The 55,092-nt window shown below is 69.0% G+C and carries 64 protein-coding genes; 58 read left to right on the top strand and 6 right to left on the bottom strand.

The annotated features are described in order from the left end of the window. Positions 1-113: 113 nt before the first annotated feature. The 45 genes from rplJ (at position 114) to ACFYR0_RS33210 (ending at position 36,938) form a co-directional block, all read left to right on the top strand. A complete protein-coding gene (gene rplJ, locus ACFYR0_RS33430; protein ID WP_389336613.1) occupies positions 114-644 on the top strand; it encodes a 50S ribosomal protein L10 in 531 nt (176 codons plus the stop codon). Between the two features lie 125 nt (positions 645-769). Beyond that, positions 770-1,150 carry a 50S ribosomal protein L7/L12 gene (gene rplL, locus ACFYR0_RS33425; protein WP_389336610.1) on the top strand — a complete coding sequence of 127 codons (381 nt, stop codon included), beginning with the start codon at positions 770-772 and terminating at the stop codon, positions 1,148-1,150. 577 nt (positions 1,151-1,727) lie between these two features. Continuing rightward, on the top strand, positions 1,728-5,213 hold the full coding sequence (rpoB, locus tag ACFYR0_RS33420) for a DNA-directed RNA polymerase subunit beta (RefSeq protein WP_389336607.1): 3,486 nt from the start codon (positions 1,728-1,730) through the stop codon (positions 5,211-5,213). A gap of 100 nt (positions 5,214-5,313) precedes the next feature. Beyond that, entirely contained in the window at positions 5,314-9,210 is a 3,897-nt protein-coding gene (locus ACFYR0_RS33415) for a DNA-directed RNA polymerase subunit beta' (protein ID WP_389336604.1), read from the top strand. Between the two features lie 194 nt (positions 9,211-9,404). After that, positions 9,405-9,908: a DUF1707 and DUF4190 domain-containing protein gene (locus ACFYR0_RS33410; protein ID WP_389336601.1), complete on the top strand. Its 504-nt coding sequence runs from the start codon at positions 9,405-9,407 to the stop codon at positions 9,906-9,908. A gap of 386 nt (positions 9,909-10,294) precedes the next feature. Continuing rightward, on the top strand, positions 10,295-10,666 hold the full coding sequence (gene rpsL, locus ACFYR0_RS33405) for a 30S ribosomal protein S12 (RefSeq protein WP_003948652.1): 372 nt from the start codon (positions 10,295-10,297) through the stop codon (positions 10,664-10,666). 2 nt (positions 10,667-10,668) lie between these two features. Further along, positions 10,669-11,139 carry a 30S ribosomal protein S7 gene (rpsG, locus tag ACFYR0_RS33400; RefSeq protein ID WP_003992340.1) on the top strand — a complete coding sequence of 157 codons (471 nt, stop codon included), beginning with the start codon at positions 10,669-10,671 and terminating at the stop codon, positions 11,137-11,139. 39 nt (positions 11,140-11,178) lie between these two features. Further along, positions 11,179-13,305: an elongation factor G gene (gene fusA / locus ACFYR0_RS33395; protein ID WP_389336598.1), complete on the top strand. Its 2,127-nt coding sequence runs from the start codon at positions 11,179-11,181 to the stop codon at positions 13,303-13,305. A gap of 157 nt (positions 13,306-13,462) precedes the next feature. Next, entirely contained in the window at positions 13,463-14,656 is a 1,194-nt protein-coding gene (gene tuf, locus ACFYR0_RS33390) for an elongation factor Tu (protein WP_389336595.1), read from the top strand. 314 nt (positions 14,657-14,970) lie between these two features. Continuing rightward, complete coding sequence (locus ACFYR0_RS33385) at positions 14,971-16,128, top strand: acyltransferase family protein (protein ID WP_389336592.1); 1,158 nt, start codon at positions 14,971-14,973, stop codon at positions 16,126-16,128. A 452-nt stretch (positions 16,129-16,580) separates the two neighbouring features. Next, the gene (locus ACFYR0_RS33380) at positions 16,581-16,790 is read left to right on the top strand and encodes a hypothetical protein (protein WP_389336704.1); all 210 of its coding nucleotides are present in this window, start codon (positions 16,581-16,583) and stop codon (positions 16,788-16,790) included. Next, on the top strand, positions 16,778-17,161 hold the full coding sequence (locus tag ACFYR0_RS33375; protein ID WP_389336589.1) for a hypothetical protein: 384 nt from the start codon (positions 16,778-16,780) through the stop codon (positions 17,159-17,161). Before ACFYR0_RS33380 ends, ACFYR0_RS33375 begins: the two co-directional genes overlap by 13 nt. A gap of 432 nt (positions 17,162-17,593) precedes the next feature. Further along, positions 17,594-17,902: a 30S ribosomal protein S10 gene (gene rpsJ, locus ACFYR0_RS33370; RefSeq protein ID WP_003948644.1), complete on the top strand. Its 309-nt coding sequence runs from the start codon at positions 17,594-17,596 to the stop codon at positions 17,900-17,902. Positions 17,903-17,919: 17 nt separating this feature from the next. After that, positions 17,920-18,564, top strand: a complete 645-nt coding sequence (gene rplC, locus ACFYR0_RS33365; RefSeq protein ID WP_062706771.1) for a 50S ribosomal protein L3 — start codon at positions 17,920-17,922, stop codon at positions 18,562-18,564. Positions 18,565-18,572: 8 nt separating this feature from the next. Continuing rightward, positions 18,573-19,232, top strand: a complete 660-nt coding sequence (rplD, locus tag ACFYR0_RS33360; protein WP_386377315.1) for a 50S ribosomal protein L4 — start codon at positions 18,573-18,575, stop codon at positions 19,230-19,232. After that, positions 19,232-19,651, top strand: coding sequence for a 50S ribosomal protein L23 (gene rplW, locus ACFYR0_RS33355; protein WP_356692146.1), 420 nt, complete (start codon positions 19,232-19,234; stop codon positions 19,649-19,651). The genes rplD and rplW overlap by 1 nt, the downstream gene beginning before the upstream one ends. Before the next feature lie 40 nt (positions 19,652-19,691). After that, positions 19,692-20,528 (top strand): 50S ribosomal protein L2, encoded by an 837-nt coding sequence (rplB, locus tag ACFYR0_RS33350; RefSeq protein WP_386377316.1) that lies wholly within the window; start codon positions 19,692-19,694, stop codon positions 20,526-20,528. A 12-nt stretch (positions 20,529-20,540) separates the two neighbouring features. Next, positions 20,541-20,822 (top strand): 30S ribosomal protein S19, encoded by a 282-nt coding sequence (gene rpsS / locus ACFYR0_RS33345; protein WP_053759516.1) that lies wholly within the window; start codon positions 20,541-20,543, stop codon positions 20,820-20,822. Positions 20,823-20,865: 43 nt separating this feature from the next. Continuing rightward, entirely contained in the window at positions 20,866-21,213 is a 348-nt protein-coding gene (gene rplV, locus ACFYR0_RS33340; RefSeq protein ID WP_004571827.1) for a 50S ribosomal protein L22, read from the top strand. Continuing rightward, the gene (rpsC, locus tag ACFYR0_RS33335) at positions 21,213-22,034 is read left to right on the top strand and encodes a 30S ribosomal protein S3 (RefSeq protein ID WP_389336583.1); all 822 of its coding nucleotides are present in this window, start codon (positions 21,213-21,215) and stop codon (positions 22,032-22,034) included. Before rplV ends, rpsC begins: the two co-directional genes overlap by 1 nt. A 5-nt stretch (positions 22,035-22,039) precedes the next feature. After that, the gene (rplP, locus tag ACFYR0_RS33330; RefSeq protein WP_009327094.1) at positions 22,040-22,459 is read left to right on the top strand and encodes a 50S ribosomal protein L16; all 420 of its coding nucleotides are present in this window, start codon (positions 22,040-22,042) and stop codon (positions 22,457-22,459) included. After that, entirely contained in the window at positions 22,459-22,683 is a 225-nt protein-coding gene (gene rpmC / locus ACFYR0_RS33325) for a 50S ribosomal protein L29 (RefSeq protein WP_007494763.1), read from the top strand. The genes rplP and rpmC overlap by 1 nt, the downstream gene beginning before the upstream one ends. Then, on the top strand, positions 22,683-22,991 hold the full coding sequence (gene rpsQ / locus ACFYR0_RS33320; protein WP_389336579.1) for a 30S ribosomal protein S17: 309 nt from the start codon (positions 22,683-22,685) through the stop codon (positions 22,989-22,991). The genes rpmC and rpsQ overlap by 1 nt, the downstream gene beginning before the upstream one ends. A gap of 126 nt (positions 22,992-23,117) precedes the next feature. Then, a complete protein-coding gene (gene rplN / locus ACFYR0_RS33315; RefSeq protein ID WP_055718836.1) occupies positions 23,118-23,486 on the top strand; it encodes a 50S ribosomal protein L14 in 369 nt (122 codons plus the stop codon). A gap of 2 nt (positions 23,487-23,488) precedes the next feature. Continuing rightward, positions 23,489-23,812 (top strand): 50S ribosomal protein L24, encoded by a 324-nt coding sequence (gene rplX, locus ACFYR0_RS33310; RefSeq protein WP_061920721.1) that lies wholly within the window; start codon positions 23,489-23,491, stop codon positions 23,810-23,812. Then, positions 23,812-24,369, top strand: coding sequence for a 50S ribosomal protein L5 (gene rplE, locus ACFYR0_RS33305; protein WP_386377317.1), 558 nt, complete (start codon positions 23,812-23,814; stop codon positions 24,367-24,369). The genes rplX and rplE overlap by 1 nt, the downstream gene beginning before the upstream one ends. A gap of 5 nt (positions 24,370-24,374) precedes the next feature. After that, positions 24,375-24,560, top strand: coding sequence for a type Z 30S ribosomal protein S14 (locus ACFYR0_RS33300; protein WP_003948630.1), 186 nt, complete (start codon positions 24,375-24,377; stop codon positions 24,558-24,560). 211 nt (positions 24,561-24,771) lie between these two features. Next, a complete protein-coding gene (rpsH, locus tag ACFYR0_RS33295) occupies positions 24,772-25,170 on the top strand; it encodes a 30S ribosomal protein S8 (protein ID WP_004984520.1) in 399 nt (132 codons plus the stop codon). Positions 25,171-25,194: 24 nt separating this feature from the next. Continuing rightward, complete coding sequence (rplF, locus tag ACFYR0_RS33290; RefSeq protein ID WP_389336574.1) at positions 25,195-25,734, top strand: 50S ribosomal protein L6; 540 nt, start codon at positions 25,195-25,197, stop codon at positions 25,732-25,734. A gap of 3 nt (positions 25,735-25,737) precedes the next feature. Continuing rightward, a complete protein-coding gene (gene rplR / locus ACFYR0_RS33285; RefSeq protein ID WP_386377319.1) occupies positions 25,738-26,121 on the top strand; it encodes a 50S ribosomal protein L18 in 384 nt (127 codons plus the stop codon). 41 nt (positions 26,122-26,162) lie between these two features. Then, positions 26,163-26,768 (top strand): 30S ribosomal protein S5, encoded by a 606-nt coding sequence (gene rpsE, locus ACFYR0_RS33280; protein WP_009190144.1) that lies wholly within the window; start codon positions 26,163-26,165, stop codon positions 26,766-26,768. Next, a complete protein-coding gene (gene rpmD, locus ACFYR0_RS33275; RefSeq protein WP_129307387.1) occupies positions 26,768-26,950 on the top strand; it encodes a 50S ribosomal protein L30 in 183 nt (60 codons plus the stop codon). The genes rpsE and rpmD overlap by 1 nt, the downstream gene beginning before the upstream one ends. Positions 26,951-26,952: 2 nt before the next feature. Further along, positions 26,953-27,408: a 50S ribosomal protein L15 gene (gene rplO / locus ACFYR0_RS33270; RefSeq protein ID WP_003974249.1), complete on the top strand. Its 456-nt coding sequence runs from the start codon at positions 26,953-26,955 to the stop codon at positions 27,406-27,408. A gap of 235 nt (positions 27,409-27,643) precedes the next feature. Continuing rightward, complete coding sequence (gene secY, locus ACFYR0_RS33265; protein WP_386377320.1) at positions 27,644-28,957, top strand: preprotein translocase subunit SecY; 1,314 nt, start codon at positions 27,644-27,646, stop codon at positions 28,955-28,957. Further along, positions 28,957-29,613 carry an adenylate kinase gene (locus ACFYR0_RS33260; protein ID WP_389336565.1) on the top strand — a complete coding sequence of 219 codons (657 nt, stop codon included), beginning with the start codon at positions 28,957-28,959 and terminating at the stop codon, positions 29,611-29,613. The genes secY and ACFYR0_RS33260 overlap by 1 nt, the downstream gene beginning before the upstream one ends. A gap of 221 nt (positions 29,614-29,834) precedes the next feature. Continuing rightward, on the top strand, positions 29,835-30,671 hold the full coding sequence (gene map, locus ACFYR0_RS33255) for a type I methionyl aminopeptidase (RefSeq protein ID WP_386377322.1): 837 nt from the start codon (positions 29,835-29,837) through the stop codon (positions 30,669-30,671). Between the two features lie 363 nt (positions 30,672-31,034). Continuing rightward, positions 31,035-31,256, top strand: a complete 222-nt coding sequence (gene infA, locus ACFYR0_RS33250; RefSeq protein ID WP_004927214.1) for a translation initiation factor IF-1 — start codon at positions 31,035-31,037, stop codon at positions 31,254-31,256. Positions 31,257-31,316: 60 nt separating this feature from the next. Next, a complete protein-coding gene (gene rpmJ, locus ACFYR0_RS33245) occupies positions 31,317-31,430 on the top strand; it encodes a 50S ribosomal protein L36 (protein WP_004984509.1) in 114 nt (37 codons plus the stop codon). A 196-nt stretch (positions 31,431-31,626) separates the two neighbouring features. Then, positions 31,627-32,007, top strand: a complete 381-nt coding sequence (gene rpsM / locus ACFYR0_RS33240; protein ID WP_389336560.1) for a 30S ribosomal protein S13 — start codon at positions 31,627-31,629, stop codon at positions 32,005-32,007. 66 nt (positions 32,008-32,073) lie between these two features. Beyond that, positions 32,074-32,478 carry a 30S ribosomal protein S11 gene (rpsK, locus tag ACFYR0_RS33235; protein ID WP_003956432.1) on the top strand — a complete coding sequence of 135 codons (405 nt, stop codon included), beginning with the start codon at positions 32,074-32,076 and terminating at the stop codon, positions 32,476-32,478. Positions 32,479-32,621: 143 nt separating this feature from the next. Continuing rightward, positions 32,622-33,644: a DNA-directed RNA polymerase subunit alpha gene (locus ACFYR0_RS33230; protein ID WP_003966937.1), complete on the top strand. Its 1,023-nt coding sequence runs from the start codon at positions 32,622-32,624 to the stop codon at positions 33,642-33,644. A gap of 166 nt (positions 33,645-33,810) precedes the next feature. Further along, entirely contained in the window at positions 33,811-34,305 is a 495-nt protein-coding gene (rplQ, locus tag ACFYR0_RS33225; protein ID WP_386377324.1) for a 50S ribosomal protein L17, read from the top strand. Positions 34,306-34,478: 173 nt separating this feature from the next. After that, a complete protein-coding gene (truA, locus tag ACFYR0_RS33220) occupies positions 34,479-35,342 on the top strand; it encodes a tRNA pseudouridine(38-40) synthase TruA (protein WP_389336557.1) in 864 nt (287 codons plus the stop codon). Positions 35,343-35,664: 322 nt separating this feature from the next. Beyond that, positions 35,665-36,111 (top strand): hypothetical protein, encoded by a 447-nt coding sequence (locus ACFYR0_RS33215; RefSeq protein WP_389336554.1) that lies wholly within the window; start codon positions 35,665-35,667, stop codon positions 36,109-36,111. 80 nt (positions 36,112-36,191) lie between these two features. Next, on the top strand, positions 36,192-36,938 hold the full coding sequence (locus tag ACFYR0_RS33210) for a polyprenol monophosphomannose synthase (protein WP_389336551.1): 747 nt from the start codon (positions 36,192-36,194) through the stop codon (positions 36,936-36,938). A 44-nt stretch (positions 36,939-36,982) separates the two neighbouring features. Here ACFYR0_RS33210 and ACFYR0_RS33205 read toward each other — a convergent pair whose 3' ends face one another. Then, a complete protein-coding gene (locus ACFYR0_RS33205) occupies positions 36,983-37,864 on the bottom strand; it encodes a hypothetical protein (protein WP_389336548.1) in 882 nt (293 codons plus the stop codon). A gap of 295 nt (positions 37,865-38,159) precedes the next feature. On the opposite strand from ACFYR0_RS33205, the gene rplM reads away from it, so the two are divergent. From rplM to glmM, 3 genes are all read left to right on the top strand, one after another. After that, positions 38,160-38,603 carry a 50S ribosomal protein L13 gene (gene rplM / locus ACFYR0_RS33200; RefSeq protein ID WP_019526965.1) on the top strand — a complete coding sequence of 148 codons (444 nt, stop codon included), beginning with the start codon at positions 38,160-38,162 and terminating at the stop codon, positions 38,601-38,603. Positions 38,604-38,645: 42 nt separating this feature from the next. Beyond that, positions 38,646-39,158 (top strand): 30S ribosomal protein S9, encoded by a 513-nt coding sequence (gene rpsI / locus ACFYR0_RS33195; protein ID WP_103812805.1) that lies wholly within the window; start codon positions 38,646-38,648, stop codon positions 39,156-39,158. Between the two features lie 260 nt (positions 39,159-39,418). Then, on the top strand, positions 39,419-40,777 hold the full coding sequence (gene glmM, locus ACFYR0_RS33190) for a phosphoglucosamine mutase (RefSeq protein ID WP_389336545.1): 1,359 nt from the start codon (positions 39,419-39,421) through the stop codon (positions 40,775-40,777). A 353-nt stretch (positions 40,778-41,130) separates the two neighbouring features. Here the strand turns inward: glmM and ACFYR0_RS33185 are convergent, their stop codons facing one another. Next, positions 41,131-42,069: a DUF389 domain-containing protein gene (locus ACFYR0_RS33185; protein ID WP_389336542.1), complete on the bottom strand. Its 939-nt coding sequence runs from the start codon at positions 42,067-42,069 to the stop codon at positions 41,131-41,133. A gap of 23 nt (positions 42,070-42,092) precedes the next feature. Then, the gene (gene coaA, locus ACFYR0_RS33180) at positions 42,093-43,061 is read right to left on the bottom strand and encodes a type I pantothenate kinase (protein WP_389336698.1); all 969 of its coding nucleotides are present in this window, start codon (positions 43,059-43,061) and stop codon (positions 42,093-42,095) included. Between the two features lie 202 nt (positions 43,062-43,263). On the opposite strand from coaA, the gene glmS reads away from it, so the two are divergent. Then, the gene (gene glmS, locus ACFYR0_RS33175; protein ID WP_389336539.1) at positions 43,264-45,111 is read left to right on the top strand and encodes a glutamine--fructose-6-phosphate transaminase (isomerizing); all 1,848 of its coding nucleotides are present in this window, start codon (positions 43,264-43,266) and stop codon (positions 45,109-45,111) included. 120 nt (positions 45,112-45,231) lie between these two features. Here the strand turns inward: glmS and ACFYR0_RS33170 are convergent, their stop codons facing one another. Both ACFYR0_RS33170 and ACFYR0_RS33165 read right to left on the bottom strand, forming a co-directional pair. Then, on the bottom strand, positions 45,232-46,659 hold the full coding sequence (locus ACFYR0_RS33170; RefSeq protein WP_389336536.1) for an NAD(P)H-hydrate dehydratase: 1,428 nt from the start codon (positions 46,657-46,659) through the stop codon (positions 45,232-45,234). 212 nt (positions 46,660-46,871) lie between these two features. Beyond that, positions 46,872-47,243 carry a holo-ACP synthase gene (locus ACFYR0_RS33165; protein WP_386377333.1) on the bottom strand — a complete coding sequence of 124 codons (372 nt, stop codon included), beginning with the start codon at positions 47,241-47,243 and terminating at the stop codon, positions 46,872-46,874. A gap of 109 nt (positions 47,244-47,352) precedes the next feature. Here ACFYR0_RS33165 and ACFYR0_RS33160 point away from each other — a divergent pair, with 109 nt between their 5' ends. The 5 genes from ACFYR0_RS33160 to ACFYR0_RS33140 all read left to right on the top strand — a co-directional run bounded on the left by ACFYR0_RS33160 (position 47,353) and on the right by ACFYR0_RS33140 (position 51,767). Continuing rightward, positions 47,353-48,249 carry a L,D-transpeptidase family protein gene (locus ACFYR0_RS33160; protein WP_389336696.1) on the top strand — a complete coding sequence of 299 codons (897 nt, stop codon included), beginning with the start codon at positions 47,353-47,355 and terminating at the stop codon, positions 48,247-48,249. Between the two features lie 38 nt (positions 48,250-48,287). Then, a complete protein-coding gene (alr, locus tag ACFYR0_RS33155) occupies positions 48,288-49,514 on the top strand; it encodes an alanine racemase (RefSeq protein WP_389336533.1) in 1,227 nt (408 codons plus the stop codon). 122 nt (positions 49,515-49,636) lie between these two features. Then, positions 49,637-50,869, top strand: coding sequence for an alpha/beta fold hydrolase (locus ACFYR0_RS33150; protein ID WP_389336530.1), 1,233 nt, complete (start codon positions 49,637-49,639; stop codon positions 50,867-50,869). Continuing rightward, positions 50,838-51,347, top strand: a complete 510-nt coding sequence (gene tsaE / locus ACFYR0_RS33145) for a tRNA (adenosine(37)-N6)-threonylcarbamoyltransferase complex ATPase subunit type 1 TsaE (protein ID WP_386377338.1) — start codon at positions 50,838-50,840, stop codon at positions 51,345-51,347. The genes ACFYR0_RS33150 and tsaE overlap by 32 nt, the downstream gene beginning before the upstream one ends. A gap of 267 nt (positions 51,348-51,614) precedes the next feature. Beyond that, on the top strand, positions 51,615-51,767 hold the full coding sequence (locus ACFYR0_RS33140) for a hypothetical protein (protein WP_389336701.1): 153 nt from the start codon (positions 51,615-51,617) through the stop codon (positions 51,765-51,767). A 63-nt stretch (positions 51,768-51,830) separates the two neighbouring features. Here the strand turns inward: ACFYR0_RS33140 and ACFYR0_RS33135 are convergent, their stop codons facing one another. Continuing rightward, the gene (locus tag ACFYR0_RS33135; RefSeq protein ID WP_389336527.1) at positions 51,831-52,385 is read right to left on the bottom strand and encodes a hypothetical protein; all 555 of its coding nucleotides are present in this window, start codon (positions 52,383-52,385) and stop codon (positions 51,831-51,833) included. A gap of 108 nt (positions 52,386-52,493) precedes the next feature. Here ACFYR0_RS33135 and tsaB point away from each other — a divergent pair, with 108 nt between their 5' ends. From tsaB to ACFYR0_RS33115, 4 genes are read left to right on the top strand one after another with little or no spacing between them, the layout of a single operon-like run. Beyond that, a complete protein-coding gene (gene tsaB, locus ACFYR0_RS33130) occupies positions 52,494-53,147 on the top strand; it encodes a tRNA (adenosine(37)-N6)-threonylcarbamoyltransferase complex dimerization subunit type 1 TsaB (RefSeq protein ID WP_389336524.1) in 654 nt (217 codons plus the stop codon). Then, positions 53,144-53,671, top strand: a complete 528-nt coding sequence (gene rimI, locus ACFYR0_RS33125; RefSeq protein WP_389336521.1) for a ribosomal protein S18-alanine N-acetyltransferase — start codon at positions 53,144-53,146, stop codon at positions 53,669-53,671. The genes tsaB and rimI overlap by 4 nt, the downstream gene beginning before the upstream one ends. Beyond that, positions 53,664-54,755: a tRNA (adenosine(37)-N6)-threonylcarbamoyltransferase complex transferase subunit TsaD gene (gene tsaD, locus ACFYR0_RS33120; RefSeq protein WP_389336518.1), complete on the top strand. Its 1,092-nt coding sequence runs from the start codon at positions 53,664-53,666 to the stop codon at positions 54,753-54,755. The genes rimI and tsaD overlap by 8 nt, the downstream gene beginning before the upstream one ends. After that, entirely contained in the window at positions 54,752-55,003 is a 252-nt protein-coding gene (locus ACFYR0_RS33115) for a hypothetical protein (protein ID WP_389336515.1), read from the top strand. Before tsaD ends, ACFYR0_RS33115 begins: the two co-directional genes overlap by 4 nt. Positions 55,004-55,092 lie beyond the last annotated feature (89 nt).

Genomic DNA, 55,092 nt, shown 5'->3' with positions numbered 1-55,092 from the left:
AGTGTGTGAGCCGGTCGAGTCCGCCCCGTGCGCCTGCGCCGGGGCGTTTCGTTTTCCCCAGTCCTCCTTCGGGTCCGCGCGGTCCGAATCACCCGGAAGGAGGCCGAGGCTCTATGGCGAGGCCCGACAAGGCTGCCGCGGTTGCCGAGCTGACGGACAAGTTCCGTAGCTCGAACGCCGCCGTGCTGACCGAGTACCGCGGTCTCACCGTGGCGCAGCTCAAGACGCTGCGTCGTTCGCTCGGTGAGAACGCCCAGTACGCCGTGGTGAAGAACACGCTGACCAAGATTGCGGCCAACGAGGCCGGGATCACGCTGGACGACCAGCTCTTCGCTGGTCCGACGGCCGTCGCCTTCGTCACCGGTGACCCGGTGGTGTCGGCGAAGGGTCTGCGTGACTTCGCCAAGGACAACCCGAACCTCATCATCAAGGGCGGTGTCCTTGACGGCAAGGCGCTGTCCGCCGATGAGATCAAGAAGCTCGCGGACCTCGAGTCCCGCGAGGTTCTGCTCGCCAAGCTGGCGGGCGCCATGAAGGGCAAGCAGACCCAGACTGCGCAGCTCTTCCAGGCGCTTCCCTCGAAGCTCGTCCGCACCGTGGACGCCCTTCGCGCCAAGCAGGACGAGCAGGGCGGTGCCGAGTAATTCGGCTCGCATCATGATCGCCGCCTGAGGCTTCCCGCCCCGGGGCAGCGGTCGTAGCGGGCCGAACGTACGCCCGCCAGTCATGTACATCCGGCACCAGCCGAATTAGTGGAAGGAAAGCCATCATGGCTCTCACCCAGGAAGAACTGCTCGCCGAGTTCGAGACGATGACCCTCATCCAGCTCTCCGAGTTCGTGAAGGCGTTCGAGGAGAAGTTCGACGTCACCGCCGCCGCCGCGACCGTCGTCGCCGGTCCGGCGCAGGGTGGCCCGACCGCCGAGGCCGAGGAGGAGAAGGACGAGTTCGACGTCATCCTCACCGGTGCCGGCGACAAGAAGATCCAGGTCATCAAGGTCGTGCGCGAGCTCACCTCCCTGGGCCTCAAGGAGGCCAAGGACCTCGTGGACGGCGCCCCGAAGCCCGTTCTCGAGAAGGTCGCCAAGGACGCCGCGGAGAAGGCCGCCGAGTCCCTCAAGGGCGCCGGCGCCTCCGTCGAGGTCAAGTAAGACCTCACGAGTCCGCCAGGGACTCCTGCGAGCTGATTGCGGCCTGAGAGGGCTGTAACGCTGACGCACCGAAGAGCGATCATCCATCCGGGTGGTCGCTCTTCGGCGTTCAGGGAGGGGCGGTCGCGGTTGCCTTGCACCCGGTACGGCGGGGGGTATGGTGATCTTCGTCGTGTCTTCGAACGTCCTGGTTCCGGCCAGGGGGCCTTGACGAACCGCACGCGGCGCGCAATTCTCAGGACGCGTCGTCACAACGGTCCGAATCCGAGGCATGGATCGACGGCGAAGAGGGCAGTATCAACGTGCGTTGAGGGCGTGGCCTTGTCGCAGGAGTTGAGAGCAACGAGGGTTCTCGAAAACCCGAGCTGGACATCAGTGTGCCAAGTGGCTACACTGACCCTTTGCGCTGCCTGTTAGCTGTCCCCTGCCCGTCACCAGGGGTCTGCCCTCACCTCAGCACTGTCGACCAGACTTCTCTGACCTGGCCAAACGGCCGATTCAGCAAGAACCTGTCCTGGTGCGCGAGTGAGGGGCCGGTACGCGCGTAGTGAGTCCGAGCCCTCGGAAGGACCCCCTCTTGGCCGCCTCGCGCACTGCCTCGACCGCGAATACGAACAACGGCGCCAGCACCGCCCCGCTGCGCATCTCTTTTGCAAAGATCAAGGAGCCTCTCGAGGTTCCCAACCTGCTCGCGCTGCAGACCGAGAGCTTTGACTGGCTGCTCGGCAACACCGCCTGGCAGAGTCGGGTCGAGGAGGCTCTGGAGTCTGGTCAGGACGTCCCCACCAAGTCCGGTCTGGAGGAGATCTTCGAGGAGATCTCCCCGATCGAGGACTTCTCCGGGTCGATGTCGCTGACCTTCCGCGACCACCGCTTCGAGCCGCCGAAGAACTCGATCGACGAGTGCAAGGAGCGCGACTTCACGTACGCCGCGCCCCTGTTCGTGACGGCCGAGTTCACCAACAACGAGACCGGCGAGATCAAGTCCCAGACGGTCTTCATGGGCGACTTCCCGCTCATGACGAACAAGGGCACCTTCGTCATCAACGGCACCGAGCGTGTCGTGGTGTCGCAGCTGGTCCGTTCGCCGGGTGTCTACTTCGACTCCTCCATCGACAAGACGTCCGACAAGGACATCTTCTCCGCCAAGATCATCCCGTCCCGGGGTGCCTGGCTGGAGATGGAGATCGACAAGCGCGACATGGTCGGTGTCCGCATCGACCGCAAGCGCAAGCAGTCGGTCACCGTTCTGCTCAAGGCGCTCGGCTGGACCACCGAGCAGATCCTCGAGGAGTTCGGCGAGTACGAGTCCATGCGCGCCACCCTGGAGAAGGACCACACACAGGGCCAGGACGACGCGCTGCTCGACATCTACCGCAAGCTGCGTCCGGGCGAGCCCCCCACGCGTGAGGCCGCGCAGACGCTGCTGGAGAACCTGTACTTCAACCCCAAGCGCTACGACCTGGCGAAGGTCGGCCGCTACAAGGTCAACAAGAAGCTGGGTGCGGACGCTCCGCTCGACGCGGGCATCCTGACCGTCGAGGACGTCATCTCGACGATCAAGTACCTGGTGAAGCTGCACGCCGGTGAGACCGAGACCGCCGGGGACAACGGTGACACGATCGTCGTCGAGACCGACGACATCGACCACTTCGGCAACCGTCGTCTGCGCAGCGTCGGCGAGCTCATCCAGAACCAGGTCCGTACGGGTCTGGCGCGTATGGAGCGCGTCGTCCGCGAGCGCATGACGACCCAGGACGTCGAGGCGATCACGCCGCAGACCCTGATCAACATCCGGCCGGTCGTCGCCTCCATCAAGGAGTTCTTCGGCACCAGCCAGCTGTCGCAGTTCATGGACCAGAACAACCCGCTGTCGGGTCTCACCCACAAGCGCCGTCTGTCGGCCCTTGGCCCGGGTGGTCTGTCCCGTGAGCGGGCCGGCTTCGAGGTCCGTGACGTGCACCCCTCGCACTACGGCCGCATGTGCCCGATCGAGACCCCCGAAGGCCCGAACATCGGCCTGATCGGCTCGCTCGCCTCCTACGGCCGGGTGAACGCGTTCGGTTTCGTCGAGACCCCGTACCGCAAGGTCGTCGAGGGCCAGGTCACCGACGAGGTGGACTACCTGACCGCCGACGAGGAGGACCGCTTCGTCATCGCGCAGGCCAACGCCGGCCTGACCGACGACCTGCGTTTCGCCGAGGCGCGTGTCCTCGTCCGCCGCCGCGGCGGCGAGGTCGACTACGTCAGCCCCGAGGACGTCGACTACATGGACGTCTCGCCGCGCCAGATGGTGTCGGTCGCGACCGCCATGATCCCCTTCCTCGAGCACGACGACGCCAACCGTGCCCTCATGGGCGCGAACATGATGCGCCAGGCCGTTCCGCTCATCAAGGCGGAGGCCCCGCTCGTCGGCACCGGCATGGAGTACCGCTCCGCCGTCGACGCCGGTGACGTCGTCAAGGCCGAGAAGGCCGGTGTGGTCCAGGAGGTCTCCGCGGACTACATCACCACCGCCAACGACGACGGCACGTACATCACGTACCGCCTGGCCAAGTTCGCCCGCTCCAACCAGGGCACCTCGGTCAACCAGAAGGTCATCGTCCTCGAGGGCGACCACGTCATCGAGGGCCAGGTCCTCGCCGACGGTCCCGCCACCGAGAACGGCGAGATGGCGCTGGGCAAGAACCTGCTCGTGGCGTTCATGCCGTGGGAGGGTCACAACTACGAGGACGCGATCATCCTGTCGCAGCGCCTCGTGCAGGACGACGTCCTCTCCTCGATCCACATCGAGGAGCACGAGGTCGACGCCCGTGACACCAAGCTCGGCCCCGAGGAGATCACCCGGGACATCCCGAACGTCTCCGAGGAGGTCCTCGCCGACCTCGACGAGCGCGGCATCATCCGTATCGGTGCCGAGGTCATCGCCGGTGACATCCTCGTCGGCAAGGTGACCCCGAAGGGCGAGACCGAGCTGACCCCCGAGGAGCGCCTGCTGCGCGCGATCTTCGGTGAGAAGGCCCGTGAGGTCCGTGACACCTCGCTGAAGGTGCCGCACGGCGAGACCGGCAAGGTCATCGGCGTCCGCGTCTTCGACCGCGAGGAGGGCGACGAGCTTCCCCCGGGCGTGAACCAGCTGGTCCGCGTCTACGTCGCGCAGAAGCGCAAGATCACGGACGGTGACAAGCTCGCCGGCCGTCACGGCAACAAGGGCGTCATCTCCAAGATCCTGCCGATCGAGGACATGCCGTTCCTGGACGACGGCACCCCCGTCGACATCATCCTCAACCCGCTCGGTGTGCCGTCCCGAATGAACCCGGGACAGGTTCTGGAGATCCACCTCGGCTGGCTCGCCAGCCGCGGCTGGGACGTCTCCGGTCTCGCCGACGAGTGGGCCCAGCGCCTGCAGAACATCGGCGCCGACCAGGTCGCCCCGGGCACCAACGTCGCCACCCCGGTCTTCGACGGTGCGCGTGAGGACGAGCTGGCGGGTCTGCTCCAGCACACCATCCCGAACCGCGACGGCGAGCGCATGGTGCTCCCGACCGGCAAGGCGCGGCTGTTCGACGGCCGCTCCGGTGAGCCGTTCCCGGACCCGATCTCGGTCGGGTACATGTACATCCTCAAGCTCCACCACCTGGTCGACGACAAGCTGCACGCCCGCTCGACCGGCCCGTACTCGATGATCACCCAGCAGCCGCTGGGTGGTAAGGCCCAGTTCGGTGGCCAGCGCTTCGGCGAGATGGAGGTGTGGGCGCTGGAGGCTTACGGCGCCGCGTACGCCCTCCAGGAGCTGCTGACCATCAAGTCCGACGACGTCACCGGCCGCGTGAAGGTCTACGAGGCCATCGTCAAGGGCGAGAACATCCCCGAGCCCGGCATCCCCGAGTCCTTCAAGGTGCTCATCAAGGAGATGCAGTCGCTCTGCCTGAACGTGGAGGTGCTGTCCAGCGACGGTATGTCCATCGAGATGCGTGACACCGACGAGGACGTCTTCCGCGCGGCGGAGGAGCTCGGCATCGACCTGTCCCGGCGCGAGCCGAGCAGCGTCGAAGAGGTCTGACGGGAGTCCGGTTCGGGGGACCAGTGATGGTCCCCCGGCCGGCCCCAGGACCCCCGTTTCAGACCCCAAGACTTACAACCCTGAGAGGGATTGACGCATAGTGCTCGACGTCAACTTCTTCGACGAGCTCCGGATCGGTCTGGCCACCGCTGACGACATCCGTCAGTGGAGCCACGGCGAGGTCAAGAAGCCGGAGACCATCAACTACCGCACCCTGAAGCCGGAAAAGGACGGGCTCTTCTGCGAGAAGATCTTCGGTCCGACCCGGGACTGGGAGTGCTACTGCGGCAAGTACAAGCGCGTCCGCTTCAAGGGCATCATCTGTGAGCGCTGTGGCGTCGAGGTCACCCGCGCCAAGGTGCGCCGTGAGCGGATGGGCCACATCGAGCTGGCCGCCCCCGTCACGCACATCTGGTACTTCAAGGGCGTCCCGTCGCGTCTGGGCTACCTGCTCGACCTCGCCCCGAAGGACCTGGAGAAGGTCATCTACTTCGCGGCGTACATGATCACGTACGTCGACGAGGAGCGCCGCACGCGCGACCTGCCCTCGCTGGAGGCCCACGTCTCCGTCGAGCGCCAGCAGATCGAGCAGCGCCGCGACGCCGACCTCGAAGGCCGCGCCAAGAAGCTCGAGTCCGACCTGGCCGAGCTGGAGGCCGAGGGCGCCAAGGCCGACGTGCGCCGCAAGGTGCGCGAGGGCGCCGAGCGTGAGATGAAGCAGCTGCGCGACCGCGCGCAGCGCGAGATCGACCGTCTCGACGAGGTGTGGAACCGCTTCAAGAACCTCAAGGTCCAGGACCTGGAGGGCGACGAGCTGCTCTACCGCGAGCTGCGTGACCGCTTCGGCACGTACTTCGACGGCTCGATGGGTGCCGCGGCGCTGCAGAAGCGCCTGGAGTCCTTCGACCTCGACGAGGAGGCCGAGCGACTCCGCGAGATCATCCGCACCGGCAAGGGCCAGAAGAAGACCCGTGCGCTCAAGCGCCTGAAGGTCGTCTCCGCGTTCCTGCAGACCAGCAACAGCCCCAAGGGCATGGTGCTCGACTGCGTGCCGGTCATCCCGCCGGACCTGCGTCCGATGGTGCAGCTGGACGGTGGCCGCTTCGCGACCTCCGACCTGAACGACCTGTACCGCCGTGTGATCAACCGCAACAACCGTCTGAAGCGCCTGCTGGACCTGGGTGCTCCGGAGATCATCGTCAACAACGAGAAGCGCATGCTTCAGGAGGCCGTTGACGCCCTCTTCGACAACGGCCGTCGTGGTCGCCCGGTCACCGGTCCCGGCAACCGCCCGCTGAAGTCCCTCAGCGACATGCTGAAGGGCAAGCAGGGCCGCTTCCGTCAGAACCTGCTCGGCAAGCGAGTCGACTACTCGGCGCGTTCCGTCATCGTCGTCGGCCCGCAGCTGAAGCTGCACCAGTGCGGTCTGCCCAAGGCCATGGCGCTGGAGCTCTTCAAGCCGTTCGTGATGAAGCGCCTGGTGGACCTGAACCACGCGCAGAACATCAAGAGCGCCAAGCGCATGGTGGAGCGCGGCCGCACGGTCGTGTACGACGTCCTCGAAGAGGTCATCGCCGAGCACCCGGTTCTGCTGAACCGTGCCCCCACCCTGCACCGCCTCGGCATCCAGGCCTTCGAGCCGCAGCTGGTCGAGGGCAAGGCCATCCAGATCCACCCGCTCGTCTGCACCGCGTTCAACGCGGACTTCGACGGTGACCAGATGGCCGTGCACCTGCCGCTGTCCGCGGAGGCGCAGGCCGAGGCCCGCATCCTGATGCTGTCCTCGAACAACATCCTGAAGCCCGCCGACGGCCGTCCGGTGACGATGCCGACCCAGGACATGGTCCTCGGTCTGTTCTTCCTCACCACCGACGGCGAGGGCCGGGGCGTCAAGGGCGAGGACCGTTCGTTCTCGTCGGTCGCCGAGGCGATCATGGCGTTCGACGCCCGTGAGCTCTCGCTCCAGTCCCGTGTGGACATCCGCTTCCCGGTGGGCACCATCCCGCCGCGTGGCTGGGAGCCGCCGGTGCGCGAGGAGGGCGAGCCGGAGTGGCAGCAGGGTGACAGCTTCACGCTGCGCACCACGCTGGGTCGTGCGCTCTTCAACGAGCTGCTGCCCGAGGACTACCCCTTCGTCGACTACGAGGTCGGCAAGAAGCAGCTCTCCCAGATCGTCAACGACCTGGCCGAGCGCTACCCGAAGGTCATCGTGGCGGCGACGCTCGACAACCTGAAGGCGGCCGGCTTCTTCTGGGCCACCCGTTCCGGCGTGACCGTGGCCATCTCCGACGTCGTCGTTCCCGAGGCGAAGAAGGAGATCGTCAAGGGCTACGAGGCGCAGGACGAGAAGGTCCAGAAGCAGTACGAGCGCGGTCTGATCACCAAGGAAGAGCGCACGCAGGAGCTCATCGCGATCTGGACCAAGGCGACCAACGAGGTCGCCGAGGCGATGAACGCGAACTTCCCGAAGACCAACCCGGTCTCGATGATGGTGAACTCGGGCGCCCGAGGCAACATGATGCAGATGCGTCAGATCGCCGGTATGCGTGGTCTGGTGTCGAACGCCAAGAACGAGACCATCCCGCGTCCCATCAAGGCCTCGTTCCGTGAGGGTCTGTCCGTGCTGGAGTACTTCATCTCCACGCACGGTGCCCGTAAGGGTCTGGCGGACACCGCGCTGCGTACCGCCGACTCGGGTTACCTGACCCGTCGTCTGGTCGACGTCTCCCAGGACGTCATCATCCGCGAGGAGGACTGCGGCACCGACCGTGGTCTGCGCCTGCAGATCGCCTCCGTCGAGGACGGCGTCCTGATCAAGGCGGAGGACGTCGAGACGTCCGTGTACGCGCGCTGCCTCGCCGAGGACATCGTCGTGGACGGCCGTGTGCTGGCCCCGGCCGGCACCGACCTCGGCGACGTGCTCATCGACGAGCTCATCCTGAACGGCGTCGGTGAGGTCAAGACCCGCTCGGTCCTGACCTGCGAGTCCGCCGTCGGCACCTGCGCCATGTGCTACGGCCGCTCGCTGGCCACCGGCAAGCTGGTCGACATCGGTGAGGCGGTCGGCATCATCGCCGCCCAGTCCATCGGTGAGCCCGGTACCCAGCTGACGATGCGTACCTTCCACACCGGTGGTGTGGCCGGTGACGACATCACCCAGGGTCTGCCGCGTGTCGTCGAGCTCTTCGAGGCCCGTACCCCGAAGGGCGTCGCCCCGATCTCCGAGGCCCAGGGCCGCGTGCGGATCGAGGAGACCGAGAAGACCAAGAAGATCGTCATCACGCCGGACGACGGCAGCGACGAGACGGCGTTCCCGATCTCGAAGCGTGCCCGTCTCCTGGTCGGCGAGGGCGAGCACGTCCAGGTGGGCCAGAAGCTCACCGTGGGTGCCACCAACCCGCACGACGTGCTGCGCATCCTGGGCCAGCGCGCCGTCCAGGTCCACCTGGTCGGCGAGGTCCAGAAGGTCTACAACTCGCAGGGTGTGTCGATCCACGACAAGCACATCGAGATCATCATCCGGCAGATGCTCCGCCGCGTGACGATCATCGAGTCCGGCGACGCCGAGCTGCTGCCCGGTGAGCTGGTCGAGCGCTCGAAGTTCGAGCACGAGAACCGTCGTGTGGTCCAGGAGGGCGGTCACCCGGCCTCCGGTCGTCCGCAGCTCATGGGTATCACCAAGGCCTCGCTGGCGACCGAGTCCTGGCTGTCGGCGGCGTCCTTCCAGGAGACGACCAGGGTCCTGACGGACGCGGCGATCAACGCCAAGTCCGACTCCCTGATCGGCCTCAAGGAGAACGTCATCATCGGTAAGCTCATCCCGGCCGGTACGGGTCTGTCCCGCTACCGCAACATCCGGGTGGAGCCGACCGAGGAGGCGAAGGCCGCGATGTACTCGGCCGTCGGCTACGACGACATCGACTACTCGCCGTTCGGCACGGGCTCCGGCCAGGCCGTTCCGCTGGAGGACTACGACTACGGTCCGTACAACCAGTAGGCCGGCGTGAACTGAAGGGCGGTCACCCTGTGGGGTGGCCGCCCTTCGGCGTTGTCCGGGCCTGGCGTTCGGGTGAACGCGGCCGATGGGGGGACCGGCGGCGGACCGTGCGCGGGTGAAGCCCCGTACGCGGTGCCGGACCCCGCGGTGGGGCGGCATGATGGGAAGCGCACAGTCTCGGGAGGTGCTCTTCGGTGTCGTACCCCGCATGGCAGCCGTGGGGCGGGCAGCCCGCCCCCTCCATGCTCGCCTCCACCGCCGACCGCGAGCGCGCGGTCGACGTCCTCCGGGCCGGGTTCGCGGAGGGCCGTCTGGAGCGTGGCGAGTTCGAGAAGCGCGTCGGGCGGGCCTACTCCGCCCGCACCCTGGGCGAGCTGTCCCTGCTCGTCGCCGACCTGCCCCAGGGCCCCGCGCCGCAGCAGCCGGCGGTGCCCATGGCCTTCGTTCCCCTGGCGCGGCAGAGAACCAACGACAAGGCCGTGGCGGCGGCGGTCTGCGGCGGGCTGGTCTTCTTCACCGCGGGGCTGACCGGGATCCCGGCGGTGATCCTCGGGCACGCGGCGCGCGGTGAGATCCGCCGGAGCGGGGAGGGCGGCGACGGACTGGCGCTGGCCGGGCTGATCCTGGGCTGGGTCGCCCTCGGCACCTGGGCCCTGGGCCTGCTTTCACTGATCGTACTGGTGTTCGCGCTGGCGTGATCGGCCGCGAGTGGGAGTCAGAAAAAAGTACAAACCGGTATCGATCGGGCCGTGAATCTTGACGGAAGCCCGAAATGGGCGGCGGCGGAAAGCCTCTGACGGTCCGTCGGGGGCGCCGGGCGCAGAGGCGGCAAGTCGGGCAGGTCGGGCCCGGTTCCATTTGTTTTGACCGCAGCGAATGAGGTAGGTACGCTCAGACCTTGTGCCTGGGGTGTGCCCTGGCTCTCGTGCGTGCCTTCAACCGCATAGCGAGCTGTGAGCGGCCACCGCAATCTGTGCTTTTTCGCCTCACGGCGAAAGCTCGCCGGATTCGACACACCCGACCGCGTGGGTCGGCGACGTTCCAGGTTAGCTTCACCATTCGGCACACAGAAACCGGAGAAGTAGTGCCTACGATCCAGCAGCTGGTCCGTAAGGGCCGGCAGGACAAGGTCGAGAAGAACAAGACGCCCGCACTCGAGGGTTCCCCTCAGCGTCGTGGCGTCTGCACGCGTGTGTTCACGACCACCCCGAAGAAGCCGAACTCGGCCCTGCGTAAGGTCGCGCGTGTGCGTCTGACCAGCGGGATCGAGGTCACCGCTTACATTCCGGGTGAGGGACACAACCTGCAGGAGCACTCCATCGTGCTCGTGCGCGGCGGCCGTGTGAAGGACCTGCCGGGTGTTCGCTACAAGATCATCCGCGGCTCGCTCGACACCCAGGGTGTCAAGAACCGCAAGCAGGCCCGCAGCCGCTACGGCGCCAAGAAGGAGAAGTAAGAATGCCTCGTAAGGGCCCCGCCCCGAAGCGCCCGGTCATCATCGACCCGGTCTACGGCTCTCCTCTGGTGACCTCCCTCATCAACAAGGTGCTGCTGAACGGCAAGCGCTCCACCGCCGAGCGCATCGTCTACGGCGCCATGGAGGGTCTGCGTGAGAAGACGGGCAACGACCCGATCATCACGCTGAAGCGCGCGCTGGAGAACATCAAGCCGACCCTCGAGGTCAAGTCCCGCCGTGTCGGTGGTGCGACGTACCAGGTTCCGATCGAGGTCAAGCCCGGTCGTGCCAACACGCTCGCGCTGCGCTGGCTCGTCGGTTACTCCCGCGCCCGTCGCGAGAAGACCATGACCGAGCGTCTGCTCAACGAGCTTCTCGACGCTTCGAACGGCCTCGGTGCGGCCGTCAAGAAGCGCGAGGACACGCACAAGATGGCCGAGTCCAACAAGGCCTTCGCGCACTACCGCTGGTAGTCGCAGTCCACATCGAGACCGAGAGAAGACTGAAGCCTTATGGCTACCACTTCGCTTGACCTGGCCAAGGTGCGCAACATCGGCATCATGGCCCACATCGACGCGGGCAAGACGACCACCACCGAGCGGATCCTGTTCTACACCGGCGTTTCGTACAAGATCGGTGAGGTCCACGACGGCGCCGCCACCATGGACTGGATGGAGCAGGAGCAGGAGCGTGGCATCACGATCACCTCTGCTGCCACCACCTGTCACTGGCCGCTCGAGGACGTCGACCACACCATCAACATCATCGACACCCCGGGTCACGTCGACTTCACCGTCGAGGTGGAGCGCTCCCTGCGCGTGCTCGACGGTGCCGTGACGGTGTTCGACGGTGTCGCCGGTGTCGAGCCGCAGTCCGAGACCGTGTGGCGTCAGGCGGACCGCTACGGCGTTCCGCGTATCTGCTTCGTCAACAAGCTCGACCGCACCGGTGCCGAGTTCCACCGCTGCGTGGACATGATCTCCGACCGCCTGGGCGCTCAGCCGATCGTGATGCAGCTGCCGATCGGCGCCGAGGCCGACTTCAAGGGTGTCGTCGACCTCGTCACCATGAAGGCCTTCGTGTGGTCCGCCGAGGCCACCAAGGGCGAGATGTACGACATCGTCGACATCCCGGACACCCACACCGAGGCTGCCGAGGAGTACCGCGGCAAGCTGCTCGAGGCCGTGGCCGAGAACGACGAAGAGATCATGGAGCTGTACCTGGAGGGCGCCGAGCCTTCCGTGGAGCAGCTGTACGCCGCGATCCGTCGCATCACCATCGCCTCCGGCAAGTCCAAGGACACCACGGTCACCCCGGTGTTCTGCGGCACCGCGTTCAAGAACAAGGGCGTTCAGCCCCTGCTCGACGCGGTCGTGCGCTACCTCCCCTCCCCCCTGGACGTCGAGGCCATCGAGGGCCACGACGTGAAGGACCCGGAGACGGTCGTCAAGCGCAAGCCGTCCGACGACGAGCCGCTGTCCGCGCTGGCGTTCAAGATCATGAGCGACCCGCACCTCGGCAAGCTCACCTTCGTCCGGGTCTACTCGGGCCGCCTGGAGTCCGGCACCGCCGTGCTGAACTCCGTCAAGGGCAAGAAGGAGCGCATCGGCAAGATCTACCGCATGCACGCGAACAAGCGTGAGGAGATCGAGTCGGTGGGCGCCGGCGACATCATCGCCGTCATGGGTCTGAAGCAGACCACGACCGGTGAGACGCTGTGCGACGACAAGGCCCCGGTCATCCTGGAGTCCATGGACTTCCCGGCGCCGGTCATCCAGGTCGCCATCGAGCCCAAGTCGAAGGGCGACCAGGAGAAGCTCGGCGTCGCGATCCAGCGTCTGGCCGAGGAGGACCCGTCCTTCCAGGTCCACTCGGACGAGGAGACCGGCCAGACCATCATCGGCGGCATGGGCGAGCTGCACCTCGAGGTGTTGGTCGACCGTATGCGCCGTGAGTTCAAGGTCGAGGCCAACGTCGGCAAGCCGCAGGTCGCGTACCGCGAGACGATCCGCAAGGCCGTCGAGCGCGTCGACTACACGCACAAGAAGCAGACTGGTGGTACCGGCCAGTTCGCCAAGGTGCAGATCGCGATCGAGCCCATCGAGGGCGGCGACGCCTCGTACGAGTTCGTGAACAAGGTGACCGGTGGCCGTATCCCGAAGGAGTACATCCCTTCGGTGGACGCCGGTGCTCAGGAGGCCATGCAGTTCGGCATCCTCGCGGGCTACGAGATGACCGGCGTGCGCGTCACGCTGATCGACGGTGGCTACCACGAGGTCGACTCCTCCGAGCTCGCCTTCAAGATCGCCGGCTCGCAGGCCTTCAAGGAGGCCGCGCGCAAGGCTTCGCCCGTGCTCCTCGAGCCGATGATGGCCGTCGAGGTCACCACGCCCGAGGACTACATGGGTGAGGTCATCGGCGACATCAACTCCCGCCGTGGTCAGATCCAGGCCATGGAGGAGCGGGCCGGTGCCCGCGTCGTGAAGGGCCTCGTGCCCCTCTCGGAGATGTTCGGTTACGTCGGCGACCTGCGCAGCAAGACGTCCGGCCGCGCCAGCTACTCCATGCAGTTCGACTCCTACGCCGAGGTTCCGCGGAACGTCGCCGAGGAGATCATCGCGAAGGCCAAGGGCGAGTAACGCTCCGCGTTCACACGCCGTAGGCTTGACTCCGGAGCCTCCAGGGGCATTCCCCCGCAATCGCGGACGGAACGCCCCCGGGTTCCGGGCCTTTACAGCAAAGATCACCTGGCGCCGTTGAAGCAAGGCGTACAGAACCACTCCCAGGAGGACCCCAGTGGCGAAGGCGAAGTTCGAGCGGACTAAGCCGCACGTCAACATCGGCACCATCGGTCACATCGACCACGGTAAGACGACCCTCACGGCCGCCATTACCAAGGTGCTGCACGACGCTCACCCGGACCTGAACGAGGCCACCCCGTTCGACAACATCGACAAGGCTCCTGAGGAGCGCCAGCGCGGTATCACCATCTCCATCGCGCACGTCGAGTACCAGACCGAGGCGCGTCACTACGCCCACGTCGACTGCCCGGGTCACGCGGACTACATCAAGAACATGATCACCGGTGCCGCGCAGATGGACGGCGCGATCCTCGTGGTCGCCGCCACCGACGGCCCGATGCCGCAGACCAAGGAGCACGTGCTCCTGGCCCGCCAGGTCGGCGTTCCGTACATCGTCGTCGCCCTGAACAAGGCCGACATGGTGGACGACGAGGAGATCCTGGAGCTCGTCGAGCTCGAGGTCCGTGAGCTCCTCTCCGAGTACGAGTTCCCGGGCGACGACCTGCCGGTCGTCAAGGTCTCCGCGCTCAAGGCCCTCGAGGGCGACTCCGCGTGGACCCAGTCCGTCCTCGACCTGATGAAGGCCGTCGACGAGTCCATCCCGGAGCCCGAGCGTGACGTCGACAAGCCGTTCCTGATGCCGATCGAGGACGTCTTCACGATCACCGGTCGTGGCACCGTCGTCACCGGTCGTATCGAGCGTGGTGTCCTCAAGGTCAACGAGACCGTCGACATCATCGGCATCAAGACCGAGAAGACCACCACCACGGTCACCGGCATCGAGATGTTCCGCAAGCTGCTCGACGAGGGCCAGGCCGGTGAGAACGTCGGTCTGCTGCTCCGTGGCATCAAGCGCGAGGACGTCGAGCGCGGCCAGGTCATCATCAAGCCCGGCTCGGTCACCCCGCACACGGAGTTCGAGGCCACGGCGTACATCCTGTCCAAGGACGAGGGTGGCCGTCACACGCCGTTCTTCAACAACTACCGCCCGCAGTTCTACTTCCGTACCACGGACGTGACCGGCGTCGTGCACCTCCCCGAGGGCACCGAGATGGTCATGCCGGGCGACAACACCGACATGCGCGTTGAGCTGATCCAGCCCATCGCCATGGAGGAGGGCCTGAAGTTCGCCATCCGTGAGGGTGGCCGGACCGTCGGCGCCGGCCAGGTCACCAAGATCCTGAAGTAAGTCCCCGACTTGCTTGAGGGTCCTTGGGACCCGGTAGCTCCACCGAGCTCCAGGAGGGGCCCGCACGACTTCGGTCGCGCGGGCCCCTTCGCCGTTCCCGCGGCCCGGTGTCCGGTCGGCGTCGGCGTCGGCGTCGGCGTCGGCGTCGGCGTCGGCGTCGGCGTCGGTGCCAGGGGTTGCAAGAGGTGCCGGTGAAGTCTTGGGGAACGCTGTGGGGCCCCTGGGCGAGAGGTGGGGCAACATCGGCCCATGTCCGGGTGAAATGGCGACCTGTGTCCGTAAAGGGCGGAAACGGCCCCCGTAGCGTGCAGGGTGTGCCCAGACCGTCGATAGCCACGAACGGTGTCGCCGTCGCCGAGCGGCCCGCGCCGGCCCCGAGAACCCGCACCCCCGAGGCCCCGGCCGCGACCCGCGGACGCCCCCGGCTCTACCTCGTCGACGGCATCCGGCTCGCCGCCGCCCTGCTGGTGGTGATGCACCACTTCGCCGGCACCAACCGGGCGAACCAGCCGGGCAACGCGTTCTGGGACCGGCCGGTGCAGGACATCATGCCGACGGTGTTCCGGGTGGCCTCCTACGGCTGGATCGGCGTCGAGATCTTCTTCGTGATCAGCGGCTTCGTGATCTGCATGTCCTGCTGGGGCCGCACACCCCGGCAGTTCTTCGTCTCGCGCGTGATCCGCCTCTACCCGGCGTACTGGTTCGCCGTGTTGTTCACCACGGCGGTGCTCGTCGCACTCCCCGGCGTCTGGGACCGGCTCGCCGCCCGTGACGTGCTGATGAACCTCACCATGCTCCAGACCGGCTCAGGCATCCCGCACGTCGACGCCGTCTACTGGACGCTCTGGTCGGAGCTGCGCTTCTACCTGCTGTTCCTGGTCGTCGTCGCCATGGGCCTCACCTACCGCAGGGTCGTCGCCTTCTGCTGCGTGTGGGGCGCCGCCGCGATGCTGGCGCCCATCGCGAAACTCCCGCTGCTGACGCTCGTCGCCCAGCCCGACGGGGCCTGGTACTTCATCGCCGGCCTCGCCCTGTACCTGATGTACCGCTTCGGCCAGGACCTGCTGCTATGGGGCGTCCTCGGCACGAGCTGGCTGATGGCCCAGCACGAGATCGCCGAGCGCGTCGCCTACGAGGGCGTCTCCAGCTGGCGTGGCGCGGTGCTCGTCTACACCGTCTTCCTGCTGACCATGGTGGCCATCGCCCTGGGCCGGGCGGACCGCTTCCAGTGGCGTTGGCTCGCGACGGCCGGGTCCCTGACGTACCCGCTGTACCTGCTGCACTACGTCGTCGGCACGACGCTCATCGACCGCCTGCGCGACACCATGGACGCGCGGCTGCTGCTGCTCACCCTCACCGCCGGGTTCCTGGCGCTGGCCTGGCTGGTGCACCGGTTCGTGGAGCGGCCGGTGTCCCGGGCGATGAAGCGGGGGCTGGACGCGTCGTTCACGCGACTGCGCGGGACCGGCTGAGCGAAGGTCGCCGCAGCGCCGTCCATCCGGCCGGCGTTCGTGTCCTGGACATGCCGACACCGCCGTGCAGTAAGTTCACACGTGCGTACGACGTTTGACGCTGATGCGCACGTGACGGGGGTTGCGGTATGGCAGGGCATCGGCCCACGGACCGGCATGTTCTGGATCTGGAGAAGGATCCGGTGCCCGGGGATCCGCAGCGCGTTCGTCAACTGGCGGGCAGGCCGCACGACTTCGCGGACGATGTCTCGGTGCCTTGCGTGTGGTGGAGGGCAGGGCGGGCCCGGCTGTACGTGCTCAACCCCCGCACTGGGTCGACTGCCTCGGGCTGCTCACCTGCCGCCAGAACGCGCGGCGGCTGCGCAGGAACGTGCGGCTGGAGGGGGCCGGCCGGTGGGACGGGGCAGGCCGCGGCGCACATCGTCCCGTCGGGCGGGCCGACCGGTCACCGGGTGCCGGGCGCGCTCGGCGTGTACCGCCTGCTGCCCGCCTTCGGGGACGTCCGGACCCTGTTGTTCGGTCCGTCGCTCAGCGGTGTCATCCGCTGGCAGGCCGGCAGGTCCGACGGTGAGCCGCCCGCGTCCCTGACGGCCGAGTGGGACGGCGACCCGCGGCTGCCGGACGCCGAGTTCCCGTCGGGTATCCGGGAGTGCCGGTACTGAGCGCACGGCTCGCCGACGCGCTGGGGGAGGACCTGCGCAGGGCGGGCCGACTGGCGCCGGTCGAGATCGAGGGCACGGACGAGGGCGCGTACCTCTTCTGCGCGGTCGAGGCGGTCGTCGACTGTGTGGACCCCCGCCGCTCCTCCCGGCCCAAGAAGGCGACGGGCCGGATGAAGCTCACCGTCTTCCGCCCGGAGGCCCTCCCCGCGGCCCTCCCCGCCTTCCGCGTCCCCGAGTTTCCCGGCGGCGTCCACTGGAACGGCTGGGCCGGCGACCGCCTGTCCACCCTCCTCGGCGAACGCCTGGAAACCCGCCTGATCTGGTCCGAAGACCCCGCCCTCACCCCGCATCCGGGCCCCTGGGGGTTCTGACGCCGGGGCCCGTGACCCCGGGTTTGACGTGCGTCACTCTCGGGGTATTCTCTCCGGCCCGATTGGCGCCCGACGTGCCCCGTATGGCAGACTGTCGGAGTTGCTCGGTCGAGTGTTGATGCTGCGCGCCTCCCGCCGGGAGGACCGGAAGCGAGTCCCACAGTACTCGTCGCCCTAACTGCCACACGGCAGCACTGGGGCGGACGTACGGGAATCTTTCGGGAAGTGCTGTGCGGCACCGGCCAGGCACCCGGTGGGCCTTCCGCCCTCGGCTTGCGGTTCCGGTAGGGCCGTGCGCATTCCCGCAGGGATGTTCGAACAAGGGACATCTTTGTCAGCGGGAGCGCGACACGCCCGACCGCGTGGGTCGGAGGAGCGGGACCAGGAACGCCGGGTTCCGGAGCGTACGAGACAAAGGACTACTGAGTAGCCATGGCGGGACAGAAGATCCGCATCCGGCTCAAGGCCTACGACCACGAGGTCATCGACTCCTCGGCGAAGAAGATCGTCGAGACGGTGACCCGCACTGGTGCGTCGGTCGCGGGCCCGGTGCCGCTGCCCACTGAGAAGAACGTGTACTGCGTCATCAAGTCGCCGCACAAGTACAAGGACTCGCGCGAGCACTTCGAGATGCGCACGCACAAGCGCCTGATCGACATTCTCGACCCCACCCCCAAGACCGTTGACTCCCTGATGCGACTCGACCTCCCGGCCGGTGTCGACATCGAGATCAAGCTCTGAGGGTCGGTGATCTGAGAATGGCTAAGCAGATCAAGGGCATCCTGGGCGAGAAGCTCGGCATGACGCAGGTGTGGGACGAGAACAACCGCGTTGTTCCGGTCACCGTCGTCAAGGCCGGCCCCAACGTCGTCACCCAGGTCCGCACGAACGACGTCGACGGCTACGAGTCCGTCCAGATCGCGTTCGGCGAGATCGACCCGCGCAAGGTGAACAAGCCCCTCAAGGGCCACTTCGCCAAGGCCGATGTCACCCCCCGTCGCCACCTCGTCGAGATCCGTACGGCCGACGCCTCCGAGTACACGCTCGGTCAGGAAGTCACCGCCGAGGTCTTCGAGGCCGGCGTCAAGGTCGACGTGACCGGCAAGAGCAAGGGCAAGGGCTTCGCCGGTGTCATGAAGCGTCACAACTTCAAGGGCCTCGGCGCCGGACACGGCACCCAGCGCAAGCACCGCTCGCCCGGTTCCATCGGTGGCTGCGCCACCCCGGGCCGCGTGTTCAAGGGCCTCCGCATGGCGGGTCGCATGGGCAACGAGCGGGTCACCACCCAGAACCTGACCGTCCACGCCGTTGACGCGGAGAAGGGTCTGCTGCTCATCAAGGGCGCGGTTCCTGGTCCGAACGGCGGCCTCGTCCTGGTCCGCACCGCGGCCAAGGGGGCCTGAGGTAACCGATGAGCACTGTTGACATCCTTTCGCCCGCGGGCGAGAAGACCGGTAGCGTCGAGCTCCCCGCGGAGTTCTTCGGCGTGGAGAAGGTCAGCATCCCGCTGATCCACCAGGTCGTCGTCGCGCAGAACGCGGCCGCCCGTCAGGGCACGCACAAGACCAAGACCCGCGGTGAAGTCCGTGGTGGCGGTCGCAAGCCCTACCGTCAGAAGGGCACCGGCCGTGCGCGCCAGGGCTCGACGCGTGCGCCGCAGTTCGCCGGCGGTGGCGTCGTCCACGGCCCCCAGCCGCGTGACTACTCGCAGCGGACCCCGAAGAAGATGAAGGCCGCGGCCCTGCGCCACGCCCTCACCGACCGGGCCCGCCACAACCGCATTCACGTCGTCACCGGCGTGATCGAGGGCGAGACCCCCTCCACGAAGGCCGCTCGCACGCTGTTCGGCAAGATCTCGGAGCGCAAGAACGTGCTCCTGGTCGTCGAGCGCGCCGACGAGGCCGCGTGGCTGTCCGCCCGCAACCTGCCCCAGGTCCACATCCTGGAGCCGGGCCAGCTGAACACGTACGACGTGATCGTCTCGGACGACGTGGTCTTCACCCAGGCCGCCCTGGAGTCCTTCGTGTCCGGCCCGAACAAGGCCAACGACACCGAAGGGAGTGACGCCTGATGGCTACGCGTCACCCGAGCATCGCCTCCAAGGCCGCCAAGGCCGCCAAGGCCGCGCGCGTCGCCAAGGCGCGTCGTCACGCCGCCGAGGGCAAGAACACGGTCGTCACCCCGGTCAGCAAGTCGTACACGGACCCCCGTGACGTGCTGGTCCGCCCGGTGGTCTCCGAGAAGAGCTACGCGCTCCTGGACGAGAACAAGTACACGTTCATCGTCGACCCGCGCTCCAACAAGACCCAGATCAAGCAGGCCGTCGAGGCGGTCTTCGAGGTCAAGGTCACCGGGGTCAACACGATCAACCGCATCGGCAAGCGGAAGCGCACCAAGACCGGTTTCGGTCAGCGCGCCGCCACCAAGCGCGCGATCGTGACCCTCGCCGAGGGCGACCGTATCGACATCTTCGGCGGTCCGACCGCCTGAGGGCGGTCCGGATCGTCCGATATCGGACGAGGACTGAGAAATGGGAATCCGCAAGTACAAGCCGACTACGCCGGGCCGTCGTGGCGCCAGCGTCGCCGACTTCGTCGAGGTCACGCGGTCCACGCCGGAGAAGTCGCTGGTTCGCCCCCTGCACAGCAAGGGTGGCCGTAACAACTCCGGTCGCGTGACCGTCCGCCACCAGGGTGGTGGCCACAAGCGCGCCTACCGCGTGATCGACTTCCGTCGTCACGACAAGGACGGCGTGCCGGCGAAGGTCGCTCACATCGAGTACGACCCCAACCGCACCGCGCGCATCGCGCTCCTCCACTACGTGGACGGCGAGAAGCGCTACATCCTGGCCCCCAAGGGCCTGAACCAGGGCGACCGGATCGAGAACGGCCCCACGGCCGACATCAAGCCCGGCAACAACCTGGCGCTGCGCAACATCCCGGTCGGTACGACGATCCACTCCGTGGAGCTTCGTCCCGGTGGCGGCGCGAAGTTCGCCCGCTCCGCCGGTGCCTCCGTGCAGCTGCTCGCGAAGGAGGGCCAGATGGCCCACCTCCGCATGCCCTCCGGTGAGATCCGCCTGGTCGACGTGCGCTGCCGCGCCACCGTCGGCGAGGTCGGCAACGCCGAGCAGAGCAACATCAACTGGGGCAAGGCCGGCCGTAAGCGGTGGCTGGGCGTTCGCCCGACCGTCCGTGGTGTGGTCATGAACCCGGTCGACCACCCGCACGGTGGTGGTGAGGGCAAGACCTCCGGTGGTCGCCACCCGGTCAGCCCGTGGGGCAAGAAGGAAGGCCGTACTCGTTCGCCCAAGAAGGCGTCGAACAAGTACATCGTCCGCCGCCGCAAGACGAACAAGAAGCGCTAAGGACGGGTTGAGATGCCTCGTAGCTTGAAGAAGGGGCCCTTCGTCGACGACCACCTGATGAAGAAGGTGGACGCCCAGAACGAAGCCGGCACCAAGAACGTCATCAAGACCTGGTCCCGTCGCTCCATGATCGTGCCGGCCATGCTGGGCCACACGCTGGCGGTGCACAACGGCAAGACCCACATCCCGGTGTTCGTCACCGAGTCGATGGTCGGCCACAAGCTCGGCGAGTTCTCGCCGACGCGCACCTTCCGGGGTCACGTCAAGGACGACCGCAAGTCGAAGCGCCGCTAGCAGCGGATCGCACTCAGACACGTAAGTAACTGAAGGGACAACCATGGAAGCCAGGGCCCAGGCGCGGTACATCCGCGTCACGCCCATGAAGGCCCGCCGCGTGGTGGACCTCATCCGTGGCATGGACGCCACGGAGGCCCAGGCTGTTCTGCGATTCGCTCCGCAGGCAGCCTCCGTGCCGGTCGGCAAGGTGCTCGACAGCGCCATCGCCAACGCCGCGCACAACTACGACCACACGGACGCCTCCTCGCTGGTCATCAGCGAGGCGTACGTCGACGAGGGCCCGACCCTGAAGCGGTTCCGGCCGCGCGCCCAGGGCCGTGCCTACCGGATCCGCAAGCGGACCAGCCACATCACTGTGGTCGTCAGCAGCAAGGAAGGAACCCGGTAATGGGCCAGAAGGTAAACCCGCATGGGTTCCGGCTCGGTGTCACGACCGACTTCAAGTCGCGTTGGTACGCCGACAAGCTGTACAAGGACTACGTCAAGGAAGACGTCGCCATCCGTCGGATGCTGACGTCCGGCATGGAGCGCGCCGGCATCTCGAAGGTCGAGATCGAGCGCACCCGTGACCGTGTCCGCGTGGACATCCACACCGCGCGTCCCGGCATCGTCATCGGCCGCCGCGGTGCGGAGGCCGACAAGATCCGCGGTCAGCTGGAGAAGCTGACGGGCAAGCAGGTCCAGCTGAACATCCTCGAGGTCAAGAACCCCGAGACGGACGCTCAGCTGGTTGCTCAGGCCGTCGCCGAGCAGCTTTCCTCCCGTGTCTCCTTCCGCCGCGCCATGCGTAAGAGCATGCAATCGGCCATGAAGGCGGGCGCCAAGGGCATCAAGATCCAGTGCGGTGGCCGCCTCGGCGGCGCCGAGATGTCCCGCTCGGAGTTCTACCGCGAGGGCCGTGTGCCCCTGCACACGCTCCGCGCGAACGTGGACTACGGCTTCTTCGAGGCCAAGACGACCTTCGGCCGCATCGGCGTGAAGGTCTGGATCTACAAGGGCGACGTGAAGAACATCGCCGAGGTCCGCGCCGAGAACGCTGCCGCCCGTGCGGGTAACCGCCCGGCCCGCGGTGGCGCCGACCGCCCGGCCCGTGGTGGCCGTGGTGGCGAGCGACGCGGTCGCAAGCCGCAGCAGGCTGCCGGTTCCGAGGCCCCCAAGGCCGAGGCTCCCGCCGCCGCTCCGGCTGAGAGCACCGGAACGGAGGCCTGACCGACATGCTGATCCCCCGTAGGGTCAAGCACCGCAAGCAGCACCACCCGAAGCGCTCCGGCGCTGCCAAGGGCGGCACGCAGGTTGCGTTCGGCGAGTACGGCATCCAGGCGCTGACCCCGGCCTACGTGACGAACCGCCAGATCGAGGCGGCCCGTATCGCGATGACCCGCCACATCAAGCGTGGCGGCAAGGTCTGGATCAACATCTACCCGGACCGTCCCCTCACCAAGAAGCCGGCCGAGACCCGCATGGGTTCCGGTAAGGGTTCGCCGGAGTGGTGGATCGCCAACGTCAAGCCCGGACGTGTGATGTTCGAGCTGTCGTACCCCAACGAGAAGATCGCCCGTGAGGCGCTGACCCGTGCGGCCCACAAGCTGCCGATGAAGTGCCGGATCGTCAAGCGCGAGGCAGGTGAAGCGTGATGTCGGCCGGTACCAAGGCGTCCGAGCTGCGCGAGCTGGGCAACGAGGAGCTTCTGGCGAAGCTCCGCGAGGCCAAGGAAGAGCTGTTCAACCTCCGCTTCCAGGCGGCCACGGGTCAGCTCGAGAACCACGGCCGTCTGAAGGCGGTCCGCAAGGACATCGCGCGGATCTACACCCTGATGCGCGAGCGTGAGCTGGGCATCGAAACGGTGGAGAACGCCTGATGAGCGAGAAGAACGTGACTGAGACTGCAAGCACCGGCGGCTCCGCCGCGGGCGAGGCGCGCGGCTACCGCAAGACCCGTGAGGGTCTCGTCGTCAGCGACAAGATGGACAAGACCGTCGTCGTCGCCGTCGAGGACCGCGTCAAGCACGCGCTGTACGGCAAGGTCATCCGCCGTACCAACAAGCTCAAGGCGCACGACGAGCAGAACGCCGCGGGTGTCGGCGACCGTGTCCTCCTGATGGAGACCCGGCCGCTGTCCGCGACGAAGCGCTGGCGCGTCGTCGAGATCCTCGAGAAGGCGAAGTAATTCCCGTAAGGGAATTTCTCAAGCAAGGTATTCCTGCGGGCATCCCCGCAGGACAGTTCCGCCAGGCTCCGGGGGCCGCTTTCGAAAGTGGCCCCCGGGGAACCGGCAGACGATCAGGAGATAGACGTGATCCAGCAGGAGTCGCGACTTCGTGTCGCCGACAACACTGGTGCGAAGGAGATCCTTTGCATCCGTGTGCTCGGTGGCTCCGGTCGCCGCTACGCGGGCATCGGTGACGTCATCGTCGCCACCGTCAAGGACGCGATCCCCGGTGGCAACGTGAAGAAGGGCGACGTCGTCAAGGCTGTCGTCGTGCGCACCGTCAAGGAGCGCCGTCGTCCGGACGGCTCGTACATCCGCTTCGACGAGAACGCCGCCGTCATTCTGAAGAACGACGGCGACCCTCGCGGCACCCGTATCTTCGGCCCCGTCGGCCGTGAGCTGCGCGAGAAGAAGTTCATGAAGATCATCTCGCTCGCGCCGGAGGTGCTGTAAGCATGAAGATCAAGAAGGGCGACCTGGTCCAGGTCATCACCGGTAAGGACAAGGGCAAGCAGGGCAAGGTCATCGCGGCCTACCCCCGCGAGGACCGTGTCCTGGTCGAGGGTGTCAACCGGGTCAAGAAGCACACGAAGGCCGGTCCGACCGCTCGCGGTTCCCAGGCCGGCGGCATCGTGACCACCGAGGCGCCGATCCACGTCTCCAACGTCCAGCTGGTCGTTGAGAAGGACGGCAACAAGGTCGTCACGCGTGTCGGCTACCGCTTCGACGAAGAGGGCAACAAGATCCGCGTTGCCAAGCGGACGGGTGAGGACATCTGATGGCTACCACCACCACTCCGCGTCTGAAGACGAAGTACCGCGAGGAGATCGCGGGCAAGCTGCGTGACGAGTTCAAGTACGAGAACGTCATGCAGATCCCCGGCCTCGTCAAGATCGTGGTCAACATGGGTGTGGGCGACGCCGCCCGCGACTCCAAGCTGATCGATGGCGCCATCCGCGACCTCACCACGATCACCGGCCAGAAGCCGCAGGTCACCAAGGCCCGTAAGTCCATCGCGCAGTTCAAGCTGCGTGAGGGCCAGCCGATCGGTGCCCACGTCACGCTCCGTGGCGACCGCATGTGGGAGTTCCTGGACCGCACCCTGTCGCTCGCGCTGCCGCGCATCCGCGACTTCCGCGGCCTGTCCCCCAAGCAGTTCGACGGCCGTGGCAACTACACCTTCGGTCTCACGGAGCAGGTCATGTTCCACGAGATCGACCAGGACAAGATCGACCGCGTCCGGGGTATGGACATCACCGTGGTCACCACGGCGACCAACGACGCTGAGGGCCGCGCGCTCCTTCGTCACCTCGGCTTCCCCTTCAAGGAGGCGTGAGCGAGATGGCGAAGAAGGCTCTGATCGCTAAGGCTGCCCGCAAGCCCAAGTTCGGTGTGCGTGGCTACACGCGCTGCCAGCGCTGCGGCCGTCCGCACTCCGTGTACCGCAAGTTCGGCCTGTGCCGCGTGTGCCTTCGTGAGATGGCTCACCGTGGCGAGCTGCCGGGCGTGACCAAGAGCTCCTGGTAATCCCCGTAACAAGGGATTCCTGGACCTCTCGGTAAGCAACCGGGACGGCAGAGGCTCCTCCTCGTATGCCTTAGGCTAGGAGGGTTGGGCCTCTGCCGCCCTGAACGACTTACTACGCCGTAGGTCCCCGCGCCGCACCCGTCCCGTCCAGGTATGGGGAGAGGGATGGCGCATATAGGAAACCCCGGCGAGAAAGGCCACAGGCCAATTCATGACCATGACTGATCCGATCGCAGACATGCTGACCCGTCTGCGTAACGCGAACTCGGCTTACCACGACTCCGTGGCGATGCCGCACTCGAAGATCAAGTCTCACATCGCGGAGATCCTCCAGCAGGAGGGCTTCATCACGGGCTGGAAGGTCGAGGACGCCGAGGTCGGCAAGAACCTCGTCCTGGAGCTGAAGTTCGGCCCCAACCGTGAGCGCTCCATCGCGGGCATCAAGCGGATCTCCAAGCCCGGTCTCCGGGTCTACGCGAAGTCCACCAACCTGCCGAAGGTGCTCGGCGGCCTCGGCGTGGCGATCATCTCCACGTCCCACGGGCTTCTCACCGACAAGCAGGCCGGCAAGAAGGGCGTGGGTGGGGAAGTCCTCGCCTACGTCTGGTAGCAGAAGGGAACGGAGGAAACAGCTATGTCGCGTATCGGCAAGCTCCCCATCGCGGTTCCCGCCGGCGTGGACGTCACCATCGACGGCCGTACGGTCAAGGTCAAGGGCCCCAAGGGCGAACTGACCCACACCGTCGTGGCGCCGATCGAGATCGCCAAGGGCGAAGACGGCACCGTCCAGGTGACCCGCCCCAACGACGAGCGTCAGAGCAAGGCCCTGCACGGCCTCTCCCGCACGCTGGTGGCGAACATGATCACCGGCGTGACCCAGGGTTACGTGAAGAAGCTCGAGATCAGCGGTGTCGGTTACCGCGTGACCGCCAAGGGCTCGAACCTCGAGTTCGCGCTCGGTTACAGCCACCCGATCCTCATCGAGGCCCCCGAGGGCATCACCTTCAAGGTCGAGGCTCCGACCCGTTTCTCGGTCGAGGGCATCGACAAGCAGAAGGTCGGCGAGGTCGCGGCCAACATCCGCAAGCTGCGCAAGCCCGACCCGTACAAGGCCAAGGGCGTCAAGTACGAGGGCGAAGTCATCCGCCGCAAGGTCGGAAAGGCGGGTAAGTAAGCCATGGCATACGGGCAGAAGATCCTGAAGGGCGACGCCTACAAGCGCGCCTCGATCAAGCGCCGCCACCTGCGGATCCGCAAGCGGATCAACGGTACGGAGGAGCGTCCCCGTCTCGTCGTGACCCGCTCGAACCGCCACATCGTGGCGCAGGTGATCGACGACCTCAAGGGCCACACCCTGGCTTCGGCGTCCACTCTGGACTCGTCGATCCGCGGTGGCGAGGGCGACAAGTCCGCGCAGGCCAAGCAGGTCGGCGCCCTGGTCGCCGAGCGTGCCAAGGCCGCCGGTGTCGAGGCTGTCGTGTTCGACCGTGGCGGCAACCAGTACGCCGGGCGCATCGCCGCCCTGGCGGACGCCGCCCGCGAGGCCGGGCTCAAGTTCTGAGCCGCTTCCGTAGCTAGCGGAAAAAGAGAGAGGTAATTCCAATGGCTGGACCCCAGCGCCGCGGTGGCGGTGCCGGTGGCGGCGAGCGGCGGGACCGGAAGGGCCGTGACGGCGGCGCAGCTGCCGCCGAGAAGACCGCTTACGTTGAGCGCGTTGTCGCGATCAACCGTGTCGCCAAGGTTGTGAAGGGTGGTCGTCGCTTCAGCTTCACCGCGCTGGTCGTGGTGGGCGACGGTGACGGCACCGTGGGTGTCGGTTACGGCAAGGCCAAGGAGGTGCCGGCCGCCATCGCCAAGGGCGTTGAGGAGGCCAAGAAGCACTTCTTCAAGGTCCCCCGCATCCAGGGCACCATCCCCCACCCCATCCAGGGTGAGAAGGCTGCCGGCGTCGTGCTGCTCAAGCCCGCGTCCCCCGGTACCGGCGTTATCGCCGGTGGTCCGGTGCGCGCCGTGCTCGAGTGCGCCGGTATCCACGACGTGCTGTCGAAGTCGCTCGGCTCCGACAACGCGATCAACATCGTGCACGCGACCGTGGAGGCCCTGAAGGGCCTGCAGCGTCCCGAGGAGATCGCGGCCCGCCGCGGTCTGCCGCTCGAGGACGTCGCCCCCGCGGCCCTTCTCCGTGCGCGTGCCGGGGCTGGTGCGTAATGGCGCAGCTCAAGATCACGCAGGTGAAGTCGTACATCGGCAGCAAGCAGAACCACCGTGACACCCTGCGGTCCCTTGGTCTCAAGGGCATCAACACGCAGGTCGTCAAGGAGGACCGCCCCGAGTTCCGCGGCATGGTTCGCCATGTCCGCCACCTCGTGACGGTCGAGGAGGTCGACTGATCATGGCGGAGAACAACCCGCTCAAGATCCACAACCTCCGTCCCGCCCCGGGCGCCAAGACCGCCAAGACCCGTGTCGGTCGTGGTGAGGCGTCGAAGGGTAAGACGGCCGGTCGTGGTACCAAGGGCACCAAGGCCCGTTACCAGGTTCCGGAGCGCTTCGAGGGTGGCCAGATGCCCCTCCACATGCGTCTCCCGAAGCTGAAGGGCTTCAAGAACCCGTTCAAGACCGAGTTCCAGGTCGTGAACCTCGACAAGCTGGCCGCGCTGTACCCGGAGGGTGGCGAGGTCACCGTCGAGGGTCTCGTGGCCAAGGGCGCCGTTCGCAAGAACAGCCTCGTCAAGGTCCTCGGCCAGGGCGAGATCTCCGTGGCGCTGCAGGTGACGGTCGACGCCGTCTCCGGCTCCGCCAAGGAGAAGATCACCGCCGCCGGCGGTACCGTCACCGAGCTCGTCTGATTCCGTCAGGCGTCTCGATGACTTGAGCGATCCCGACCGGGGATACCCCTACAAATGGGGTATCCCCGGTTGGTCGTTCCTAGGGTGGCAGTCTCGCCGGTAAGGTGGCCCGGACTGCCAACTTTCACGAGGTTCCCCACCCGGGGCACCTTGAGCGGCAGTTGACCGTTACGTATTCGTCGAACCTCAAGACCGTCACCCTTGACGCACTGGCGCGGGGGTCGCAGGAGGCACCGTGCTCACCGCGTTCGCCCGGGCGTTCAAGACGCCCGACCTGCGCAAGAAGCTCCTCTTCACGCTCGGCATCATCGTGGTCTACCGGGTCGGTACGCACGTACCGATCCCCGGTGTCGACTACCGCGCCGTCCAGGCGTGTGTGGACCAGGCATCCGGCAACCAGGGCCTGTTCGGTCTGGTCAACATGTTCAGCGGTGGTGCCCTGCTCCAGATCACGGTCTTCGCGCTGGGGATCATGCCGTACATCACGGCGAGCATCATCCTGCAGCTGCTGACCGTGGTGATCCCGCGCCTGGAGGCCCTCAAGAAGGAGGGGCAGGCCGGTACCGCGAAGATCACGCAGTACACCCGTTACCTGACGGTGGCGCTGGCCATCCTCCAGGGCACCGGTCTGGTCGCCACCGCCCGCAGCGGCGCGCTGTTCAGCGGCTGCCCGCAGGCCAGCTCGATCGTGCCGGACCAGTCGATCTTCATCACCATCACGATGGTCATCACCATGACCGCCGGTACGGCCGTCGTCATGTGGCTCGGTGAGCTCGTCACCGACCGCGGCATCGGCAACGGCATGTCCATCCTGATGTTCATCTCGATCGCCGCGACCTTCCCCTCGGCCCTGTGGGCCATCAAGGAGCAGGGCGACCTCGCGGACGGCTGGATCGAATTCGGCACCGTCATTCTCGTCGGCCTTGTCATGGTCGGCCTGGTCGTCTTCGTCGAGCAGGCACAGCGCCGCATTCCGGTGCAGTACGCGAAGCGCATGATCGGTCGCCGCGCCTACGGCGGTACGTCCACGTACATCCCGTTGAAGGTGAACCAGGCGGGTGTGATTCCCGTCATCTTCGCTTCTTCGCTGCTCTACATTCCGGCCCTGATCGCGCAGTTCTCGAACAGCACTTCCGGCTGGAAAACCTGGATCGAGGCGAACCTCGTCACAGGTGACCACCCGATTTACATCACGACGTACTTCTTGCTCATCGTGTTCTTCGCCTTCTTCTACGTGGCTATCACCTTCAACCCCGAGGAAGTAGCCGACAACATGAAGAAGTATGGTGGCTTCATCCCGGGCATCCGGGCTGGCCGACCGACCGCTGAGTACCTTTCGTACGTGCTCAACCGGATCACCTGGCCGGGCTCGCTGTACTTGGGTCTGATTGCTCTCGTGCCGACGATGGCGTTGGTTGGTTTTGGGGCGAACCAGAACTTCCCCTTCGGCGGGACCAGCATCCTGATCATCGTGGGTGTCGGTCTTGAGACGGTGAAGCAGATCGAGAGCCAGCTCCAGCAGCGCAATTACGAAGGGTTCCTCCGCTGATGCGAATCGTCCTCGTCGGGCCGCCGGGCGCGGGTAAGGGTACGCAGGCCACTCGTCTCGCCGAGAAGCTGCGAGTACCGCACATCTCCACGGGCGACCTGTTCCGCGCCAACATCAGCCGGCAGACCGACCTCGGCAAGCTCGCGAAGTCCTACATGGACGCCGGCAACCTCGTCCCCGACGAGGTCACCATCGCCATGGCCAAGGACCGCATGGAGCAGCCCGACGCCGAGAACGGTTTCCTCCTCGACGGCTTCCCGCGCAACGTCTCGCAGGCCGAGGCGCTGGACGAGCTGCTGAGGACCGAGGGCATCAAGCTGGACGCGGTGCTGGACCTGGAGGCCCCCGAGGAGGAGGTCGTCAAGCGGATCGCCGGCCGGCGCATCTGCCGCAACGACTCCGCGCACGTCTTCCACGTGACGTACAAGAAGCCCGCCAAGGACGGCGTCTGTGACGTCTGCGGCGGCGAGCTGTACCAGCGCGACGACGACACCGAGGGCACGGTCCGCAACCGCCTCGAGGTCTACCACACCCAGACCGAGCCGATCATCGACTACTACAAGTCGCAGGGCCTGGTCGTGACGATCGAGGCCATGGGCCCGGTCGACGAGGTCACCGAGCGCGCGCTGAACGCGCTCAAGCGCGAGGACGCGTAGAGGTTCCCTTCCGCAGCCGCGGTCCCCGTCGACGGGGACCGCGGCTGCGGCGCGCCAGAGGGGGCGGCGGGCCGTACCGGCGTACGGCCATGCCGTGCGGGCGCGAGCGGCCCCCCGCCGGTGGGCCTGCGCTCCGCCGGCGGGCGGACCGAATACAGCCTTCGCCCCTCACCTCGTATCGTTGAAAGCGCCCGTACGCCGACAGAAAGGCCCCGCCTCCCATGGTGCAGATCAAGTCCCCCGAGCAGATCGCCAAGATGCGCGCGGCGGGCCTGGTCGTCGCGGCCATCCACGCGGCGACGCGTGAGGCGGCCGTGCCGGGAGCCACCACCAAGGACCTGGACGAGGTCGCCCGCAAGGTCCTCGCCGAGCACGGCGCCAAGTCGAACTTCCTCGGCTACGGCGGCTTCCCCGCGACGATCTGCACCTCGGCCAACGAGGTCGTCGTCCACGGCATCCCCTCCGACGAGGTCGTCCTCAAGGACGGCGACATCATCAGCATCGACTGCGGCGCGATCGTCGACGGCTGGCACGGTGACGCCGCCTACACGGCCTTCGTGGGCTCCGGTCACGCCCCGGAGCTGATCGAGCTCTCCCGGGTGACCGAGGAGTCGATGTGGGCGGGCATCGCCGCGATGAAGCAGGGCAACCGCCTGGTGGACATCTCCAAGGCGATCGAGACCTACATCCGCCGTCAGCCGAAGGCCGGCGGCGGCCGCTACGGGATCATCGAGGACTACGGCGGCCACGGCATCGGCACCGAGATGCACATGGACCCGCACCTGCTGAACTACGTCGACCGGCGTCGCGGCAAGGGCCCGAAGCTGGTGCCCGGCCTCTGCCTGGCCATCGAGCCGATGGTGTCACTCGGCACTCCGCGCACCGAGGTGCTGGAGGACGACTGGACGGTCATCACGACCGACGGCACCTGGTCCTCGCACTGGGAGCACTCCGTCGCCCTGACCGAGCAGGGCCCGCTGGTGCTGACCGCCCCCGACGGCGGCCGGGCCAAGCTGGCCGAGTTCGGGATCACGGCCGCGCCGGACCCGCTGGCCTGAGTCCCGGCCTTGTCTTCCGGGCCCTGTCTTCCCGGCCCTGTCCCGGCCCGTCGGTCCGGCCGGAAGCCGGGGCGTCAAGGCCGGCCGGAAGCCGGCGCGGGCGATCGAAGCCGGGGGAGGTGCCCCGCCGCCGGCCGCCCGTGAGGGCGGTTGTCGCGAAGGGCCCGGTCCCGCTTGAGTAATGATCTCCCCCACGGGGCAGACTTCCCCGATTCGTCTTTCCGGGTGCGCTGACGTAGACTGACTCGTCGTCTCTTGTGTACCCGCATGTCTGCATGCCTTCCGGCGGAACACCTCATGGTGAAGGGCATCGCGGGTTCTCGCACGAGAGTCGATCAAGGTAGTCGATTCGAAGGGCGAAGCGTGGCCAAGAAGCAAGGTGCCATCGAGATCGAGGGCACTGTCGTCGAGTCTCTGCCGAACGCCATGTTCAGGGTCGAGCTCCAGAACGGCCACCAGGTCCTGGCACACATCAGCGGCAAGATGCGTATGCACTACATCCGCATCCTCCCTGACGACCGGGTCGTGGTGGAGCTGTCTCCGTACGACCTGACGCGTGGCCGGATCGTCTACCGGTACAAGTAGATCTTGCCCAGGTCCCGTGCGAGCGGGGCTGCCGGCAACTGACCCGGAGAACCTCACCCAATGAAGGTCAAGCCGAGCGTCAAGAAGATCTGCGACAAGTGCAGGGTGATCCGCCGTCACGGCCGGGTCATGATCATCTGCGAGAACCCGCGCCACAAGCAGCGCCAGGGCTGATCGCACACAGATCTCACCCTCTGCACCTCCATCGCAGAGTTTCGCGCGACGCGAGCTGAATTTGTTCATAGGCAGAACCCAGACCCTGTGCGGTCTGACACCCCCGGTTCGGAGGCCGGGGACCCAGTTCGTACCTGGTACGGCGGCTGGGAGCCGGTTCTGCGGAAGACCTCCGAAGATCACCAGGAGCCATTGAATGGCACGCGTTTCCGGTGTTGACATCCCGCGCGACAAGCGCGTGGAGGTCGCCCTCACCTACGTGTTCGGCATCGGCCGGACTCTTTCGCAGGCGACGCTGGCTGCGACCGGCGTCGACCCCAACACCCGCGTTCGCGACCTCTCCGAGGAGCAGCTCGTCGCGATCCGCGAGTACGTGGACAGCAACATCAAGACCGAGGGTGACCTCCGTCGCGAGATCCAGGCCGACATCCGCCGCAAGGTCGAGATCGGCTGCTACCAGGGTCTGCGTCACCGCCGTGGCCTGCCCGTCCGCGGTCAGCGCACCAGCACCAACGCCCGCACCCGCAAGGGCCCGCGTCGCGCCATCGCCGGCAAGAAGAAGCCGGGCAAGAAGTAGTCCGCAGCGGACTCGCCGTCCAGCGGTCTTCGCTGTAGGACCGACCACCTCCCGTAGGAGTTATAGATGCCCCCCAAGGGTCGTCAGGGCGCTGCCAAGAAGGTGCGCCGCAAGGAAAAGAAGAACGTCGCTCACGGCCACGCGCACATCAAGAGCACGTTCAACAACACGATCGTCTCGATCACGGACCCGTCCGGCAACGTGATCTCCTGGGCCTCCGCCGGCCACGTCGGCTTCAAGGGCTCCCGGAAGTCCACGCCGTTCGCCGCGCAGATGGCCGCCGAGTCGGCTGCCCGCCGCGCCCAGGAGCACGGCATGCGCAAGGTCGACGTGTTCGTGAAGGGCCCGGGTTCCGGTCGCGAGACCGCGATCCGCTCCCTGCAGGCCACGGGCCTCGAGGTCGGCTCCATCCAGGACGTCACCCCGACCCCGCACAACGGCTGCCGCCCGCCGAAGCGTCGTCGCGTCTGACGTCGGCTTCGCAGGGCTGCTCGGGCGGTACGGCTCCTTCGGGTCGTGCCGCCCGTACCCTTGCAGTACCCGTATCCGTCATGGGTGCGGTTCCGTCGGGCGTCAAATAGCGGGCGTCCACGAAAGAAGGATCTGATCCACACATGCTGATCGCTCAGCGTCCCTCGTTGACCGAAGAGGTCGTCGACGAATTCCGCTCCCGGTTCGTGATCGAGCCGCTGGAGCCGGGCTTCGGCTACACCCTCGGCAACTCCCTCCGCCGTACCCTCCTGTCCTCGATCCCGGGTGCCGCCGTCACCTCGATCCGGATCGACGGCGTGCTGCACGAGTTCACCACCGTGCCGGGCGTCAAAGAGGACGTCACCGACCTGATCCTCAACATCAAGCAGCTGGTCGTCTCCTCGGAGCACGACGAGCCGGTCGTGATGTACCTGCGCAAGCAGGGCCCGGGTCTGGTCACCGCCGCCGACATCGCGCCCCCGGCCGGTGTCGAGGTGCACAACCCCGACCTCGTCCTCGCCACGCTCAACGGCAAGGGCAAGCTGGAGATGGAGCTGACCGTCGAGCGCGGTCGCGGCTACGTCTCCGCCGTGCAGAACAAGCAGGTGGGCCAGGAGATCGGCCGTATCCCGGTCGACTCCATCTACTCGCCGGTTCTCAAGGTCACCTACAAGGTCGAGGCGACCCGTGTCGAGCAGCGCACCGACTTCGACAAGCTGATCGTCGACGTCGAGACCAAGCAGGCGATGCGTCCGCGTGACGCCATGGCCTCCGCCGGTAAGACCCTGGTCGAGCTGTTCGGTCTCGCCCGCGAGCTGAACATCGACGCCGAGGGCATCGACATGGGCCCGTCCCCCACGGACGCCGCCCTTGCCGCCGACCTGGCGCTGCCGATCGAGGAGCTGGAGCTCACGGTCCGCTCCTACAACTGCCTCAAGCGCGAGGGCATCCACTCCGTGGGTGAGCTCGTGGCGCGTTCCGAGGCCGACCTGCTGGACATCCGCAACTTCGGCGCGAAGTCCATCGACGAGGTCAAGGCGAAGCTGGCGGGTATGGGTCTGGCGCTCAAGGACTCGCCTCCCGGGTTCGACCCGACCGCTGCGGCGGACGCGTTCGGCGCGGACGACGACGCGGACGCGGGCTTCGTGGAGACGGAACAGTACTGATTCGGCTTCCGGTCCGTTGTGGCCGGTCGCGCAGTTCCCCGCGCCCCTTGGGGCGTGGACCCTCCGGGCGTCTGAAAAGGCGCCCGGATCTTCGACGGGCATCCGCCCGCTCGGATACTGACTCCGGTACCTGATACGGCCGGGGCAGACACCTAGGAGAAACACCATGCCGAAGCCCACCAAGGGTGCCCGTCTGGGCGGCAGCGCCGCGCACGAGAAGCTGCTCCTCGCGAACCTCGCGAAGGCGCTCTTCGAGCACGGCCGCATCACCACCACCGAGGCGAAGGCCCGCCGCCTGCGTCCGTACGCCGAGCGTCTGGTCACCAAGGCGAAGAAGGGCGACCTTCACAACCGCCGTCAGGTGCTCCAGGTCATCACGGACAAGAGCGTCGTCCACACGCTCTTCACCGAGATCGGCCCGCGGTACGAGAACCGTCCCGGTGGCTACACCCGCATCACCAAGATCGGTAACCGTCGTGGCGACAACGCGCCCATGGCTGTCATCGAGCTGGTCGAGGCGCTGACGGTGCAGCAGAACGCCGTGGGTGAGGCCGAGGCCGCCACCAAGCGCGCGGTCAAGGAGGCCGAGACGGCCAAGGTCGAGGAGACCAAGGCCGACGACGCCGCCGAGGCTTCCGCCGAGGAGTCGAAGGACGCGTAAGCGTTCCACTCGGGTGGCTGTGCGTTCCCGGCCGCGGCTTCGTCGTGGTTGACCGCGCACGCGCGGCGGTAGCCGCAGATCGACACAGCCCCGCGCCCCCGAGAAGGGCGTTCGCGGGCCCGCTCCTTTCGAGGAGCGGGCCCGCTTTTTCGTGTTCCTGAGAGGATCTCTACGTGAGTGATGAAGCAGCGCCCGGTCATGTTCGTGTCCGTCTCGATCTGTCGTACGACGGGAGTGAGTTCTCCGGCTGGGCCAAGCAGGCCGGCGGGCGGCGGACCGTGCAGGGGGAGATCGAGGACGCCCTGCGGACGGTGACGCGGTCGCAGGAGACCTATGAGCTGACGGTCGCGGGGCGCACCGACGCCGGGGTGCACGCGCGGGGGCAGGTCGCGCATGTGGATCTGCCGGAGGCGGTGTGGCGTGAGCATCACGAGAAGCTGCTCAAGCGGATGGCCGGGCGGCTGAGCCGTGACGTACGGGTGTGGGCGCTGCGGGAGGCGCCCGGCGGGTTCAACGCGCGCTTCTCGGCGGTCTGGCGGCGCTACGCCTACCGGGTCACCGACAACCCGGGCGGGGTCGACCCGCTGCTGCGGGGGCACGTGCTCTGGCACGACTGGCCGCTCGACGTCGACGCGATGAACGAGGCGGCCCGGGCGCTGCTGGGGGAGCACGACTTCGCGGCGTACTGCAAGAAGCGCGAGGGCGCCACGACGATCCGTACCCTGCAGGAGCTGAGCCTGGTCCGGGGCGAGGACGGGATCATCACGGCCACGGTGCGGGCCGACGCCTTCTGCCACAACATGGTCCGCTCGCTGATCGGCGCGCTGCTCTTCGTCGGCGACGGCCACCGTCCGGCGGACTGGCCGGGCAAGGTGCTCGCCGCGGGGGTGCGGGACTCGGCGGTCCATGTCGTACGGCCGCACGGGCTGACGCTGGAGGAGGTCGGCTATCCGGCGGACGAGTTGCTGGCGGCGCGGAGCAGGGAAGCGCGGAATCGGCGTTCTCTGCCTGGTTCATCCGGGTGTGAAACCTGTTAGTCACGCCCCCTTCACGTGTTTATACCGGGGCATAGGGCGACTCACCTGACGTAGTGCTTCGCTTGGCTGATGTTCCTGGCCGCCGTCGGCGGCGCCGTGTCGTACGTGCGGCGCGGCCGGATGAACGAGTCGCCGCTCGCCCTGCGGCTCGGTGGCCCCGGCTGGCGCTGGCGCGCCCTGCTCGGGCTGGCGCCGTGCGGTACGGCGCTGCCGGCTCCGGCGTACGGGATTCGCCTGGGGACCGTGGTCTCGCTGTTCAGGCACGTCGGTTTCGGTCTGCTCTTCGCGGCGCCGATGACCGGCGTGGGGATGACCCCGCCTGGTGGGTGCGCACTTCCGCTGTCCCCAGCTCGGGATCATGCTCTGGACGGCCGTGCTCTGCCTCGGTGTCCAGCGGGCGGACCGGCGTTTCGGCATCTGGCCGAACTCCACGAAGATGATCAACGCCATCGCGCCGCACGTGGACCGCAAGGGCGAGTACCTCGCCTCGACTCCCGAAGTCCCCGTCTATTACCTGTATGACAAATCCAGCCGCCGGCGGTGGCACAGCCTCTTCGGCATGGAGTACAAGGACGAGAAGGGCAAGTACTACAGCGGCGACGAGGCCTACGAGGCCGCGGTCGGAGCCGGCAAGTTCGACGTGATCGTCCTCGACGGGCTGACCGATCCGAGAGCGGACGACATCATCGCCTCCGCGGTCAGGGGCAACCCGCACTACCGGCTGCCGGCCGAGATCCCGTTCCGCGACGCGAACGGTACGAGCGAATAGCGCATCTTGCTCAAGAGCCACTGAGCGCATCCGCAGTCGGGGCGCCGGGACGGTCCGCGCCCGTAGGGGAGGGGAAGAGAATGACGTACGACCCGGAGGGTGTGCGTGTCACCGTGGTGATGCCCACCTACAACGAGGCGGGGAACCTGCCGCGCATGGCGGAGGCGGTGCTGTCGCTGCCGCTGCCCGGACTGCGTCTGAAGATCGTCGACGACTCCAGCCCGGACGGCACCGGGCGGATCGCCGAGGAGCTCGCCGAGAAGTACAACGCGGACGGCCCGCGGATGAGCGTGCTGCATCGCACCGAGAAGGACGGGCTGGGCCGCGCCTACACGGCCGGTATGAGCGCCGCGCTCGCCGAGGGTGCCGCGTACGTGGTCCAGATGGACGCCGACGGCTCCCACCCGGTGGAGGCCGTCCCGCGCATGCTGGAGCGGGCCGAGACCGAGGGGGCCGGCCTGGTGATCGGCAGCCGGTACGTCGAGGGCGGCGCCCTGGACGAGGACTGGGGCCGGCACCGGGTGCTGCTGTCCCGGTTCGCCAACCGCTACGCCCGCACGGTGCTCGGCACCGACATCCGGGACATCACCGCCGGGTTCAACCTGTGGTCGGCCGCCACCCTGCGGGACGTGGACCTGACCGCCCTGGACAGCGCGGGCTACAGCTTCCAGGTGGAGCTGAAGTACAAGGCCGTGTGCGCCGGGCACCGGGCCGTGGAGATTCCGATCCGCTTCGAGGAGCGGACGGAGGGCACGTCGAAGATGACGCTGCGCACGCAGCTGGAGTCGGCCGTCGTGCCGATCCGGCTGCGTCTGAAGCGCCGCTGAGCGGGGCTGCGGCCGGGCCCCCGGTGCCGGCCGCAGCGGCCTCGCTACTGCTGCGCGGCCGCCGAGGCCTGGGCCTCGCCGCGGCGGCGGATCTGACGGAAGGTGAACTCCGCCAGGTCGTCACCCTGGGCGAACACCTGGGTGTCCTTGGTGGTGACGTCCTTGCCGTTGGTGAAACCGGTCACCGTGAAGTAGGCGTAGCGGCCGTAGCTGTTGGTGGTGGAGCGGCAGACGGCGCCGTCGCAGAAGTCCTTGACACCGTTGCCGGGCAGCGCGCGCACCAGGCTCTTGGCGTCGGCCCGGCCCTTGGCCGCGGTGGCCTGGTCCTCGGTGTCGAAGACGGCCACGCCGACGGTCACCGCGACACCGTCCTTGACGTACGTCACCCGCAGCACGCGTCGGCAGCCGTTGTCCTTGAGGACCTTGGGCAGCGTGCCCTGGGTGACCGCGGCGCAGTTCTCGCTGTCCGAGGTCGGGCCCTTGCGGTAGACGGTCTCGCCCATGGTCAGCTGGGTGCCCGGGAAGAGGATGTCCGGGCTGAGCGGGGCCGTGTCCTTGTTCTTGGAGGCGATGAAGTCCTTCGGGTCCAGCGGCGGCGGGGCCGTGGTGGGCGCGAAGGAGGGCGCCGGGCCGGTGGAGGACGGGATGTCCGCCGTGGAGGGCAGCCGTGAGGACGGCCGGCCCGCCTCCGCGCCGCCGTCGTTCGCCGAAACCACGGCGACCGCGACCGCCGTGCCCACCGCCACGGTGGCCAGCGCGCCCCCGACGATGAACAGCAGCCGCCGCCGCTTGTTGCGTGCTTCGGACGCCTCCGCCAGTGCCGCCCAGTCCGGAGTGCCGTCGCCGCCGCTGCTCCAGGTCTGCTGCTGCGAATTCGGTTTCCAGGGATCCCACTGGCCTTGGGGTCCCCCCTGCCCATAGCTCATGGGGCGCATCTTAGAGGGGACGGCGCGCCGCCAGACCAGTAGAGTGGGTGTCTTGCGCAGTCGGCACCAGCGGTGTCCCGCCTCGTTTTGACCCGGGCGTGGCGTCGTAGGTATCCTGCGTGTTCGTTGTGTATTGGCTTGCTCATTCTCACGGGACGGGCCCTTACACCGGTCCACCGGGCCGATGACCAGCGACCAGCACGCGGTTTGCGTCACCGCAGTGCGGTCTCGGCTGTCGTGATCGTCTTCGGTGACCTGTCAGGACCATTCACTGAAGAAGCGAAGGCTACGAACCGTGCGTACGTACAGCCCCAAGCCCGGCGATGTGACGCGCCAGTGGCACGTCATCGACGCCCAGGACGTTGTCCTCGGCCGTCTCGCCAGCACCGCCGCCTCCATCCTGCGCGGCAAGCACAAGCCGATCTACGCCCCTCACGTCGACACCGGTGACTTCGTCATCATCATCAACGCCGACAAGGTGCACCTGTCCGGCAACAAGCGGACCCAGAAGATGGCGTACCGCCACTCCGGCTACCCGGGTGGTCTGCGCTCCGTCCGTTACGACGAGCTGCTGGCGAAGAACCCCGAGAAGGCCATCGAGAAGGCCGTCAAGGGCATGCTCCCCAAGAACACCCTGGGCCGTCAGATGCTCTCGAAGCTGAAGGTCTACTCGGGCGACCAGCACCCGCACGCTGCCCAGCAGCCGGTGCCGTTCGAGATCACCCAGGTCGCGCAGTAGTTCCGGCCACCCCCTAAGACCGAACAGAATCTGAGGAGCATCGTGGCCGAGACCACTGCCGAGCAGCCGCTCGAAGAGCTTGACATCGACAGCTACACCACCGAGTCCGAGGTCCCGGTGGAGGGTGAGTACACCTCCGAGTCCCTCGCCTCGCGCTTCGGTGAGCCCCAGCCGGCCGCCGGCCTGGGCCGTCGCAAGAACGCCATCGCCCGCGTCCGGATCGTCCCGGGCACCGGCAAGTGGAAGATCAACGGTCGCACCCTCGAGGACTACTTCCCGAACAAGGTGCACCAGCAGGAAGTCAACGAGCCGTTCAAGGTCCTCGAGCTCGAGGGCCGCTACGACGTCATCGCCCGCATCGCGGGTGGCGGCGTCTCCGGTCAGGCCGGTGCGCTCCGTCTCGGTGTCGCCCGCGCGCTGAACGAGGCCGACGTCGACAACAACCGCGGCCCGCTGAAGAAGGCCGGCTTCCTCAAGCGCGACGACCGTGCGGTCGAGCGCAAGAAGGCCGGTCTGAAGAAGGCCCGCAAGGCTCCGCAGTACAGCAAGCGTTAAGCTTCGCTGCCTGCTCGTACGACTGCGGGGCCCTGCCCCGCCCGCCGTACATCGAACGCCCCGGCGGCACGCCACAGTGCCGTCGGGGCGTTCGTTTATCCCAGCGATGGGCGTATAACGACACAAGACGTTTTACGGCTTGTGTGATGTGATGCCCCGGGCATCGAGGGCCCGTCCCGGGCATCGAGGGCCCGGAAGGGGCAGGCGTGCGGGCCGCACCGGCACGGCTTCCCGAACGGACGCTTTTCTCAGGAGGACAAGTGGGACGACTCTTCGGCACGGACGGCGTGCGCGGTGTCGCCAACGCGGATCTGACGGCCGAGATGGCCCTCGGTCTCTCCGTCGCGGCGGCTCATGTGCTCGCCGAGGCGGGCACCTTCGAGGGCCACCGGCCGACCGCGGTGGTCGGACGGGACCCGCGCGCGTCCGGGGAGTTCCTGGAGGCCGCCGTGGTGGCGGGCCTGGCCAGTGCGGGGGTGGACGTGCTGCGGGTGGGCGTGCTGCCGACGCCCGCCGTCGCCTATCTGACCGGCGTGCTCGGCGCCGACCTGGGCGTCATGCTCTCCGCCAGCCACAACGCCATGCCCGACAACGGCGTCAAGTTCTTCGCCCGGGGCGGCCACAAGCTCGCCGACGAGCTGGAGGACCGGATCGAGTCCGTCTACGAGGAGCACCGCACCGGCGCCCCGTGGGACCGGCCGACCGGCTCGGGCGTCGGCCGGGTGCGCAGCTACGACGAGGGCTTCGACAAGTACGTCGCCCACCTCGTCGGTGTGCTGCCGAACCGGCTCGACGGGCTGAAGATCGTCCTCGACGAGGCGCACGGCGCGGCCGCGCGGGTCTCGCCCGAGGCGTTCTCCCGGGCCGGTGCCGAGATCATCACGATCGGGGCCGAGCCGGACGGGCTCAACATCAACGACGGCTGCGGTTCCACCCACCTCGACAAGCTCAGGACGGCCGTCGTCGAGCACGGGGCCGCCTTCGGCATCGCGCACGACGGTGACGCCGACCGCTGCCTCGCCGTGGACCACACCGGTGAGGAGATCGACGGCGACCAGATCCTGGCCGTCCTCGCCCTCGCCATGCGGGAGCGGGGGGCGCTGCGGGCCGACACCGTGGTCGCGACCGTCATGTCCAACCTCGGCTTCAAGCTGGCGCTGGAGCGGGAGGGCATCCGGCTGCTGCAGACGGCGGTCGGTGACCGTTACGTCCTGGAGGAGATGAAGGCCCACGGGTACGCGCTCGGCGGTGAGCAGTCTGGGCACGTGATCATCCTCGACCACGCGACGACCGGTGACGGCACGCTGACCGGGCTGATGCTGGCCGCGCGGGTCGCCGAGACGGGGCGTTCGCTGCGGGAGCTGGCGGGTGTGATGGAGCGGCTGCCGCAGGTGCTCGTCAATGTGCCCGACGTGGACAAGTCCCGGGTGTCGACCTCCGCGGAGCTGGCGGCGGCGGTCTCCGAGGCGGAGCGGGAGCTGGGGTCGACGGGGCGGGTGCTGTTGCGGTCCTCCGGGACGGAGCCGTTGGTTCGGGTGATGGTGGAGGCGGCGGACATCGACCAGGCCCGGTCCGTGGCCGGGCGGTTGGCCGATGTGGTGAAGTCGGCGTTGGGCTGACGCCGGGTCTGGCGGGGTTGGGCTGCGGGGTTCTGTGCGGGGCGGTTCTGTGTGGGCCGGGTTCGGGGTGCCGGGTTCTGTGCGTGGCGGGCTGCGGGTTCGTCGTGGCTCGTCGCGCAGTTCCCCGCGCCCCTGAAGAGGCCGCGTAGTTCCTCGCGCCCCTGAAGAGTCGCGCAGTTCCCCGCGCCCCTTGAAAGAGGCCGCGTGGTCCTCGCGTCCCTTGAGAGGCTGCGCAGTTCCCCGCGCCCCTGGGGTGGGATCCTGCCCGTCCTCGGGTGCCGGTCGCCTGTGGCTGGTCGCGCAGTTCCCCGCGCCCCTAAAAGATCGCGCAGTTCCCCGCGCCCCTTCGGGGGCTATGCGGGGTCTGTCACTCTGCGGTGTCTGGCCCAGAACCATTTCTGGGCCAGCAGCGTGAGGGTGCCCGCGGTGATGATTCCGCCCAGGTTGGCGAGGAGCTGGGCGGTGGAGCCCCAGGTCTGGGAGTAGTCGGCGTAGGTGAAGGCCATCGCGGCGTTGGCGGCGGCGGGGACCGTGGTGACCGAGATGGCGACGCCGATCAGGGCGCCCGACTTGGCCGAGGTCAGGGACAGCGTTCCGGCGATGCCCGCGAGGAAGGCCACCACGAAGGACATCATGTCGGGCTGCCAGATGAAGGCGGTGTTGGGGCGGTCCGCCTCGATCATGTCCTTGTTGAACAGGCCGACGGCGTCCATCAGCCAGCCGAAGCCGGCCGTCAGCAGCATGGCGATGCCGAACCCGGCGAGCAGCGCCCACAGCGAGCGCCGCACCAGCTTCGGGGTGCGCTGCACCAGGGCCGTGCAGATGCCGGCCAGCGGGCCGAACTCCGGGCCGACGGCCATCGCGCCGACGATGAGGATCGCGTTGTCCAGCATCACACCGCAGGCGGCGATCATGGTGGCCACCGTCAGGAAGGCCACGTAGGTGACGCTGAGCGTCGACTCCTCGTGCGTCACGTCCGTCAGGTGCTCCCACAGGACCGCGTCGGCCGCCTCGCCCGGTGCCTCCTCCTCTGCCTTGTCGGCCCGCAGGGAGATGGACAGGTCGATGTTCTCGACGGCGATCGAGCCCGTCGCGTCGAGCCCCAGTTCCTGGAGCCTGCCGATGAGTTCGTCGCCTGCCTCGCGGGCCACGTCGCACATGACCACGTCCCCCGCGGGGTTGCGCGCGGCGCCCGGCACCACGACCAGGTGCGTGGTGCCGAGCGTGCCCTCGATCAGACGGACCACGGCGTCGGTCTTCCCGGCCGGTGTGATCAGACGCAGATGCAGCATGCGCCCTTTCTAGCAGCCGCCGTTCACAGCTTTCGCAGGGAGAGCCTCTGGACCTTGTGGTCCGGGCCCTTGCGCAGGACCAGGGTGGCCCGGCCCCGGGTGGGGGCGATGTTCTCCACCAGGTTGGGCTTGTTGATGGTGCGCCACATCGTGCGGGCGTAGTCCAGGGCCTCGTCCTCGGCGACCTGGGTGTACCTGCGGAAGTACGAGGACGGGTTCTGGAACGCCGTCTCGCGCAGCCGCTTGAAGCGGTTGAGGTACCAGCGCTCGATGTCCTCGACCCGGGCGTCGACGTACACGCTGAAGTCGAAGTAGTCGGCGAGGCCGACGCGGGTGCGGCCGTCCTTGCCGGGCAGGGCGGGCTGGAGGACGTTCAGGCCCTCGACGATCAGGATGTCCGGGCGGCGCACGGTGAGCTTCTCGCCGGGGACGATGTCGTAGATCAGGTGGGAGTAGACCGGCGCGGTCACCTCGCCCTTCCCGGCCTTGATGTCGGCGACGAACCGGGTCAGCGCGCGGCGGTCGTAGGACTCGGGGAAGCCCTTGCGGGACATCAGGCCGCGTTCCTGGAGCACATGGGTGGGCAGCAGGAAGCCGTCGGTGGTGACCAGCTCGACGCGCGGGTGCTCCGGCCAGCGGGACAGCAGTGCCGCGAGCAGACGGGCCACGGTCGACTTGCCGACCGCGACCGAACCGGCGACCCCTATGACGAAGGGCGTGCCGGACTGCGAGCCCTGTTCCCCGAGGAAGGTGTTCAGCGCGCCGCGCAGCCCGTCGGTGGCGCCGACGTAGAGGTTGAGCAGCCGGGACAGCGGCAGGTAGATGTCACGCACCTCGTCGAGGTCGATGACATCGCCGAGGCCGCGCAGCTTCTCGACCTCCTCGGCACTGAGGGGGAGCGGCGTCTTGTCGCGCAGCGCGCTCCACTCGGCTCGGGTGAGGTCGACGTAGGGAGTCGCCTCCGGCCTGGGCCGGTGGGCGCTCCGGGGCATCGAGGAGACCGGAGAGATCACAGTCCATTGTTAACGGAGTTTGAACGGCGTGGCGGGTGTGCTCCGTCACCTCGGGCCCGGGCCGGGTCGGGGGCCGATGAGGTGGAAGTCGCGTCCTGAGGGTCCGAACGGGCTTGATTATTTCCGAAATCGGGCACACGGTGACGTGTTCGGGTGTGGATCCGACCGTAGGCTGCGGCACATGTGCGGAATCGTGGGATACGTAGGGCCGCAGTCGGCGCTGGACGTCGTGATGGCCGGGCTGAAGCGTCTGGAGTACCGGGGCTACGACTCGGGGGGTGTCGCCGTGCTCGCGGACGGCGGACTGGCCGCCGCGAAGAAGGCCGGCAAGCTGGTCAACCTGGAGAAGGAGCTGGCCGAGCACCCGCTGCCGGCCGGCTCGACCGGTATCGGGCACACCCGCTGGGCCACGCACGGCGGCCCGACCGACGCCAACGCCCACCCTCACCTGGACAACGCCGGCCGGGTGGCCGTCGTGCACAACGGGATCATCGAGAACTTCGCCCCGCTGCGCGCCGAGCTCGCCGAGCGCGGTCACCGGCCGGCCTCGGAGACGGACACCGAGGTGGTGGCCCATCTGCTGGCGGAGGAGTTCTCCGCGACCGCCGACCTGGCAGCGGCGATGCGGCTGGTGTGCCGTCGGCTGGAGGGCGCGTTCACGCTGGTCGCGGTGCACGCCGACGCGCCGGACGTGGTGGTGGGCGCGCGGCGGAACTCACCTCTGGTGGTGGGCGTCGGCGAGGGCGAGGCCTTCCTCGCCTCGGACGTCGCCGCCTTCATCGCCCACACCCGCTCGGCGATCGAGCTGGGCCAGGACCAGGTGGTGGAGCTGCGCCGGGACGGCGTCACGGTCACCGGCTTCGACGCCGCCCCGGCCGAGGTGCGCTCCTACCACGTCGACTGGGACGTGTCGGCGGCGGAGAAGGGCGGCCACGACTACTTCATGCTCAAGGAGATCGCCGAGCAGCCCAAGGCGGTCGCCGACACCCTGCTGGGCCGGATCGACGCGGCCGGTTCGCTCACCCTGGACGAGGTGCGGATCGGCGCGGCCGAGCTGCGCGAGGTGGACAAGGTCGTCCTCGTCGCGTGCGGCACGGCGTACCACGCGGGGCTGATCGCCAAGTACGCCATCGAGCACTGGACGCGCATCCCCTGCGAGGTGGAGCTGGCCAGCGAGTTCCGCTACCGGGACCCGATCCTGGACCCCCGCTCGCTGGTGATCGCGATCTCCCAGTCCGGCGAGACCATGGACACGCTGATGGCCCTGCGGCACGCCCGTGAGCAGGGCTCCAAGGTGCTGGCCATCTGCAACACCAACGGCTCCACGATCCCGCGCGAGTCGGACGCCGTGCTCTACACGCACGCCGGGCCGGAGGTGGCGGTCGCCTCGACGAAGGCGTTCCTGACGCAGCTCGTCGCCTGCTATCTGGTCGCCCTGTATCTGGGCCAGGTGCGCGGCACCAAGTGGGGCGACGAGATCCGGGCCGTCGTGCGGGACCTGGCGAGGATCTCCTCGGAGGTCGAGGAGGTCCTGCGGACCATGGAGCCGGTCCGCGCGCTGGCCCGCTCCCTGGCCGACCGCGACACCGTGCTGTTCCTCGGCCGGCACGTGGGCTACCCGGTCGCCCTGGAGGGTGCGCTGAAGCTGAAGGAACTCGCCTATATGCACGCCGAGGGCTTCGCGGCGGGCGAGCTCAAGCACGGCCCCATCGCGCTGATCGAGGAGGGCGTGCCGGTGGTGGTGGTCGTGCCGTCGCCGCGCGGGCGTTCCGTGCTGCACGACAAGATCGTGTCCAACATCCAGGAGATCCGGGCCCGCGGTGCCCGCACCATCGTGATCGCCGAGGAGGGGGACGAGACGGTCGTGCCGTACGCCGACCATCTGATCCGTATCCCCGCGACGCCGACGCTTCTTCAGCCCCTGGTGGCCACGGTCCCGCTCCAGGTCTTCGCCTGCGAGCTGGCCACGGCCCGGGGCAACGAGGTGGACCAGCCGAGGAACCTGGCGAAGTCGGTGACGGTGGAGTAGGGCGGTGTGCCCGCCCGGCGGTTCGGTGACGGTGGAGTAGGGCGGTGCGCCCGCCCGGCGGTTCGGCGATGCCGTGGCGGGCCCGGCCACCCGCCCGCGCGGCCATCCGCCCGGCGCGGTTCAGTCGCGGGTGTCGCGCCAGGCCTCCGGGAGGGCGTCGGCCACGTCGTGGGCCCCGACGGGGGCGCCGTCGGCCGCGTACCGGCCCGCCAGACCGTGCAGGTACGCGGCCACGCTTCCGGCGTCCCGGGGCGCGAGCCCCGCCGCCAGCAGGGAGCCGGCCAGGCCCGAGAGGACGTCGCCGCTGCCCGCGGTGGCCAGCCAGGGGGTGCCGGTGGGGTTCACCCGGACCGGGCCCGTCGCCTCGGCGACCAGCGTGGTCGAGCCCTTCAGCAGGACGGTCGCCCCGTATCTGCCCGCCAGTTCGCGGGCCGACCTCAGCCGGGCGCCCTCGACCTCCTCGCGGGTCACTCCGAGCAGCGCGGCGGCCTCTCCGGCGTGCGGGGTCATCAGGGTCGGGGCCCGGCGTGCGGCCACGGTGGCCCGGTCCGCCAGGCGCAGGCCGTCCGCGTCGATCAGCACGGCGACGTCGGAGGCCAGGACCTCGGCGACCGTGGTCGCGTCGTCGGCCACGCCGGGGCCGACGACCCAGGCCTGGACGCGTCCCGCCTTGGCCGGGCCGCGTTCCGACACCAGCGTCTCGGGGTAGCGCGCGAGCACCGACTCGCCGGCCGGACCGACGTAGCGGACCGCGCCCGCGCCGCCCCGCAGGGCGCCCGCCACCGCGAGGACGGCCGCCCCCGGGTAGCGGGCGGAACCGGCAGCGATGCCGACGACGCCGCGCCGGTACTTGTCGCTCCCCGAGGTGGGCAGCGGCAGCAGCCGGGCCACGTCCTCGTGCTGGAGGGCCTCCAGTTCGGCGTCCTCGGGCAGTTCGAGGCCGATGTCCACGAGCCGTACGGAACCGGCGTGGTCGCGCGCCGGGTCGATCAGCAGGCCCGGCTTGTGGGTGCCGAAGGTGACCGTCAGATCGGCGCGGACCGCGGCGCCCGGCACCTCGCCCGTGTCGGCGTCCACCCCGCTCGGCAGGTCGACGGCGACGACGGCGGCCCGCGCGCGGCCCGCCGCCGCGGCGAGGCGCTCGGCCTGCGGCCGCAGACCGCCCTTGCCGCCGATGCCCACGATGCCGTCGAGCACCAGGTCGGCCCGCTCGATCAGCGCGTCGGCCGCGGCCGGGTCCGTCACCGTGCCGCCCGCCCGGCGCAGGGCCGCCAGCCCCTGCGCGTGGGCCCGTTCGGGGGAGAGCAGCACCGCCGTGACGCCCGCGCCCCTGCGGGCCAGTCGGGCACCGGCGTACAGGGCGTCACCGCCGTTGTCGCCCGAGCCGACCAGGAGGACGACCCGGCTGCCGTAGACCCGGCCGAGCAGTTCGGCGCAGGCGGCGGCCAGCCCGGCGGCGGCCCGCTGCATCAGGGCGCCCTCCGGGAGACGCGCCATCAGGTCCCGCTCGGCGGCCCGCACCGACTCCACGCTGTACGCAGTACGCATGACGACGAGTCTGCCGTGCACCCCCGAGGCCCACCACCGCCCCGCACACAACCGCCCCAAGGGGCGCGGGGAACTGCGCGCCCACCCACGACGACCCCGCGGCCGCCCGCAACCGAAGCCGCCCAGCCCGGGCACCCGAAGCCGCCCAGCCCGGGCACCCGACCCCGCCCAGCCCGGGCACCCGACCCCGCCCAGCCCGGGCACCCGAACCCTCACCCCTCCGCGATCACCACCGCCGACGCCACCCCCGCGTCATGGCTGAGGGACACATGCCAGGAGCGCACGCCGAGTTCGGCGGCACGGGCGGCCACCGTACCGGTCACCCGCAGCCGTGGCCGCCCGCTGTCCTCGACGTAGACCTCCGCGTCCGTCCACAGCAGTCCGGGCGGCGCACCGAGGGCCTTGGCCAGGGCCTCCTTCGCCGCGAACCGGGCGGCCAGCGAGGCGATGCCCCGGCGCTCCCCGCTGGGCAGCAGCAACTCGTTGTCGTCGAAGAGGCGTTGGGCGAGTGCGGGCGTGCGTTCCATGGCCGCGGCGAACCGGTCGATCTCCGCCACGTCGATACCGACCCCGATGATGCTCATGCCGAGCACCCTAAGGGGGCCGGGGTGCCGCGTACGTCCGGGTGACCCCGCCGCGCGGCTGACCCGGGCCGCAACGGGCGGCGGTTTTGCTGATCGTGTGACCAGTCGTGTGCAGCACAGCTCTCGTGGGGACCGTGGACCGCTCGCGCGCCGGAGCGTCGCCGTCCTTCTCGCCGGTACGGTCCTGCTCCCCGTCGCCACGGCCACCGCGGCCGTGCATCCGCCGCCCGCCCCCGGGGAACGCAGCGCGCTCGTGCCCGGAGCGGCGCAGGCCTGGCCCCGGGACACACCCGACCAGGCCCTGGCGCCCCGCGTCCGCGCCCTCTCCCCCCGCGAGGAGGCCGTGGAGCCCCGGGCGGCGGCCGCCGGGGCCTACGACCTCGTCGAGTACGTGCCCCTCGGCGAGGCGGTCGCCCGTGTGAAGTGCAGCAAGCAGACGGGGCCCTATCAGCGGCAGGTCGAGAAGTGGCTGAGGCTGAAGGCGGACGGCAGACAGTCGGCCGCCGACTGCAGGGCCATCCGGGCGTTCCAGCTGAAGCACCGGATCACCCCGGCGATCGGCTTCGCCGGCCCGGTCACCTGGGCGCGGATGCAGCTCGTCGGCGCGGGCCGGAACCCCAACGCTGCCGGGAAGTGCCCGGTGCGCGCCCGCCGGGTCGCCTGCGTGGACCTGAACCGCCAGCTGCTGTGGGTGCAGAAGGGGAGGAAGGTCGTCCACGGCCCGGTGCCGATGCGCAGCGGCCGGGCCGGCTACCGGACGCGGACCGGCTGGCACACCGTCTACTGGCGGCACAAGAACCACGTGTCCACGCTCTACGGCCAGCCCATGCCGTACTCCCAGTTCTTCAGCGGCGGTCAGGCCTTCCACGCCGTGTACGGGACGATCTTCACCACCGTCGGGTCGATGGGCTGCGTCAACCTCCGGCTCGGGGACGCGAGGAAGCTGTGGGGCGTGTTGAGGAAGGGGGACCGGGTGTACGTGTGGGGGCGACGGCCGGGCACGTGAGCGGGGGCCCGCGCGGGGCCTCTGAGACACTGGGCGGGATGACTGAGACTGCAAGCCCGCCCTCCGCCCCGCTGCGCGCCCGCGCCGAGATCGACCTGGCCGCGCTGCGGGCCAACGTGCGCACCGTGCGCGCGAAGGCGTCCGGCGCGGCCGTGATGGCCGTGGTGAAGTCCGACGCCTACGGCCACGGCGCGCTGCGCTGCGCCCGGGCGGCGCTGGCGGCGGGGGCGACCTGGCTGGGCACGGCGACGCCGGAGGAGGCCCTCGCGCTGCGCGCGGCCGGGCTGCGCGACGTCCGGATCATGTGCTGGCTGTGGGTGCCCGGCGGGCCCTGGCGCGAGGCGATCGAGGCCGACCTCGACGTGTCCGTCAGCGGCCTGTGGGCCCTGCGCGAGGTCGTCGGGGCCGCCCGCGCGGCGGGCCGCCCCGCGCGGGTGCAGCTCAAGGCCGACACCGGGCTCGGGCGCGGCGGCTGCCAGCCGGGCGACTGGGCGGAGCTGGTCGCCGAGGCGCTGAACGCCGAGCGCGAGGGGCTGATCCGGATCACGGGTCTGTGGTCGCACTTCGCCTGCGCCGACGAGCCCGGCCACCCCTCCGTCGCCGCCCAGCTCACCGGCTTCCGCGAGATGGTGGCCCACGCCGAGGGCCGGGGAGTGCGCCCCGAGGTGCGGCACATCGCCAACTCGCCCGCCGCGCTCACCCTTCCCGAGTCCCACTTCGACCTGGTCCGCGCGGGCATCGCGCTCTACGGCGTCTCGCCCAGCCCCGAACTGGGCACCCCGGCCGAGCTGGGCCTGCGCCCGGTGATGACGCTCTCGGCGTCCCTGGCCCTGGTCAAGCACGTGCCCGGCGGCCACGGCGTGAGCTACGGCCACCACTACACCACCGCCGGCGACACCACCCTCGCCCTGATCCCGGTCGGCTACGCGGACGGCGTCCCGCGCCAGGCCTCCGGCGCCGGACCCGTCCTCGTCGGCGGCAAGTGGCGTACGGCGGCGGGGCGGATCGCGATGGACCAGTTCGTCGTCGACCTCGGCGGGGACGAGCCGGAGGCGGGCGCCGAGGCGGTCCTCTTCGGCCCCGGCGACCGCGGCGAGCCCACCGCGCAGGACTGGGCGAACGCCGCGGGCACCATCGCCTACGAGATCGTCACCCGGATCGGCGCCCGCGTCCCGCGCGTCTACGTCGACGCGGAAGCGGACGCAGGAGCAGATGCCGAAGCGGACGCAGGCGCGGAAGCGGACGCCGACGGTCAGGACGGATGAGGCGGACGCACGCCTGACCCGCGCGGTGCACGGCACGACGGCAACACCACGGCAACAGCGGGCGGGTAGAACGGCAGCAGCACCCCGGCACGGACAGCGGCACACCGAGTGAGGAGCGGTACGTGAGCGAGAGCAGCGCGGAGGCCGTCGTGGCCGCCGCCTCCGCCGCGGGGGCGGCCGGGAACTGGCGCCGGGCCACCGGGATCGCGGGCGTCGCGATAGGCGTCGTCGCGGCGGGCGCGGCGGCCGGTGTCGCCCTGGAGCGGATGACCGTGGGGCGCGGCATGCGCCAGAAGGCACGTCTCGCCCTGGACTCCGCGGGCCCGTTCGGGGCGCTGCGCGGCACCCCCGGCAGGGCGTACGCCGACGACGGCACCGAGCTGTACTACGAGGTCGACGACGTGGAGCCGGAGGGCGGCACCGCGCCGCGCCGGCGGCGGCTGTTCGGCCGCAAGGCACCCGCCCCCGTCACGGTCGTCTTCAGCCACGGCTACTGCCTCAACCAGGACTCCTGGCACTTCCAGCGGGCCGCGCTGCGGGGTGTCGTACGGACCGTGCACTGGGACCAGCGCAGCCACGGCCGGTCCGGGCGCGGGCACGCGCAGATCGAGCGGGACGAGCCGGTGACCATCGACCGGCTCGGGCGCGATCTGCGGACCGTGATCGACGCGGCCGTGCCGGAGGGGCCGATCGTGCTGGTCGGGCACTCCATGGGCGGGATGACGGTGATGGCGCTGGCCGCGCAGTTCCCCGAGCTGGTGCGGGACCGGGTGGTCGCCGTGGCGCTGGTGGGGACGTCCTCGGGGCGGCTCGGCGAGGTGAACTTCGGGCTGCCGGTCGCCGGGGTGAACGCGGTACGGCGGGTGCTGCCGGGCGTGCTGAAGGCGCTCGGGCAGCAGGCCGAACTGGTGGAGAGGGGACGGCGGGCGACGGCCGACCTGTTCGCCGGGGTCATCAAGCGGTACTCGTTCGCGACCCGGGACGTCGACCCGGCGATCGCCCGGTTCGCCGAGCGGATGATCGAGGGCACCCCGATCGACGTGGTCGCGGAGTTCTACCCGGCCTTCACGGAGCACGACAAGGCCGAGGCGCTCGCGCACTTCCGGGACCTGCCGGTGCTGGTGCTGGCGGGCGTGCGGGACCTGGTCACGCCGAGCGAGCACAGCGAGGCGATCGCCGGCCGGCTGCCGGACGCGGAACTGGTGCTCGTCCCGGACGCCGGGCACCTGGTGATGCTGGAGCACCCGGAAGTGGTCACCGACCGGCTCGCCGACCTGCTCACCCGTGCGGGGGCCGTCCCGGCAGGGGCTACCGTGGGTGGCTATGGAAGCAGCAGCACCGCACAGCCCGGCTGAGGCCCGGCTGACCGTCACTTCTCCCGACCAGATGCGTGAGCTCGGGCGGCGCCTGGCCAAGGTGCTGCGCGCCGGGGACCTCGTCATGCTCAGCGGGGAGCTGGGGGCGGGCAAGACGACCCTGACCCGCGGCCTCGGGGAGGGGCTCGGGGTGCGGGGGGCCGTCACCTCGCCGACGTTCGTCATCGCCCGGGTGCACCCCGCGCTCGGGGACGGGCCGCCGCTCGTGCACGTGGACGCGTACCGTCTCGGCGGCGGTCTGGACGAGATGGAGGACCTCGATCTCGACGTCTCGCTGCCGGAGTCCGTGGTCGTCGTGGAGTGGGGCGAGGGGAAGGTCGAGGAGCTGACCGACGACCGCCTCCAGGTGACCATCCACCGGGCGGTGGGGGAGACGACCGACGAGGTGCGGCAGGTGACGCTGACCGGGCTCGGCGAGCGCTGGGCCCCGGTGGACCTCACGGTCCTGGCCGCGTGAGATCCGGTTCCGGCCGTCTGAGACCCCTTCCGGCCGCGTGAGAGCCGTTCCTCCGGCCGCCTGAGACCGACGCGGTCCGTCGTGCCGGCGCGCGGGCGCCGTCGCTGGCGCCCCCGCGGCGTCCACCCGTGCTCTCGGCGTTCACCCGGGCTTTCCGACAAAGCGTCGGGAAGATATTGCGCCCCCGGTCATCGGCGTGGTCACATGGTAGCCAGTCCGTGGTTAGGTCTGCCTAACCACGCCCGCCCCCAGTTCCAGGAGGCGTCCGTGCAGGCCATCGAACGTGACGAGAACACGCCCCGCGCGATGCCCGCGGTGTCCATGCGCGACCTGCTCGCGGCCTGTGCCGCCGCGGCGGAGGTCTCCACACCGCCGCGCGCGCCCGCACCCCTGCCCGCGGAGCGCCCCGAGGCGGCCTAGGCCCGAGGCGGCCCAGGCCCGAGGCGGCCCAGGCCCCGGAGCCCGATGGCCGGTGCGCGGCGGCTACCGGATGACGACGACCTTGTGGCCGATCGTCGCGAAGGCCCACATGGCGTCGCCGTCCGCGCGCGACCCGCGGATGCCGCCCGACTTCACCCGCATGTCCGGCCGCGGGGTCGCGCCGTCCAGGGCCGCGCTGAAGCCGATCGCCACATGGTCCACGCTCGCGAAACGGACGACGTGCTCGATGGGCGTGCCGTCCGTTCCGGTGACCTTGCTGGACCGCGAGGTGACGCGGTAGGTCCCGGGCGCGGGATCGACGCTGCCGGGGGCGACGGCGAAGGTGCGGCGGACCTTGTTGCCGGTGCCGACCAGCCAGACCCGGTCGTCGTCCAGCGAGTACACGACGCGCCGCCCCGCCCCGGACCCGGACGGCAGGGCGGCGGGGTGCCGCGTGTCGCGCGGGGCCTTGGTGAACGAGACGCCGGCGGGGGAGTCCACGTGTGCGCGGTCCAGCTCCGGGGGGATGTTCGCGGAGGCCTGGTAGGCGAGGAAGCCGATCGTCGTCAGGGCCGCCGCGGTGAGGCCGAGCACGAACCCCGGGCCGGAACTTGTCACGGTCGTCCACCTCTGCGTCGTACGTCCTGATTCGTGGTGACGTTAGCAGTCACCGTCCGGCCCAACGGGACGGCCGTGCCCGCAGCGTGGTGGCCGTAGGCTGTTTGCGTGCTCTTGCTCGCTCTGGATACCGCCACCCCCGCCGTGACCGTCGCCCTGCACGACGGCACGGATGTCATCGCCTCGTCGAGCCAGGTCGACGCGCGCCGGCACGGCGAGCTGCTGCTGCCCGCCGTCGACCGCGTCCTGGCCGAGGCCGGGCTGCGGCTCGACGCCGTCACCGGCATCGTCGTCGGCATCGGCCCCGGCCCCTACACGGGTCTGCGCGTCGGGCTCATGACCGCCGACACCTTCGGGCTCGCGCTCGGGGTGCCCGTGCACGGTGTGTGCACGCTCGACGGCCTCGCCTACGCCGCCGACCTGGAGGGCCCCTTCGTCGTGGCGACCGACGCCCGGCGCAAGGAGGTCTACTGGGCCCGGTACGCCGACTCGCGGACCCGGGTCACCGATCCGGCCGTCGACCGGCCCGCCGACATCGCAGGCGAGGTCGCGGACCTGCCCGCGGTCGGCGCGGGCGCGCTGCTCTACCCGGACACCTTCCCCCGCGTCCACGAGCCCGAGCACGTGTCCGCCGCCGCCCTGGCCCGGCTGGCCGCGGAGCGGCTCGCGGCCGGTGTCGGGCTGCCCGAGCCGCGCCCGCTGTATCTGCGCCGGCCGGACGCCCAGGTCCCCAGGAACTACAAGGTGGTCACCCCGAAGTGACCGCACCCGTGACGACCGTGCGCGAGATGCGCTGGTGGGACATCGATCCCGTGCTGGTCCTGGAGAAGGAGCTGTTCCCGGAGGACGCCTGGTCCCGCGGGATGTTCTGGTCCGAGCTGGCCCATGCGCGCGGGCCCGGGTCGACCCGTCGCTATGTGGTCGCCGAGGAGGGGGACCGGCTCGTCGGCTACGCGGGCCTGGCCGCCTCCGGCGGGCTCGGGGACGTGCAGACCATCGCCGTGGCCCACGACCACTGGGGCACCGGCCTCGGGGCGCGGCTGCTGGCCGAGCTGCTGAGGGCGGCGACCGCCTTCGAGTGCGCCGAGGTCATGCTCGAGTGCCGGGTGGACAACGTCCGCGCGCAGCGGCTCTACGAGCGCTTCGGCTTCGAACCCATCGGGTTCAGGCGCGGCTACTACCAGCCGGGGAACGTGGACGCCCTGGTGATGCGCCTGACCACCGCGTCCGACAGCGGCCCCGCAGCGGGCGCGGCCTCCGTACAAGGAACCGAGAACCATGACTGACGAACCCCTGGTGCTGGGGATCGAGACCTCCTGCGACGAGACCGGTGTGGGCGTCGTGCGCGGCACCACCCTGCTGGCCGACGCGATCGCCTCCAGCGTCGACGAGCACGCCCGGTTCGGCGGCGTCGTGCCCGAGGTGGCCTCGCGCGCCCATCTGGAGGCGATGGTGCCGACCATCGACCGCGCCCTGAAGGAGGCCGGGGTCAGCGCCAGGGACCTCGACGGCATCGCGGTCACCGCGGGTCCCGGCCTCGCCGGCGCGCTGCTGGTCGGCGTCTCGGCCGCCAAGGCGTACGCCTACGCCCTCGGCAAGCCGCTCTACGGCGTCAACCACCTCGCCTCGCACATCTGCGTCGACCAGCTGGAGCACGGCCCGCTGCCCGAGCCGACGATGGCCCTGCTGGTCAGCGGCGGTCACTCCTCGCTGCTGCTGTCCTCGGACATCACCTCCGACGTCCGTCCGATGGGCGCCACCATCGACGACGCGGCCGGCGAGGCCTTCGACAAGATCGCCCGGGTGCTGAACCTGGGCTTCCCCGGCGGCCCGGTCATCGACCGTTACGCCAGGGAGGGCGACCCGCGGGCCATAGCGTTCCCGCGCGGGCTGACCGGGCCGCGCGACCCGGCGTACGACTTCTCCTTCTCCGGTCTGAAGACGGCCGTGGCGCGCTGGATCGAGGCGAAGCGGGCCGCGGGCGAGGAGGTGCCGGTGCGTGACGTGGCGGCGTCCTTCCAGGAGGCGGTCGTGGACGTGCTGACCCGCAAGGCCGTACGGGCCTGCCAGGACGAGGGCGTCGACCACCTGATGATCGGCGGTGGCGTGGCCGCCAACTCCCGGCTGCGCGCCCTCGCCCAGGAGCGCTGCGAGCGGGCGGGTATCCGGCTGCGGGTGCCGCGGCCGAAGCTGTGCACCGACAACGGCGCGATGGTGGCCGCCCTCGGCGCCGAGATGGTCGCCCGGGGCCGGGCCGCCTCCGACTGGGACCTCTCGGCGGACTCCTCCCTGCCGGTGACCGACACCCATGTCCCCGGGCACGGTCACGACCATGTGCACGAGGCGGGCAAGGAGAACCTGTACCCGTGACGGTCGCCCTGATGTGGGAGGCGCGGGCCCTGCCCGGCCGGGGCCCGGAGCTGCTCGCCTGGGCCCGCGCCCAGGCGCTCCCGGCCGAGCCCCTGCGCCGTGAGACGCTTCGCGCGCCCCAGGACCGGGTGCTGGTGATCACCTGGTGGGAGGCGGCGTACGACGCCGAGCTGCCCGAGCTGCCGGAACCGGACGCGGACCTGGTGACCCGGGCGGTGCACCGGTGGCGGTTCGAGTCGGCCGACTAGGGACTGTGTGATGTTGTGATCAACCAGTCGTCTTCAGCAGGTCGTTGATCCAGATCATCGAGGCGCGGAGGTGGAGGCCGGCGAGGTAA

This window comes from Streptomyces sp. NPDC005017 (assembly GCF_042873115.1).
Lineage (GTDB): Bacteria > Actinomycetota > Actinomycetes > Streptomycetales > Streptomycetaceae > Streptomyces.
Note: the sequence above shows the minus strand (reverse complement) of the source record. Positions and strands in the feature narration are given on the sequence as shown.

What these genes read in the sequence shown, in the direction of transcription:
- rplE (WP_386377317.1), top strand. Translation starts at nt 23,812, where the DNA reads ATGGCTACCACCACCACTCCGCGTCTGAAGACGAAGTACCGCGAGGAG.
- tsaE (WP_386377338.1), top strand. Translation starts at nt 50,838, where the DNA reads ATGGAAGCAGCAGCACCGCACAGCCCGGCTGAGGCCCGGCTGACCGTC.
- ACFYR0_RS33210 (WP_389336551.1), top strand. Translation starts at nt 36,192, where the DNA reads ATGACGTACGACCCGGAGGGTGTGCGTGTCACCGTGGTGATGCCCACC.
- rplC (WP_062706771.1), top strand. Translation starts at nt 17,920, where the DNA reads ATGGCTAAGCAGATCAAGGGCATCCTGGGCGAGAAGCTCGGCATGACG.
- rplW (WP_356692146.1), top strand. Translation starts at nt 19,232, where the DNA reads ATGGCTACGCGTCACCCGAGCATCGCCTCCAAGGCCGCCAAGGCCGCC.
- rplP (WP_009327094.1), top strand. Translation starts at nt 22,040, where the DNA reads ATGCTGATCCCCCGTAGGGTCAAGCACCGCAAGCAGCACCACCCGAAG.
- ACFYR0_RS33185 (WP_389336542.1), bottom strand. Translation starts at nt 42,069, where the DNA reads ATGCTGCATCTGCGTCTGATCACACCGGCCGGGAAGACCGACGCCGTG.
- rplL (WP_389336610.1), top strand. Translation starts at nt 770, where the DNA reads ATGGCTCTCACCCAGGAAGAACTGCTCGCCGAGTTCGAGACGATGACC.
- ACFYR0_RS33300 (WP_003948630.1), top strand. Translation starts at nt 24,375, where the DNA reads ATGGCGAAGAAGGCTCTGATCGCTAAGGCTGCCCGCAAGCCCAAGTTC.
- rpsH (WP_004984520.1), top strand. Translation starts at nt 24,772, where the DNA reads ATGACCATGACTGATCCGATCGCAGACATGCTGACCCGTCTGCGTAAC.
- rplQ (WP_386377324.1), top strand. Translation starts at nt 33,811, where the DNA reads ATGCCGAAGCCCACCAAGGGTGCCCGTCTGGGCGGCAGCGCCGCGCAC.
- ACFYR0_RS33170 (WP_389336536.1), bottom strand. Translation starts at nt 46,659, where the DNA reads ATGCGTACTGCGTACAGCGTGGAGTCGGTGCGGGCCGCCGAGCGGGAC.
- rplO (WP_003974249.1), top strand. Translation starts at nt 26,953, where the DNA reads ATGGCGGAGAACAACCCGCTCAAGATCCACAACCTCCGTCCCGCCCCG.
- rpsG (WP_003992340.1), top strand. Translation starts at nt 10,669, where the DNA reads ATGCCTCGTAAGGGCCCCGCCCCGAAGCGCCCGGTCATCATCGACCCG.
- glmS (WP_389336539.1), top strand. Translation starts at nt 43,264, where the DNA reads ATGTGCGGAATCGTGGGATACGTAGGGCCGCAGTCGGCGCTGGACGTC.
- rpsE (WP_009190144.1), top strand. Translation starts at nt 26,163, where the DNA reads ATGGCTGGACCCCAGCGCCGCGGTGGCGGTGCCGGTGGCGGCGAGCGG.
- ACFYR0_RS33260 (WP_389336565.1), top strand. Translation starts at nt 28,957, where the DNA reads ATGCGAATCGTCCTCGTCGGGCCGCCGGGCGCGGGTAAGGGTACGCAG.
- rpsK (WP_003956432.1), top strand. Translation starts at nt 32,074, where the DNA reads ATGCCCCCCAAGGGTCGTCAGGGCGCTGCCAAGAAGGTGCGCCGCAAG.
- rplJ (WP_389336613.1), top strand. Translation starts at nt 114, where the DNA reads ATGGCGAGGCCCGACAAGGCTGCCGCGGTTGCCGAGCTGACGGACAAG.
- rpmC (WP_007494763.1), top strand. Translation starts at nt 22,459, where the DNA reads ATGTCGGCCGGTACCAAGGCGTCCGAGCTGCGCGAGCTGGGCAACGAG.
- rpsC (WP_389336583.1), top strand. Translation starts at nt 21,213, where the DNA reads ATGGGCCAGAAGGTAAACCCGCATGGGTTCCGGCTCGGTGTCACGACC.
- rplV (WP_004571827.1), top strand. Translation starts at nt 20,866, where the DNA reads ATGGAAGCCAGGGCCCAGGCGCGGTACATCCGCGTCACGCCCATGAAG.
- map (WP_386377322.1), top strand. Translation starts at nt 29,835, where the DNA reads ATGGTGCAGATCAAGTCCCCCGAGCAGATCGCCAAGATGCGCGCGGCG.
- fusA (WP_389336598.1), top strand. Translation starts at nt 11,179, where the DNA reads ATGGCTACCACTTCGCTTGACCTGGCCAAGGTGCGCAACATCGGCATC.
- rpsS (WP_053759516.1), top strand. Translation starts at nt 20,541, where the DNA reads ATGCCTCGTAGCTTGAAGAAGGGGCCCTTCGTCGACGACCACCTGATG.
- ACFYR0_RS33205 (WP_389336548.1), bottom strand. Translation starts at nt 37,864, where the DNA reads ATGAGCTATGGGCAGGGGGGACCCCAAGGCCAGTGGGATCCCTGGAAA.
- rplF (WP_389336574.1), top strand. Translation starts at nt 25,195, where the DNA reads ATGTCGCGTATCGGCAAGCTCCCCATCGCGGTTCCCGCCGGCGTGGAC.
- rplD (WP_386377315.1), top strand. Translation starts at nt 18,573, where the DNA reads ATGAGCACTGTTGACATCCTTTCGCCCGCGGGCGAGAAGACCGGTAGC.
- rplX (WP_061920721.1), top strand. Translation starts at nt 23,489, where the DNA reads ATGAAGATCAAGAAGGGCGACCTGGTCCAGGTCATCACCGGTAAGGAC.
- rplR (WP_386377319.1), top strand. Translation starts at nt 25,738, where the DNA reads ATGGCATACGGGCAGAAGATCCTGAAGGGCGACGCCTACAAGCGCGCC.
- ACFYR0_RS33165 (WP_386377333.1), bottom strand. Translation starts at nt 47,243, where the DNA reads ATGAGCATCATCGGGGTCGGTATCGACGTGGCGGAGATCGACCGGTTC.
- rpsJ (WP_003948644.1), top strand. Translation starts at nt 17,594, where the DNA reads ATGGCGGGACAGAAGATCCGCATCCGGCTCAAGGCCTACGACCACGAG.
- rpsM (WP_389336560.1), top strand. Translation starts at nt 31,627, where the DNA reads ATGGCACGCGTTTCCGGTGTTGACATCCCGCGCGACAAGCGCGTGGAG.
- rpsQ (WP_389336579.1), top strand. Translation starts at nt 22,683, where the DNA reads ATGAGCGAGAAGAACGTGACTGAGACTGCAAGCACCGGCGGCTCCGCC.
- rplB (WP_386377316.1), top strand. Translation starts at nt 19,692, where the DNA reads ATGGGAATCCGCAAGTACAAGCCGACTACGCCGGGCCGTCGTGGCGCC.
- rpmJ (WP_004984509.1), top strand. Translation starts at nt 31,317, where the DNA reads ATGAAGGTCAAGCCGAGCGTCAAGAAGATCTGCGACAAGTGCAGGGTG.
- coaA (WP_389336698.1), bottom strand. Translation starts at nt 43,061, where the DNA reads ATGCCCCGGAGCGCCCACCGGCCCAGGCCGGAGGCGACTCCCTACGTC.
- rpmD (WP_129307387.1), top strand. Translation starts at nt 26,768, where the DNA reads ATGGCGCAGCTCAAGATCACGCAGGTGAAGTCGTACATCGGCAGCAAG.
- tsaD (WP_389336518.1), top strand. Translation starts at nt 53,664, where the DNA reads ATGACTGACGAACCCCTGGTGCTGGGGATCGAGACCTCCTGCGACGAG.
- ACFYR0_RS33230 (WP_003966937.1), top strand. Translation starts at nt 32,622, where the DNA reads ATGCTGATCGCTCAGCGTCCCTCGTTGACCGAAGAGGTCGTCGACGAA.
- alr (WP_389336533.1), top strand. Translation starts at nt 48,288, where the DNA reads ATGACTGAGACTGCAAGCCCGCCCTCCGCCCCGCTGCGCGCCCGCGCC.